Origin of the sequence: Leptospira brenneri (genome assembly GCF_002812125.1) — a bacterium.
Taxonomy (GTDB): Bacteria; Spirochaetota; Leptospiria; order Leptospirales; family Leptospiraceae; genus Leptospira_A; species Leptospira_A brenneri.
Genome location: NZ_NPDQ01000005.1, coordinates 173,015 through 230,685 on the forward strand (window position 1 = coordinate 173,015; position 57,671 = coordinate 230,685).

General features: G+C 38.4%; 54 protein-coding genes and 1 tRNA gene (2 of these 55 running past the window's edge). 37 read left to right on the forward strand and 18 right to left on the reverse strand.

The window, feature by feature from the left end:
- Both CH361_RS12265 and CH361_RS12270 read right to left on the reverse strand, forming a co-directional pair.
- A protein-coding gene (locus CH361_RS12265; protein WP_100791107.1) for an ABC transporter permease crosses the window boundary here: on the reverse strand, window positions 1–981 show its 5' portion. Its footprint begins 1,482 nt before the window's first position; only the first 981 of its 2,463 coding nucleotides appear in the window; it begins with the start codon at window positions 979–981; its stop codon lies beyond the left edge, outside the window.
- Window positions 978–1,682, reverse strand: coding sequence for an ABC transporter ATP-binding protein (locus tag CH361_RS12270; protein ID WP_100791108.1), 705 nt, complete (start codon window positions 1,680–1,682; stop codon window positions 978–980). Before CH361_RS12270 ends, CH361_RS12265 begins: the two co-directional genes overlap by 4 nt.
- 58 nt (window positions 1,683–1,740) lie before the next feature.
- Between CH361_RS12270 and CH361_RS12275 the strand changes: the two genes are divergently transcribed.
- From CH361_RS12275 to CH361_RS12310, 8 genes are read left to right on the forward strand one after another with little or no spacing between them, the layout of a single operon-like run.
- Window positions 1,741–2,025, forward strand: a complete 285-nt coding sequence (locus tag CH361_RS12275) for a hypothetical protein (protein WP_100791109.1) — start codon at window positions 1,741–1,743, stop codon at window positions 2,023–2,025.
- Window positions 2,026–2,064: 39 nt separating this feature from the next.
- On the forward strand, window positions 2,065–3,810 hold the full coding sequence (locus CH361_RS12280) for a proton-conducting transporter transmembrane domain-containing protein (RefSeq protein WP_100791110.1): 1,746 nt from the start codon (window positions 2,065–2,067) through the stop codon (window positions 3,808–3,810).
- The gene (locus tag CH361_RS12285) at window positions 3,811–4,689 is read left to right on the forward strand and encodes an NADH-quinone oxidoreductase subunit H (protein WP_100791111.1); all 879 of its coding nucleotides are present in this window, start codon (window positions 3,811–3,813) and stop codon (window positions 4,687–4,689) included.
- Window positions 4,690–4,697: 8 nt separating this feature from the next.
- The gene (locus tag CH361_RS12290; protein WP_100791112.1) at window positions 4,698–5,309 is read left to right on the forward strand and encodes a formate hydrogenase; all 612 of its coding nucleotides are present in this window, start codon (window positions 4,698–4,700) and stop codon (window positions 5,307–5,309) included.
- Entirely contained in the window at window positions 5,306–6,523 is a 1,218-nt protein-coding gene (locus tag CH361_RS12295) for a proton-conducting transporter transmembrane domain-containing protein (RefSeq protein WP_100791113.1), read from the forward strand. The genes CH361_RS12290 and CH361_RS12295 overlap by 4 nt, the downstream gene beginning before the upstream one ends.
- The gene (locus CH361_RS12300) at window positions 6,511–7,941 is read left to right on the forward strand and encodes a hydrogenase large subunit (protein WP_100791114.1); all 1,431 of its coding nucleotides are present in this window, start codon (window positions 6,511–6,513) and stop codon (window positions 7,939–7,941) included. The genes CH361_RS12295 and CH361_RS12300 overlap by 13 nt, the downstream gene beginning before the upstream one ends.
- A complete protein-coding gene (locus tag CH361_RS12305; protein WP_100791115.1) occupies window positions 7,938–8,753 on the forward strand; it encodes an NADH-quinone oxidoreductase subunit B family protein in 816 nt (271 codons plus the stop codon). Before CH361_RS12300 ends, CH361_RS12305 begins: the two co-directional genes overlap by 4 nt.
- A gap of 8 nt (window positions 8,754–8,761) precedes the next feature.
- Window positions 8,762–9,997, forward strand: coding sequence for an adenylate/guanylate cyclase domain-containing protein (locus CH361_RS12310; protein WP_100791116.1), 1,236 nt, complete (start codon window positions 8,762–8,764; stop codon window positions 9,995–9,997).
- Between the two features lie 20 nt (window positions 9,998–10,017).
- Here the strand turns inward: CH361_RS12310 and CH361_RS12315 are convergent, their stop codons facing one another.
- The 3 genes from CH361_RS12315 to CH361_RS12325 form a co-directional block, all read right to left on the reverse strand.
- The gene (locus CH361_RS12315; protein WP_100791117.1) at window positions 10,018–10,860 is read right to left on the reverse strand and encodes an HDOD domain-containing protein; all 843 of its coding nucleotides are present in this window, start codon (window positions 10,858–10,860) and stop codon (window positions 10,018–10,020) included.
- Between the two features lie 66 nt (window positions 10,861–10,926).
- Window positions 10,927–12,054 (reverse strand): SpoIID/LytB domain-containing protein, encoded by a 1,128-nt coding sequence (locus tag CH361_RS12320; protein ID WP_100791118.1) that lies wholly within the window; start codon window positions 12,052–12,054, stop codon window positions 10,927–10,929.
- Between the two features lie 49 nt (window positions 12,055–12,103).
- Window positions 12,104–13,423 carry a class I SAM-dependent RNA methyltransferase gene (locus CH361_RS12325; RefSeq protein WP_100791119.1) on the reverse strand — a complete coding sequence of 440 codons (1,320 nt, stop codon included), beginning with the start codon at window positions 13,421–13,423 and terminating at the stop codon, window positions 12,104–12,106.
- A gap of 46 nt (window positions 13,424–13,469) precedes the next feature.
- Between CH361_RS12325 and CH361_RS12330 the strand changes: the two genes are divergently transcribed.
- Window positions 13,470–15,530 carry an adenylate/guanylate cyclase domain-containing protein gene (locus tag CH361_RS12330; protein WP_100791266.1) on the forward strand — a complete coding sequence of 687 codons (2,061 nt, stop codon included), beginning with the start codon at window positions 13,470–13,472 and terminating at the stop codon, window positions 15,528–15,530.
- A gap of 75 nt (window positions 15,531–15,605) precedes the next feature.
- Here the strand turns inward: CH361_RS12330 and CH361_RS12335 are convergent, their stop codons facing one another.
- Window positions 15,606–15,890, reverse strand: coding sequence for an ATP-dependent Clp protease adaptor ClpS (locus CH361_RS12335; RefSeq protein ID WP_100791120.1), 285 nt, complete (start codon window positions 15,888–15,890; stop codon window positions 15,606–15,608).
- Window positions 15,887–17,422, reverse strand: a complete 1,536-nt coding sequence (locus CH361_RS12340) for a deoxyribodipyrimidine photolyase (RefSeq protein ID WP_208861434.1) — start codon at window positions 17,420–17,422, stop codon at window positions 15,887–15,889. The genes CH361_RS12335 and CH361_RS12340 overlap by 4 nt, the downstream gene beginning before the upstream one ends.
- A 250-nt stretch (window positions 17,423–17,672) precedes the next feature.
- On the opposite strand from CH361_RS12340, the gene CH361_RS12345 reads away from it, so the two are divergent.
- Together CH361_RS12345 and CH361_RS12350 are read left to right on the forward strand one after the other, a co-directional pair.
- On the forward strand, window positions 17,673–19,061 hold the full coding sequence (locus tag CH361_RS12345; RefSeq protein WP_100791122.1) for an ammonium transporter: 1,389 nt from the start codon (window positions 17,673–17,675) through the stop codon (window positions 19,059–19,061).
- A 20-nt stretch (window positions 19,062–19,081) separates the two neighbouring features.
- Complete coding sequence (locus CH361_RS12350) at window positions 19,082–19,426, forward strand: P-II family nitrogen regulator (RefSeq protein WP_002975525.1); 345 nt, start codon at window positions 19,082–19,084, stop codon at window positions 19,424–19,426.
- 66 nt (window positions 19,427–19,492) lie between these two features.
- On the opposite strand, the gene CH361_RS12355 is transcribed toward CH361_RS12350, so the two are convergent.
- From CH361_RS12355 to CH361_RS12365, 3 genes are read right to left on the reverse strand one after another with little or no spacing between them, the layout of a single operon-like run.
- Complete coding sequence (locus CH361_RS12355) at window positions 19,493–22,828, reverse strand: GH36-type glycosyl hydrolase domain-containing protein (protein ID WP_244279841.1); 3,336 nt, start codon at window positions 22,826–22,828, stop codon at window positions 19,493–19,495.
- Window positions 22,792–24,492 carry an ABC transporter ATP-binding protein/permease gene (locus CH361_RS12360; protein WP_100791123.1) on the reverse strand — a complete coding sequence of 567 codons (1,701 nt, stop codon included), beginning with the start codon at window positions 24,490–24,492 and terminating at the stop codon, window positions 22,792–22,794. The genes CH361_RS12355 and CH361_RS12360 overlap by 37 nt, the downstream gene beginning before the upstream one ends.
- 51 nt (window positions 24,493–24,543) lie before the next feature.
- Entirely contained in the window at window positions 24,544–25,896 is a 1,353-nt protein-coding gene (locus tag CH361_RS12365; protein ID WP_100791124.1) for an adenylate/guanylate cyclase domain-containing protein, read from the reverse strand.
- A gap of 155 nt (window positions 25,897–26,051) precedes the next feature.
- Here CH361_RS12365 and CH361_RS12370 point away from each other — a divergent pair, with 155 nt between their 5' ends.
- From CH361_RS12370 to CH361_RS12465, 20 genes are all read left to right on the forward strand, one after another.
- On the forward strand, window positions 26,052–26,942 hold the full coding sequence (locus CH361_RS12370; RefSeq protein WP_100791125.1) for an alpha/beta fold hydrolase: 891 nt from the start codon (window positions 26,052–26,054) through the stop codon (window positions 26,940–26,942).
- Entirely contained in the window at window positions 26,927–27,520 is a 594-nt protein-coding gene (locus CH361_RS12375; protein ID WP_100791126.1) for a TetR/AcrR family transcriptional regulator, read from the forward strand. Before CH361_RS12370 ends, CH361_RS12375 begins: the two co-directional genes overlap by 16 nt.
- Before the next feature lie 49 nt (window positions 27,521–27,569).
- On the forward strand, window positions 27,570–29,483 hold the full coding sequence (gene thrS, locus CH361_RS12380; RefSeq protein WP_100791127.1) for a threonine--tRNA ligase: 1,914 nt from the start codon (window positions 27,570–27,572) through the stop codon (window positions 29,481–29,483).
- Window positions 29,484–29,532: 49 nt separating this feature from the next.
- A complete protein-coding gene (locus CH361_RS12385; RefSeq protein WP_100791128.1) occupies window positions 29,533–30,414 on the forward strand; it encodes a hypothetical protein in 882 nt (293 codons plus the stop codon).
- Between the two features lie 90 nt (window positions 30,415–30,504).
- The gene (gene infC, locus CH361_RS12390) at window positions 30,505–31,068 is read left to right on the forward strand and encodes a translation initiation factor IF-3 (RefSeq protein ID WP_004786692.1); all 564 of its coding nucleotides are present in this window, start codon (window positions 30,505–30,507) and stop codon (window positions 31,066–31,068) included.
- Between the two features lie 8 nt (window positions 31,069–31,076).
- On the forward strand, window positions 31,077–31,277 hold the full coding sequence (gene rpmI / locus CH361_RS12395; protein WP_002988170.1) for a 50S ribosomal protein L35: 201 nt from the start codon (window positions 31,077–31,079) through the stop codon (window positions 31,275–31,277).
- A gap of 3 nt (window positions 31,278–31,280) precedes the next feature.
- Entirely contained in the window at window positions 31,281–31,634 is a 354-nt protein-coding gene (gene rplT, locus CH361_RS12400; protein ID WP_002975326.1) for a 50S ribosomal protein L20, read from the forward strand.
- Window positions 31,635–31,691: 57 nt separating this feature from the next.
- The gene (locus tag CH361_RS12405; protein WP_100791129.1) at window positions 31,692–32,330 is read left to right on the forward strand and encodes a hypothetical protein; all 639 of its coding nucleotides are present in this window, start codon (window positions 31,692–31,694) and stop codon (window positions 32,328–32,330) included.
- 5 nt (window positions 32,331–32,335) lie between these two features.
- A complete protein-coding gene (locus CH361_RS12410; RefSeq protein WP_100791130.1) occupies window positions 32,336–32,653 on the forward strand; it encodes a cell division protein ZapA in 318 nt (105 codons plus the stop codon).
- Window positions 32,650–33,234, forward strand: coding sequence for a 5-formyltetrahydrofolate cyclo-ligase (locus tag CH361_RS12415; protein WP_100791131.1), 585 nt, complete (start codon window positions 32,650–32,652; stop codon window positions 33,232–33,234). Before CH361_RS12410 ends, CH361_RS12415 begins: the two co-directional genes overlap by 4 nt.
- Before the next feature lie 37 nt (window positions 33,235–33,271).
- Complete coding sequence (locus tag CH361_RS12420) at window positions 33,272–33,775, forward strand: chemotaxis protein CheW (RefSeq protein WP_100791132.1); 504 nt, start codon at window positions 33,272–33,274, stop codon at window positions 33,773–33,775.
- A gap of 18 nt (window positions 33,776–33,793) precedes the next feature.
- Window positions 33,794–36,997, forward strand: a complete 3,204-nt coding sequence (locus CH361_RS12425; RefSeq protein ID WP_100791133.1) for a chemotaxis protein CheW — start codon at window positions 33,794–33,796, stop codon at window positions 36,995–36,997.
- Window positions 36,994–38,061 (forward strand): protein-glutamate methylesterase/protein-glutamine glutaminase, encoded by a 1,068-nt coding sequence (locus tag CH361_RS12430; RefSeq protein ID WP_100791134.1) that lies wholly within the window; start codon window positions 36,994–36,996, stop codon window positions 38,059–38,061. The genes CH361_RS12425 and CH361_RS12430 overlap by 4 nt, the downstream gene beginning before the upstream one ends.
- A 1-nt stretch (window position 38,062) precedes the next feature.
- On the forward strand, window positions 38,063–38,425 hold the full coding sequence (locus CH361_RS12435; protein ID WP_002975323.1) for a response regulator: 363 nt from the start codon (window positions 38,063–38,065) through the stop codon (window positions 38,423–38,425).
- Window positions 38,426–38,428: 3 nt separating this feature from the next.
- Window positions 38,429–39,172, forward strand: a complete 744-nt coding sequence (locus CH361_RS12440) for a segregation and condensation protein A (RefSeq protein ID WP_100791135.1) — start codon at window positions 38,429–38,431, stop codon at window positions 39,170–39,172.
- A 6-nt stretch (window positions 39,173–39,178) separates the two neighbouring features.
- Window positions 39,179–39,814: an SMC-Scp complex subunit ScpB gene (gene scpB / locus CH361_RS12445; protein WP_100791136.1), complete on the forward strand. Its 636-nt coding sequence runs from the start codon at window positions 39,179–39,181 to the stop codon at window positions 39,812–39,814.
- Window positions 39,807–40,898, forward strand: coding sequence for a prephenate dehydratase (gene pheA, locus CH361_RS12450; RefSeq protein WP_100791137.1), 1,092 nt, complete (start codon window positions 39,807–39,809; stop codon window positions 40,896–40,898). The genes scpB and pheA overlap by 8 nt, the downstream gene beginning before the upstream one ends.
- A complete protein-coding gene (locus CH361_RS12455; RefSeq protein WP_100791138.1) occupies window positions 40,895–41,788 on the forward strand; it encodes a prephenate dehydrogenase in 894 nt (297 codons plus the stop codon). The genes pheA and CH361_RS12455 overlap by 4 nt, the downstream gene beginning before the upstream one ends.
- Window positions 41,785–42,942: a DUF1343 domain-containing protein gene (locus tag CH361_RS12460; RefSeq protein WP_100791139.1), complete on the forward strand. Its 1,158-nt coding sequence runs from the start codon at window positions 41,785–41,787 to the stop codon at window positions 42,940–42,942. Before CH361_RS12455 ends, CH361_RS12460 begins: the two co-directional genes overlap by 4 nt.
- Window positions 42,943–42,996: 54 nt before the next feature.
- Complete coding sequence (locus CH361_RS12465) at window positions 42,997–43,587, forward strand: LemA family protein (protein ID WP_100791268.1); 591 nt, start codon at window positions 42,997–42,999, stop codon at window positions 43,585–43,587.
- A 55-nt stretch (window positions 43,588–43,642) separates the two neighbouring features.
- On the opposite strand, the gene CH361_RS12470 is transcribed toward CH361_RS12465, so the two are convergent.
- The 7 genes from CH361_RS12470 to CH361_RS12500 form a co-directional block, all read right to left on the reverse strand.
- On the reverse strand, window positions 43,643–45,073 hold the full coding sequence (locus CH361_RS12470; RefSeq protein ID WP_100791140.1) for an MBOAT family O-acyltransferase: 1,431 nt from the start codon (window positions 45,071–45,073) through the stop codon (window positions 43,643–43,645).
- Window position 45,074: 1 nt separating this feature from the next.
- Window positions 45,075–46,313, reverse strand: coding sequence for an LA_2490 family SGNH/GDSL-type esterase (locus CH361_RS12475; RefSeq protein ID WP_100791141.1), 1,239 nt, complete (start codon window positions 46,311–46,313; stop codon window positions 45,075–45,077).
- A 42-nt stretch (window positions 46,314–46,355) separates the two neighbouring features.
- On the reverse strand, window positions 46,356–47,306 hold the full coding sequence (locus tag CH361_RS12480; protein ID WP_208861435.1) for an LA_2486 family SGNH/GDSL-type esterase: 951 nt from the start codon (window positions 47,304–47,306) through the stop codon (window positions 46,356–46,358).
- A complete protein-coding gene (locus CH361_RS12485; RefSeq protein WP_100791142.1) occupies window positions 47,290–47,970 on the reverse strand; it encodes a DUF6989 domain-containing protein in 681 nt (226 codons plus the stop codon). The genes CH361_RS12480 and CH361_RS12485 overlap by 17 nt, the downstream gene beginning before the upstream one ends.
- A gap of 100 nt (window positions 47,971–48,070) precedes the next feature.
- Window positions 48,071–48,147 (reverse strand) — tRNA-Val (locus CH361_RS12490).
- Window positions 48,148–48,161: 14 nt separating this feature from the next.
- Window positions 48,162–49,445 (reverse strand): UvrD-helicase domain-containing protein, encoded by a 1,284-nt coding sequence (locus tag CH361_RS12495; protein WP_100791143.1) that lies wholly within the window; start codon window positions 49,443–49,445, stop codon window positions 48,162–48,164.
- Window positions 49,446–49,483: 38 nt separating this feature from the next.
- Complete coding sequence (locus tag CH361_RS12500) at window positions 49,484–50,143, reverse strand: class I SAM-dependent methyltransferase (protein ID WP_100791144.1); 660 nt, start codon at window positions 50,141–50,143, stop codon at window positions 49,484–49,486.
- Window positions 50,144–50,223: 80 nt separating this feature from the next.
- On the opposite strand from CH361_RS12500, the gene CH361_RS12505 reads away from it, so the two are divergent.
- Together CH361_RS12505 and CH361_RS12510 are read left to right on the forward strand one after the other, a co-directional pair.
- The gene (locus CH361_RS12505; protein WP_244279843.1) at window positions 50,224–51,909 is read left to right on the forward strand and encodes a tetratricopeptide repeat protein; all 1,686 of its coding nucleotides are present in this window, start codon (window positions 50,224–50,226) and stop codon (window positions 51,907–51,909) included.
- Entirely contained in the window at window positions 51,906–53,075 is a 1,170-nt protein-coding gene (locus CH361_RS12510) for a tetratricopeptide repeat protein (RefSeq protein WP_100791145.1), read from the forward strand. The genes CH361_RS12505 and CH361_RS12510 overlap by 4 nt, the downstream gene beginning before the upstream one ends.
- Here CH361_RS12510 and CH361_RS12515 read toward each other — a convergent pair.
- Entirely contained in the window at window positions 53,072–54,046 is a 975-nt protein-coding gene (locus CH361_RS12515; protein WP_100791146.1) for an alkaline phosphatase family protein, read from the reverse strand. The genes CH361_RS12510 and CH361_RS12515 overlap by 4 nt on opposite strands.
- A gap of 50 nt (window positions 54,047–54,096) precedes the next feature.
- Between CH361_RS12515 and CH361_RS12520 the strand changes: the two genes are divergently transcribed.
- The 4 genes in view from CH361_RS12520 to CH361_RS12535 are tightly spaced (each overlapping or abutting the next) and all read left to right on the forward strand, a layout consistent with a single transcriptional unit that may run on beyond the window.
- Window positions 54,097–56,871 (forward strand): hypothetical protein, encoded by a 2,775-nt coding sequence (locus tag CH361_RS12520; RefSeq protein WP_100791147.1) that lies wholly within the window; start codon window positions 54,097–54,099, stop codon window positions 56,869–56,871.
- The gene (locus CH361_RS12525; protein WP_100791148.1) at window positions 56,843–57,451 is read left to right on the forward strand and encodes a tetratricopeptide repeat protein; all 609 of its coding nucleotides are present in this window, start codon (window positions 56,843–56,845) and stop codon (window positions 57,449–57,451) included. The genes CH361_RS12520 and CH361_RS12525 overlap by 29 nt, the downstream gene beginning before the upstream one ends.
- Window positions 57,451–57,642, forward strand: coding sequence for a CopG family transcriptional regulator (locus CH361_RS12530; protein ID WP_100791149.1), 192 nt, complete (start codon window positions 57,451–57,453; stop codon window positions 57,640–57,642). Before CH361_RS12525 ends, CH361_RS12530 begins: the two co-directional genes overlap by 1 nt.
- Window positions 57,639–57,671, forward strand: partial view of a hypothetical protein gene (locus CH361_RS12535; RefSeq protein ID WP_100791150.1) — the beginning only. Its footprint extends 357 nt past the window's final position; the window shows 33 of its 390 coding nt (coding positions 1–33); its start codon is at window positions 57,639–57,641; its stop codon lies beyond the right edge, outside the window. Before CH361_RS12530 ends, CH361_RS12535 begins: the two co-directional genes overlap by 4 nt.

Genomic DNA, 57,671 nt, shown 5'->3' on the forward strand with positions numbered 1-57,671 from the left:
AATGGTATTTGCTGTGGTCAGTAAGTTCGTATTGGCAATGAGAATTCCCAAAAAGATTCCTATCAGTCCACCGAAGAACCCAATTACACTTGCTTGCGTTAAGAATAAAATAAAATTATTGGTTCTACTGGATCCAATGGATAACAAAATCCCAAATTCATTTTTTCGTGAAAGATACAGTCCCGTAAACATATTCGAAACCATAAAAAAAGAAATCAAAACAGAAACTAGGGAGACAATCATTAGGTTGATTTTGAGAGAACTCAAAGCAAGTCCTGATCGTTCGATTAGCTCTTCTTTTGATTCATAAATCCATTCGTTTGATTTTGTTATTTCTATGGAAGTGTTGGTATTTCCCTCCCCGTCTTTTGTTAACCATATTGAAGTTATGTGATTGTTCTTGTTGCAAATAGACTGAAGCCTTGCAATGTCCATAACCAAAAAAAGGCCATCTTGAGGAAGGATATAGGATTCTTCCATATCAAGTTTAATCTTATTTTCACAAAGAGAAATGGAACTCACTCCGCTTTGTGTTTGGATTTTGTCGGCTAGGGCCTGGCTGATCAGAAATTTCGGAATGACTTTTCTATTCTTTTCTATTTTTTGATTTGTTCCTGAGAGAAGGAGGTCACTTCCTATAATAGGGAAACTAAAGATTTTATCTTTAGAAAGGTTTAGAGTTCCCTTTGTTTGTAGTTCTGGTTCTAGATTGATACCTTCTGGTAAACTAGGCACAAGTATTTTTATAAAATGGTCAGGAGCTCCCCTGTTTTGATCGTTTGCGACATACCTACCGATAAAATTTTCTGAAGAATAACCGATCATTTGGTCGATTACTGTTTGTTCAGCTCGCCAAGCATTAATTTGTGTGCTAACAAAAAGTGCAATGCCTAGACTAATTCCAAACATTGATAATCCAATTCGAGAGATATGATCTTTAAAGTATCCGAATATGAAGTAGTAGTAGTAGATGTTTTTCATTTTGTTTGGATTTTCCCATCTAACAAATGAAGATTGATATCACCTGATTGTCCAATTTGTTCATTATGGGTTACGAGAAATACTGTTATGTTTAACTCTTTAACACATGTTTCGAATAATCTCATAATCTTTTCAGAAGATACGGAATCGAGGTTTCCCGTTGGCTCATCCGCCAGTAAGAGTTTTGGTTGGTGGACAATTGCTCTCGCAATCGAAACTCTTTGATTTTCTCCACCAGACATTTCTTTCGGAGAAAAGTTCTGTCTATGGCTTAGTCCCACTAAGGAAAGTGCATCCATTGCTTTCTTTTTCGCAATGGCTTTTGGGGTTCCAGATAAATAAAGAGGTAACGTTACATTTTCTAGTGCAGATAAATAAGGAAATAAATGGAAAAACTGGAAAACGATTCCAATGGTTTTTCGTCTATAGATTGTAAGTTCCTTCTCGGTGGCCTCTGACAACTGGTTTCCAAATACTTCTATCGTGCCTGAATCGGCGGATTCGATCGCAGAAAGAATGTTGAGTAAGGTTGACTTCCCACTTCCAGATGGGCCCATAAGGGTAACTAGTTTTTTTTCGGTAATCTCCAGGGAAATGTCATTCAAAACAGGAAAGATCAGGTCACCTTGTTCAAAGGTTTTGTTGATATGTTCCATTTTTACGGCAAATTTTAAGAATGATTCTTTTTTTTGATCGTCCACTAAAAATAACTTCCCATATATAAGACCATAGAGAATATCAAGAATGAGGTTTCACTGATTGTTAGCACGTATATTTTTCATCCTGCTCATGTCAGTTTTACTCATTGGGAAATCCCAGTCCTGGGTATCCATTGCGGAGTTTACCGAGTCTGGAGAGATATTCTCCTGCGAGAAAAACTTCGAAGAACCTCCAGGGGAAGAAGAGAGTTTTTTTCATTTTCCTTCTTTACCCGTTTATATTTCCATCACTCACACTTTTTTTTCACCACTTTCAAAAGATCGTTCTCCTAATTTTATTTCCTTCAAATTTCCAGACCGTCGCGGTCCTCCTCTATTTACATAACTTATATTTTTCTCTAAAAATTTAATTTTTGAGGTAGTTATGTTAGAAGATGAAAGAATTTCAATCTTCCGATCGATCTTAGTTGGTATATCTGCGTTATTGCCGTTAGTTATATTCTTAAGTTCTAATTATGATATTTTATCAGTTGATTTCCCAATTTTGGTTGGGCTTGTCATTCAAGCTTATATTGGGTTTTCTTCTTTTATGTTGGTTCAGTCTTACGAGCCAAAAGAAAAAAATAAAGTTACCGTAGGGTATGTGATATTTTGGTCTGCCTTAGGTGTTTGTTATTTGTCTGGCAAATCTTTAATTCTTCCTATCGCATTGGAAGTAACTTCCTTTTCGACCATTCTGATTTATTCAGGAACTGAGTTTGGGAAAAAACAAATTGAAAGTCTAGGTTCTCTTTTACTCGCATCCGGTATTTCTGCCTTGTTTTTGTCGGCTTGGGTGATGTTGCCAGATGGGGACAATGTGGGAATCATACTTCTTCTCATTGGTCTTTTGATTAAATCTGGATTTTCTGGATTTCATTTATGGATACCAAAAGTCAATGAAGGTGGACCTTCACATGCTCTTGGTTCTTTTGCGGGAGTTCTTGAAGTATTTCCACTTTTACTTTTTTACCGTTATGTTTTACCAAATCAATTAGATCCTATCATTTATCAGATATTATTTCCATTGGCTGCCCTTGGGATATTTTTTGGAGGAATTACGAGTTTCTTCCATAAAGATCCCAAAATCTCTTTGGCTTATAGTTCTGTTGAATCAATCAACTTTCTTTGGTTATGTTTGATCATTGCTGGAATGTTTCAGTTCTCTGTTGATTCGGATCTTATGAGCCTAAGTAATTCCTTTAGAATTCTTTTTTTCTTAAGTTTGTTTCATCATTGTTTTTCAAAGACCTTCCAATTATTTTCCATTGGTATGGTGGCAAGATTAAAAAATTCAAGTTCTAGTGATGAATTAAAAGGAATCGGTAGGTTGCTTGGAATCTCTCCATTGTTAGTTGGGGCTGGAACTTTTAGTTATGCAGTTCTTCCTGGCACTTTGGGATTTGTTTCCGAGGCAACATACTTTTATCTGAATGCTCGGATTTTGGATCTACCGATTGGACGTTCTGTATTCCTTTTGCCATCAATGATCTTTATTTTCTTTGGGATTGTTCTTGGTGGGTTTACACATATAAAATTGTTTATGAGTTTATTTTTGTCAACTCCGGCAAAAGAAATTAATATTCAGCCTTTTGGTCCGAAACAGAGGCGATGGGTAGTAATATCTTTATTTAGTTTAGCAATGGTGATTTTTATTTTTCCATTGGTTTTACCTTATTTTGTAAGATTGCCAATGTTAAGTCCTTTTGTAGACAATATGTTAGCCGATTGGTTTTGGACGGTTTCTCTCGTATCTTATATCACAATAGGATCTGTTTTTATTTTTCGTGTTTATGATCGTTACCAATTGAAACGATACGGAGAACCAAAAAAGAAAAATTGGGATTGTGGGGGTGGATACAGTGGTCATGAACTTTCCATACCAACATCTGTATTTTCCGAGCCACTAAGAAACTCGCTTGGTCGTTATTTTTTAAATAAACTAGGGGAATCAAAAATAGATACTTTCTTAATCAAAACAATTACTTTGGTTTTTCGTTTTGGAACAAAGTTTATGTCAGCAACTAACCATCCCAAAGATGAGGATGTAAGTCGGTATTTGGCGATTTCTTCAATGTTTTTGATTTTTATCTTTTCTCTTTTGATTTTAGGCGATTTCGGAGGATTATAGATGGAATCAGTTCTTTATTATGTTTATTTAATTACTTTGTTTGTAACTCTTCCTTTTCTACTAACGGGTATTATTCGAAAAGTTAGAGCCTATGCACAAGGAAGGCGTGGTCCAAAGTTGCTCCAGTTTTTCTGGGAGGTTGATAAATCCTTAAGGAAAACTCCTATTTCACATACCAATTTGTCTGATTTCACTCATTTGGCACCTCGAGTTGCAGTTTTTTCTGCTCTGATGATTTGGAGTGTTGTGGTTTTCGAATGGGCTCCTTTTATTTTGATCCCCTTTTTTCTGGCACTCTACCGATTTGCTTACGTTAGTTTTGCTATGGAAGGGGCTTCTTCGTTTGGAGGAATGGCTTCTGGTCGCGAGATTTTACTTTCGGTGATGGCGGAACCGACTTTTATATTGATGATTCTGGCGGCTCAGTCACATATCGAAATTTCGGTGAGTCCACAAGGCGCTCTCATTGGATTACTTTTTCTATCTTTGTCTTTCATTGCTATCTTAGCTGAACTCGCAAAACCACCGTTCGATGATCCTAGAACACATTTAGAGTTAACGATGGTCCACGAGGCGATGATTTTGGAAGCCTCCGGAAAACAGTTGGGTGCGTTTGATTTGGCAAGTTCCATCAAACTATCTACCTTACTTGTTTTTTTAGTTAAGTTGGCATTAGAACATTCAAAATTATTTCAAGATGAAGTTTTGGATAGTTTCTCTAGAGAGTTGATGGTGGCACCTATGGTGATTCTCCTTGCGATCATTCTTGGATTTTGGGAATCGAATAGTGTTAGAAGGAAATGGACCTGGATCCCTGAATTTATGGGACTTACTTTCATTGCAATTTTGATACTGGGAACTTTGGTTAAGTTGTCTTAAGGGTTATTATGGCATACGATTTTATTTACTTATTATTGTTACTTACCGGTGTTGTGGTTTTGGTTGAAAACCGGTTGAGTCGGATCATCTTTTTCCTAAGTGCACAAGGATTCCTTTTGGTTTTCCCTGTTTTGCAAACTCATAAGGAAGATTGGAAACATGCAATTTCATTGATTGTTATGGTTGTTTTGTTTAAGGGGATTCTTACTCCCTGGGTCTTAAATTGGACAGCAAATAAATCTAAAATGAATGAAAGCACAGCACCGCGGTTTGGGTATTTAGCAACACTTTTGTTTATGGTACTCGGGCTTGTCCTTGCTGTAAAAATTACAGAAGGAGTCTCTGTTCTTTCCATTCCTGTTCATAAAATCGGACTTATCTATGTGATATTGTTAGTTTATGTAGGTGTGCTTTGTTTTGTTGTTAGGCGAAACTGGCTTGCTCTCATTGCCGGGTTTTGTGTTTTTGAAAATGGAATTTTTGTTCTTACTATGGTGTTGGATAAAGGACTTCCCGTTGGACTTGAGTTTGGATCCTTTCTTGATGCAATCCTAGTCATTGTTTCGGGAGGAATTTTGCAACTCTCTCCTCATATGCACACAAAGGAGAGAAAACTATGATGAAAGAATTATTTTACCTTTCTGGTGTACTAGCTTTTTTGGTGATATTTTTTGTTTCGATCTTTGCACCGACTAAGGGACAAACTCGAATTTGGTTATGGAGTCTTTTGAAGATTGGATTCTTTTGTTCTTTATTTTACTCCTGGTTTACCGACAATATCGTGCTGAAGTGGATTTTAATAGAGGCCTCCACTTTATTTGGTGCTTTATTAATTTCTTCAAGTGGGACAGAACGTTCATTTCATGTGGGTTGGAAGTTTCTATTAATCAATTCCTATGCGCTTGGTCTTGCCTTTTTAGGGATAGTGATTTTGTTATTTGCTTCGACTCCGTTGGAGAACTTGGATTTTGAAACCTTAAAGCAAGGGTTAGTTGGTCAAAGTGGTCTTTTGATCGAAACAGGTATTCTACTTACCGTTTATGGTTATAGTGGAAAACTTGGGCTTGTTCCCAACCATTTTTGGGTGGGTGATACATATGCAGAGAGTCCAAGTCAAATCTCTTCTTTGATAGCTTCTTTTGTGCCAGTGAGTGTGGTGCTTGCGATTCGGCCACTCATTCAGTTGGAACGTGAAATTAATCCTCATATGATCAATGCGGCAAATGGAATCCTATTTATAGGAATATTAACTATTTTGTATTCAACTTTGATTTTGTTTTCGCGTGAGGACATTCGAAGGATATCTGCAAAGGTTGCACTCTTTCATACAGGTATGTTGACTTTGTTTCTGTGGTTAGATGTATCGGATGAGGTATTTTACTTTTTATTATCTACAACAGTTTTAGTAAAGCTACTTGTATTTATCTCGATGGGAATTTTGCGGATGGATGCCGGGAAAAGAAACATTTCCCAAATTCTGGAAACATCTTCACTCAGTCATAAAGCATTGTATATGTATCTATTGGCTTTGTTAGTTGCTTTTGTGTTTCCTTTATCGCCAGTTTTTGTTTTGGATTTAAAGGTCATCGAAATAGCGATTAGACAAAAGATGTTTTTTTTATTCCTTTTTCCGATTGTCGGTGCTGTTTTCTTTTTTATTGCCCTGAACAAAGTTTTACCTTTAGTTCGTTTGCCCAATCGGAATTTTGAATCAAGTGTTTATGGGATACTTCAAACTCGGTTGGTATTCTTTTGGTTTAGCTTTTTATTCACCGTATGCGTTGGTACTTACGGTTTAACTTATCTTATGGCAGAATATATATGGAAAAGATAACAGGGATTACTAGTTTTGATGGTGTTTATCACCAGTTTGTCATCCGAGACCATAAAGTGGTTCGGGAAGAAGTTGTTTCTAAAAAGAGTAATATCGATTTTTTGTTAGATCCTCAGTATCCGGTTTGGTTGGTTCGTCATGCATTTGGGCAAGACATGGGGGTTGAGGATTATTCGGATTTAAAAGAAGAAGATTATCTATCAGATAATCGTGGCAAAAATCTTTCCTTACATCAAAAAACAGGTGTTGTTAGAGATTTGGCATACCATGGATTACATGTTCCTTTTCATGAAGGAACTTATTCTCATGCAGTGGGTCCAATTCACGCAGGAATCATTGAACCTGGTCATTTTCGATTTGTGGTCGAAGGGGAGGTGATTCGTCATTTAAGCATTCGTTTGGGTTTCCAATATAGAGCCATTCGGGAAAAAATACTAAAAAAACAGGTAACAGAAGTTATGCCAATTTCTGAAACGATTTCCGGAGATACAAGTGTTGGGTATGCACTCGCTTTTAGTAAAATCTACGAAGAAATGTATGGGTTATCCGTTTCTTCTGATGTAAAGTTATTTCGCTCTTTTCTTGTCGAGTTGGAACGGATTGCCGTCCATATAGGAGACTTAGGTGGTATCTCAGAAGATATAGGATATTATCCATTATATGGTGTTTGTGTTACGGATAGAGGGGCAGCTCTCGGTCTTATGGAAACATGGACAGGGAATCGGTTTGGAAAGGCTGCGATTCGTCCTGGTAGAGTTCGGACAAATAAACGTATTACCGCCAAACAAGCAAAAGATGCTTTTTTTAATTTAAAAAAGGTTTATTTTAAACGAATTCGTCCGCAGATTTTAAGAGCACTTTCTGTTTCTACCTTGAAAGAAAGAATGCAAGGATGTGGATTTATTTCGGAATCAGATGTTGAGAAACATGGATTTCTGGGTATGGTGGCTAGGATGGCTGGAGTGGGTGATGATTTAAGAATTGGAAACCTCGAATATCCTGGTTGGACTCCATTACCCCTGCAAGAAGAACACCATCATTATAATGGAGATGTTTGGGCACGTATGTACATTCGTTATACGGAAATTGAACAATCATTAAAATGGATCGAATCACATTTGGATGAATTGGATTGGGAGTCTCTCTGGTCTGAAAAAGATTTTTATGCCAATACCCATGACTGGAAGGAATGGAAACCAAAATCAGGAATTTACACTGCGGCCGTAGAAGCTTGGCGAGGTCCAGTTCTTGTTTCTTTGGATTTCGATTCAGATGGATTTGTAAAAAATTCCTATATTCGTGATCCTTCTGTTCTCAATTGGCATGCATTGGAACTTGCTGTCCGTGGAGAACAGGTCGGTGATTTCCCTTTGAACAATAAGTCGTTTAATCTTAGTTATGTTGGGTTTGATTTATGAATTTTATATATGAGTTAAAAAGTTTTCTTTTCCCAAAGAACGTATTGAATTTTGATACCGCGTCTCCTGTGCATCCAACAAGTCGAGGTATTCCTGTTCCTACTTCCAAACTAGAACAAGGAACTAAGACCTTGGTTCGGTCTGCAGAAATTTGTCCAACGAGAGCAATGCGGATTCTTTCCGACTCCGAGGTTCAATTTGATTATGGTAAATGTTTGCAATGTGGTATGTGCACCGAGGTCTCGGATGGTTCCCTTCGTGATTCAGGTTTTATCTATACTTTTGCTTTAAGTCGTGATGAATTGAAAGTCACTTACAAATCCGGCCGAATGCAAAAAGTAACTGACTTACCTTTTCCACTGACTGAAAATCAACAGCGATTTAAAGAATTAACCAAGAAGAGAGGTTTTCTTTACCGAGAGGTTGCGGCTTCTGGAAACAATACAGTCGAATCAGAACTAAACGCTTCGTTTAATTCTGTTTTTGATTCGGAAAGAGAAGGGGTACGTTGCGTGGCTAGCCCCAAACATGCTGACGCCATTGTCTTTTCTGGGCCAGTAGGACAGAATATGGCAGGTCCTTTGGAAACAGCATGGGATGTGATTGCGGAACCAAAAGCACTCATCGCCTGCGGAACGGAAGCGGTCAGTGGAGGTCTTTATGCCTTAGGTAAGTTGCCGAAAGAGCCGGACCTTTACATTTCAGGAGATCCCCCAAGGCCAGACGTGATTTTGCAAGGTTTTCGTCTTTTAATGGGAAGATTTTCCTTCCGATTTCAAGAGGCGCTTCACAAAATTTTAGAGAATGAATAATAAGGCGAGTGGATTTAGAAAAAGAAGAAATCGTTCGTGTCCTGGTTTTAGAACCGCAAAAAAAATCCTATGATACCATTTCCCAATTACTTGTGGAATGGTTTGGGGATTATATCGAACTTACCTGGCGCTCCGTTTTTGATAACGGAGCAGAGGAAATCAAAAAAAACCAATATGATCTTCTAATAACGGAAATCCAGTTTCCGGAATTGGAAGATAGCAGCGAATCCATTTTGGAAATGATCATGGATTTAGCCGGTCCATCAGAACTTCCCGTAGTTGTGTTTACGAAGGCCGAGGGAAAACAACTTCCCATCCATGCCTTTCAACTAGGGATCAACGAATACTTCAGTAAACGTAGGTTAAAGAAAAATGTTTTGGAACATCGGTTTAGAAATTTGTTCCGAGAGATTTATCGTAAAAAAGTTGTTTCCATTCAAATGGATGATAGTTTGAAACGATTCCAAGATTTGTATGGAATGAACCAATCCGAAATTCAAGATTTGAATACAATGGTTAAAAAATTCAAAAAAGAATTGGAGAAGGAATACGAAGAGAAACTGAATTTAGAAACCGAAAAAAAGAAAATGCAAAATGTTTTCGGTATGTATGTGGATCCTATCATTGTAGAGAGTTTGATGAACAATACTCTTTCGCTTGATCAAAAAGGAAAAGAACAAGAAGTATCCGTATTATTTTCAGATATTCGTGGTTATACGACTCTTTCTGAAAAAATGAAACCAGAACAAGTCATTTCTTTTTTAAATGAATACTTTACTGCCATGACAGAAGTCATTTTGGGATATGGCGGAATGATCGATAAATATATTGGTGACTCCATCATGTGTTTGTTTGGCGCTCCAGTTTTTCAAGAAGACCATAGGCAAAACGCACTAGATTGTGCTGTGGAAATGGTGCAGGTGTTTGAACTTTGGCAACCAAAATGGCAACAAATCTATGGATTCACTCCTCAAATAGGAATTGGTTTGGCTTCAGGGAAAGCAATCGTGGGAAACGTTGGTTCCTTTCAAAAACTTTCTTATACTGCTGTTGGAGACACTGTTAATATGGCGAGCCGGCTTGAGTCCATTGCCAAACCGATGCATGTTTATGTTTCAGAAGGACTGTATAATTTTTTACCTGAAGATTATGCGAATAAATATCGTTACGAAGAGTTGGAACCTGTAAAAATCAAAGGAAAAGAAGGGTTACACAGAATTTTAAGTGTAAAACCCCTCTCGTAATTTTATTGTAAGTGTTGCTTTTAAAGCGTACTACAAAACTGATAGAGTTCGTTTGTTTTCAGTTTTTCGTCTTTGGCTGTTAAAAAAACTTTTTGGTCTTCAATTTCAAGACTAAGGGACTGTTTGTATTCTTCAAATTTTTCTAAGGTCCCTGGTTCTTGTTTTCCATGACCAGTTAATTTTGCAATCACTCCGGCAAATCCAATGATTTGTCCAAGAGCTGATTGTTCCGTGACTGGTTTGGATAGATCTTCAATGGAAGAAATGATGATGTTTGGCATTTTCCAAAGTTTCGCTGCAGCACTTCCCATTTCGTAGGAATCCACACCGAAGAATTTTTTCTCAAGCGAAATCAAACTAACATCAGAAGTTTGGAATTCGGTAAGCACTTCTATATATTTTGTTCTATCAATGGTATTGAGTACAATTCGTCCAAGGTCTTGCATGAGTCCACATGTGATGGCAAGCTCTGCTTCTTTTTTGAATTTTTTCTCTTCACATAAAATTTGTGCAAAGATTCCCTTTGCAACAGAGTGATCCCAAACTTCATCTCGGAATTTTTTATAATTACCTTGGCTAAATAGGGAATCTGTCATGGACATAGCGACCATACTTCGCACTGTTTTGAATCCTAAACGAGTGATCACCTGTTTCATGTTAGCTACAGGATTTCCTCTTGAGAAAAAAGGTGAGTTTGCAAGTTTCAAAAGTCTTGCTACTAACACTTGATCCGATTGGACTTTTTTTTCTAATTCCCCAAAGGAGAGCTCATTGTCATCATCTAGGGAAAGTACGGAAAGTAAGACCGGCGGTACAATCGTCAGGTCTTTGATTTGCGAGAGATATTCTTCAACTGTAGCCATAGGATTTGGAACCTAAAGTCAGATTCTCAAACCAGGAACAAAGGGAAACCGAAAAACGGGAAAAAACTACCGGGCGACTATCCTTGCGAATTCAATTCCCTTGAAGTAGTGTTGTAGGATTTCCCTGTGATTGAATTGGTTTTTTGCCATAGCAAAACTTCCCCATTGAGACATTCCGACTCCGTGCCCAGAACCTAAACCTTTCACATAAAAATCACCGGACTCTTCTTTTCGAATTCCAAACCTTGTGGATTTGAGTTTGGTGGCTCCTAATTTTTTTCGAAACTCAGTTGCTTTGATTTTTTTGGATCCAGAAGCTCCTATGATTTCGATTTCATTGACTCTTGAAGAAGGGAATCTACTTGTCACTAAAATGTCTTGGATCTCACCAACGCCTAAATCTCGTAAGTTGGTATTTACAAAATCAGTTTTCCATTTTTCTTCCCAAGAATATTGTTCCCCATCTTTGTCGTATTCGGATGCAACTGGTTTTAAATATTCTACAGGACTTCCCCAAACATTAACTGGATCTTCCGTGTATCCACCTGCATTTGAATGGAAAAAACTTTGAATGGGTTGTCCTTTATGAATGAGGATGAGTCCTTCTGTTTCAAAAACTGCTTCTGAAGTATTTCGATGTTCTTTGTTTTTTCCTTTGTACACTTGTGTATTGGTAGAAGTGTCCACATCGAACTCTTGTTTTTTTCTGTTTAACATTTCTCTTACTACATAAGTTCTTGCGCAAATGGCTTGGGCTTTGAGGGCTTCTTTTGGCCAAGAGGCACTGACTTCAGAGGGAACTACGGATAAAAGATAAGCTTCTACTGGAACTAAATTAAGAATATAAACTTTACCATCAATGGGTTTGAGAAGAACAGTCCCTCTGTAACTCACTCCCTTGTATTCAATCCATTCCGAATTACTTTGGATTGAAATTGGCGCTTTCAGGGCAGTGGGGTTTAAGGATAAAAAATCATATGCTCTTTTGATTGTAAGATCATTGGCATCTCGAACAATCATTTCGCCACTTGACTTAAATACTTCTTCGTCTGTCGCATAACCAAGTAATACACGAACCGGCTTAGATTTAAAACCAGAATCATCCGGTGTCCAATTGGTGACCATCACACTCGTACAACCGATTTGCCCTAAAATGGCCAAACAAAAAAATAAAATCGATTTTTGAATCTTCATAGTAACCTCCCTTCTAATTTCGGAGGATTCCCCAAATTGGTGAAGGGATTTATACGGACTTTCTTTGAAAGAAAAGCACTGATTCTGTATGAGGAGTGTGAGGATAGGGATCAATTAGGATTCCATCCATAAAATCATAACTGGGAAGGAAGGTGGATACATCCTCTTTTTGTGAATAAGGGTTACAGGAGACGTAGAATAAATGTTTGGGCCCAAAATCGCGGATCCATTGGTTGACCAATTTACCAGCACCTGCCCTTGGGGGATCCAAAATCAAAGTGGCATCCTCTTTCGGTTTCAGAAGTTCTGTGGACATAAAGAGATTGGCGATCTGAAAGGAATGTGATTTTTCCGGATACCGATTTTGGAAAGTTTCTGTGGCAATGGCAATCGAAGATTCCGTTAGTTCATAACCATCGACATTTTCGAAAGAACCACCATATAACAGAGAGAAAAAACCATTTCCACAAAATAAATCGATCAGATTTTTTCCAGATTTTGGTAACCGTTCTTTGATAAAAGAGAGAATCGGTAAAAAACCTTTTGGGTTTGGTTGGAAAAATGAATCAAAAGGAATCTGAAAAGTTTCCCCTAGAACTTGTTCTGTAAACGTAGATTTACCTCTTAAAATTTCGGGCCTTCCGAAAGCAGAAACTTCCGATTTGGGTCTGTTGTAACAAAAGAGTAAAGATTCTTGGGGAAGGGATGTCAAACAAAGGTTACGAAATTTTTCCATGGAAGGGTGTGATTCGTATCCATCTGTAAAAGTAAAAATTAAAATTCCATCCTCTGTGTTCTGCGCCTTTCTGATGGTGAGGTATTTGAGTCCACCTTCTTCATTTTTACGATCCCAGATCACTTCTGGCATTTGATTGAGTACAGATTGTACGTTTTTTAAAGCTTCATTGGCCCAGTGAGATTGGATGGAACAAGATGTGATGGGAACTACCTTTCGAAAGTTTCCTCTTTGCCTTTGTCCAATGATCGGTCCAGGGAAAACGGAAAAATCCATTCGAGATCTGTATTCATAAATTTGTTCAGAAGGAAGTGGATGAATGGATATTCCTAAATCCTTTTGGAAAGCTTGGAGGATGGGAGAAAATTTGAGTTCTAATTGTTGTTTGTAATCGATGTGTTGGCCAGTGCAACCGCCACATTCTCCGAACACATCGCAAGATACCAATTTCCAGTCATGGTTACGGATTGTTTCCTGAATGCGTAAAGACCTTTGTCTTGGTCTTCGTTTGACATACTCGACATGGAGTTCGTCTCCGGGATAGGCAAAAAAAACATTCACCTTTTTTCCGTTAGGTGCAGTGACGATTCCTGAAAAGTCGGAATCTAAACTTTCCACAATGACTTTATCCAATGTTTTATACTTGCCAGTTCCTTTTGATTTTTATATGATTTCCGACATGGTTTTTTCGAAAAGACTCTTTTGTTTATTTCATACATTCCTTCTTCTTGCGGGATTTCTCTCACCCGTTTCGGCACAGGTTCTCCTCACCAACCAAATTTTAGATCTTAGGTCGGAGACTTCTTTTGGCCAGTCGGTTCACAAATGGAGTTTTAAACCAGGTGATTCCCCCCTTGTGACGGAAACGGAAGAAGACGATTTGTATTTGGATGAAGAAAACGGACAAACAAGAGCCTTACGATTTGCCCATGCACAAATCCAACTAGGGGAATCGGTTCGCAACGGTTGGATTTCTGGGTTCCAGGTGCAAACCGCATGGAACAAAGTAAAGGATGGAGATGGAGAGTTGTACTTTCCTGACTTTACCAAATTTAAGGAAACCTACAAAGGTTACGCTTGGTACCGAACTGAAATTCGAATTACAGCTGAGGACATCCGTAATAAATTCAAATCGAGAAACCTATCCGTAAGACTTGGGCAAATCAGCCAAGCAGATGCTGTGTATTGGAATGGAAAGTTCATTGGTGGGACTGGCCTTCATTTGGACACGGAAGAAAATTCCCAGTTAGAGGATAAATCACTCTATAGCGATAAAATTCGATTTTATCAAATCCCAATCGATCAATTAAAAACGGACGAACCGAATGTTTTGGCAGTCCGTGTTTATGCGAAGTATTCTTTGAGTCCTGGCCTCTCTCATGATAAATTTTATGTATCTTCGGTGAAATATTCAGAACGAGCCGAGTATTGGAACGACTTCAAAAAGATTTTTGTCATCGTACTCACTTTGTTGTTGGGGAGTTTTTATTTATACTGGCAGTTTTTGTTTCGCAATGAAGATGACGCAACCATTTACTTCGCGTTAGGTTCCATCTTTATGGCTTTAAATACATTGTTTCAAAGCCAAATTATTTATTCCGTCTTGGGAGACGGTTTTTGGATTAAAAAAATAGAATATGTGGCTTGGATTGGCCTTGTACATTTACTTTTTAATTTTATAGTCCGTTTTGCTCATGTTAGACAGGGATGGATCAAAATTACCAATCGGTACATTGATATCGCAGGTGTTCTTTCTGCGTTAGTTGTTCTTCTCTCACCCAATCTCCTTTTTCTATCTAAGTTTTTCTTCTATTGGAGTTTTGTCACAATCCTTCTTGGTGGGGCACTATTTTATATCATTTTCCTTGGAAGAAAAGTTCCTTCGATGGGAACGGTTTCATTTGGACTTTTAGCGTTTATTGGTTTGATTTTGAATGATGTCTTAGTGGAAATGCAGTGGGAATGGTATCCAAGTCATACTTTCTTAAAGGATTATGCGTTTGCTGCTTTTTCTGTTTCCGTGGCCCTTTCCATTGTTAAGAACATGATTGATTCTAGGAGACTTGTAGAAAAACAAAGAGAAGAAAAGGATAGACTCTCTCGTTATTTTTCTCCAGCAGTTATGGAAACGATTGTTGCCGACAATATTAAGTTAGGTGGCGAAGAAAGGGAAATTGCTACTTTGTTTTCTGATATTGTTGGGTTTACTACTTTTGCTGAAAAAAATCCTCCTGGTGTTGTCCTTCAAAATTTAAATACCATTTTTGAATCCTTATCCGACTTGATTTTCCATTATTCTGCGACCTTGGATAAATTTATTGGGGATGCGATTATGGCATTTTGGGGAGCACCCAAGCAGACAGAACTGGATGCGTATAAAGCTGTGGCTTGTGCTGTGGATATGCAAAAAAGAATGGAAGAGATCAATCGTGACCTTGGCCTACCTCCAGGAACCTTTCGTTTGCGGATTGGTGTTAATTTTGGGGAAGCCATTGTCGGTAATATTGGTTCTGTCAAACGTATGGACTATACTGTGATTGGAGACGCTGTTAATACGGCTGCAAGGTTGGAAAGTCATGGAATTCCTGGAAAAGTAGCCGTTTCGGAAGCTGCCTTTCTTGCTGCTGGAGGGAGTGAATACATCGAATATGAAGACATCAAGGAACTGGCTCTCAAAGGGAAAGCGGAGCCGGTGAAAGTATACTTTGTGACCAAGGTAAAACCAAGACCAGGAGTTTAACTTTGGGTCTTTTGTGACTTGTGACCACCGGAACTTTCTACCTTGTTCTGGTGGTTTGTTTATTTTCGATTGGTCTTATACGCCTAAAACAACGGTTAAGTTTGCACCTGTCATATTCTCTGCAACGGTTTCGCATTCTTCCATGCTGCCTTGAAAACAGACGGCCTTACCGTTGGTATGTGCTTCCATTGCTATTTTTTTTGCATCTTTTTTTGTTTTGAAACAAAGTTTCATCAAACAGTCTTCTACATACGAAAACTCATTAATGGAATCATTGAATAAAATAACAAAGTAGAAATAGACAGAATCAAATTTTGATTTTGTTTCTTCAAATGTAGCAGGTTCGTTCTGTTCTGTCATGGAAAAAGTGAGTCGGAGGTTCCGCTCAGTTCACCAATATACTCCAAATAGGATTTCATTTTAAACTTCTTTTTTGTTGAATCGGAAGACATAAATCGAACATTCCCAAATACATTTCGTTCTGGGAACCAGGGTCTATCAAAGAGCCCAAAACACCATAAGATCCCTGTATAAGAGTTTGGATTTCTTCCATCATAAGCATATTTATTATTGAGATGTTCTAGAATTTCAAAGGCATCTTCGTAAGTGTTTGTCCATTCAATGACTTTTTTACCCCATAACATTCTCATATAGTTATGAATTTTTCCTGTTTTGACTAGTTCGATTTGAGCCGCATTCCAAAGTTCATCATGAGTTTTCGCAGATTCAAACTCTTCTAAAGAATAAATATATTCCCTTGTATCAGATTTATGTTTTTTGAAATTGATTTTTACCCAGTCAGGAAGATTTTCTAAATTGATTTTTTTTGGTTTGTTTTTCCAAAAGAATAAATATCCAATATCTCTCCAAGTGATTAACTCGTCTAAGAAGTGATTGGCGGAAGTGGATTCCGAATAAAAATGTTCGCGGTCTCCTGGTTTCTGGTGGCTCATTCGTTCTGGGTTCCATTTCCCCCCAGAGGAAATATCTAGAACAGACTGGAAAACTTCTTCAATTCCAATATATCCAAAATGTAAGTAGGGAGAAAGTCCACTAGTTGCTGTGATTTCGGGAGGATTGGGGTTGGAACGCCCTGTTTCATACTCTTGTAACTTTTTAGTAACAAAGGTCTTTAAAACTTTGAGTGCTTCTATACGACCACCTTTCACTCCTTTGGCGGGAGAAACGTTTTCTTTAAAATCAAAGGAATCTAAAAAAGAATTTAAATCTTTAGGGAGTCCAAACGCATTCGGAGGTTTTGAATTTTGGTTTAAACCTTGAAGGTCTTCCTTTTTCCATTTTTGTTTGGTTTTCTCAGGCATTCCTTTTAAAAATTCTTTATGAATCCAAATTCTTAAAATCCTTGCAGCACTAGCTTCTTTGGAAAACCGAGATAAGGGAAGTAGGGAGTTACTATCAACAGAATAAAGAGGACAATCTACTTTATTTGCAAGTTTGGATGTTTGTTCGGGAATGATAAAACAAGGAAAGTCATCTGTGACTATGGCCACAGCTTTTTTGGATATTTCTTTTAAGATCCCTCTTGCGGGATTTGATTTTGATTCCACAAACGGCCAGTAGTTGATTCCTAATTCGTCTGCTCTTGTTTGGTTGTCATACATTCCTTCGAGAATGAATCTGTGAATTCTTTCCGAATTCCAGGGATAATCGGAACGTAAACCTTCATAAACAACCAGTTCCTTATTATTTTTTTTTGCTAAGTTCACCGCATATGCAAAGGCATGGTTCGAATCAAAACGACGGTAGGCTTGCATCCAATAGAGGACATACTGTCCGCTAGCTTGTAACGGTTTTTGATTACAAAGCCGAATTCTTTCCTCATTCACCTTTATTAGAGGGTATCTACTTTCATTCGGTTGGATAATTTTCATTCGAATCTAAGGAGAAATTGAGGATCACCTGCCCAGTAAACGGACCGGTCGCCCCTTTTTTAAGCATATTGCATCGACATTGCAATTCATTACAAAAATTGAATGGGCTAAATTAACAAAAAATATAAACAAAATGGAGGTTTTATAGGCATTTGGGGAATTTTTTTAAGAAAGATGCCAGTTGAATCTAATTCGGGTACCAATCTTGCACTGATACTAAGCAAATAACATGGAAAGGAAACATGGTAATATGAAACAGTATTTCAAATCAATCGCCTTCCTTCTCCTGGTTGTTCCGATGTTCCTTTTTGCAGATGAAGCTGCAACCGTCGCGAACCCAGCAGAGGAAACCGCAAACGCAATCCAAACTTTAACCGTTGGTTTAGACACCCTTTGGGTGCTCGTAGCAGGTATGTTGGTATTCTTTATGAATGCCGGTTTTGCTCTCGTTGAATCGGGTTTTGCTCAATCGAAGAACACCGTGAACATCCTCGCTAAAAACTTTATTGTTTTTGCTGCAGCAACTTTCTCCTACTGGGCAATCGGTTGGGGTTTGATGTTTGGTGATGGATCTCCGTTTTTAGCAACTGAAGGTCTTTTTTTCTTAGGTGGAGCTGATAATTCTCCTGCAATCGGGGATGCATACCAAGGTGTGTATTCTTCTATGAATTGGACAGGAATCCCACTTTTTGCAAAATTTTTCTTCCAATTAGTTTTTGCAGCAACAGCAGCAACTATCGTGTCAGGAGCCGTAGCAGAACGGATTAAATTTCATTCCTTCCTTATCTTCTCCTTTATTCTCGTAGCATTTTTATATCCGTTCACAGGTCACTGGGTATGGGGTGGTGGATGGATTTCCGAACTCGGTTTCCATGACTTCGCTGGATCTACCGTAGTACACTCTGTAGGTGGTTGGGCAGCTCTTGCTGGTGCCATCGTTCTTGGAGCAAGAAAAGGGAAATACCTACCAGACGGTAGAATTAAACCAATCCTTGGCCATAACATGACTTCTGCAGCTCTTGGAACTCTTATCCTTTGGCTCGGTTGGTTTGGTTTTAACCCAGGTTCCACTATGGGAGTAGGTGATGGAAGTGTTATGGCTCACGTAATCGTAACAACTAACATCTCTGCAGCTCTTGGTGCACTTGCATCTACTGTCACTGCTTGGGTCATCTTGAAAAAACCTGATCTTGGTATGATCCTAAACGGAACACTTGCTGGTCTTGTTGGTATTACTGCACCTTGTGCGATCGTAAGCCCTACATCTGCTGCCATCATTGGTGCGGTATCTGGAACACTCGTAGTATTATCTGTTCTTTTCTTTGACAAAATCAAAATTGATGACCCGGTGGGTGCAACTTCCGTTCACTTAGTTTGTGGTATTTGGGGAACATTAGCTGTAGCAATTTTCGGATACGAAGGTGCTCCTGCTGGTGTAGAAGTTCCTTCCATTCTAACACAACTTTACGGAATACTCGCAATCGGTGGATTTACATTCGTTTTATCTCTAGCTTTATGGTTTGTATTAAAACTTGCTGGTGGAATCCGAGTGGCTGAAGAAGAAGAACTTAGTGGTTTGGATCTTGGGGAACACGGAGCAGAAGCTTACCCTGATTTCAATATCCGAGCTCGTGGTTAAGGGAATAGGAGTATAACATTATGAAAATGATCATTGCAATCATCCAACCACATAAGTTGGAAGAAGTTAAAGCAGAATTAACTAAAAACGAAATTTATCGTCTAACAGTATCTGATGTTCAAGGTTACGGACAACAAAAAGGTAAAACTGAAGTATTCCGTGGTCACGAATATACTGTAAACTTACTCAGAAAAGTTCGTTTAGAAATCGCAGTTAACGATGAATTCGTAAAACCAACTGTTGATGCTATTTTAAAAGCAGCAAAAAGTGGTGATGGAAAGATCGGAGACGGAAAGATTTTTATCACTCCTCTTGAAGATGTGATTCGAATCAGAACTGGCGAGAAAGGAAAAAGCGCTATTTAAACTTCCTTTCATTAAAGGAAAAATCGGAAAACGTGTGGGGAAAGTTTCCCTACACGTTTTTTATTTTTATCTTAACTCTAAAACAAGTTCATTCTTTTTTTCTTTTAGTAGTTCTCTTAAATCTTTAAATTCGATCTTAACACCACCTTTGCGGTAACGGTTTTCTTTCCTTTGGAATGAAATCGACGTTTCGTTTAGTTTGACTGATTCAATCTGCGCATTTTCTGATTTCACTTGATAAATGATCGTAAGATTCTGATCAAAGATTTGAACGTTCCACTGTAATCCATCTAAGCCCTTTGGTAAAACTGGATCCAATTCCAGACCATCTTCGAAGATACGAATCCCGAATAAACATTCATACACTAGTTTGATATAAATTCCAGGTCCACTGGAATATACTCGCCAACCACCTTCCAAAGGAATATTCCCTGATAACAAATCTTTGTATTTTTTTCCAGCTTCATAACGGTCTAAAAAAGAACCATCAGAGCTCGAATAATAGCAGTTTGATTGTCTTATTTTGCTTGCGGGAACTTTTTTCTGAATTCCAATGGGATTGATTAAATTCAAATAGTGAAAAAATTCTTCTGACTTCCCCATATACGCCAGTGCTTCACAAAAACGTAAGTGCGCATGTGTGTACATAAGACCAATTTCTCTACCGAAGTAACTTGCCGTTTCCGCTCGTTTGAATTCTAAACTTTCCCCATCGGAATAAGATATTGGAGAATCAAAGAGTCGAACTCCATCAGGTCCCATAAGATACTTTTTGATAATGGATAGATGAGTTTCTACTTCATTAGAATCTAATACTTCTGATAAAATTCCATAAATCATAGGAAGGATGCTATAATGAATCCCTGATTTCCTATCCTCGGGGTGTAGGTAAAAACTTTCAGAATCTCCTCCTCCAAAAAATTTGAGTCCTGTAAGAATTCCACCGGACATACAAAGTTCTTTTATATTTTGGTTTAGGGTTTCTAGCTCTTTGGTGTAGAGTTTCACTTTTTCTAAATCACCAATTTTGTGGTAAATTGTAATCAGTGCACGGTAGGTCAGGGATTGTAATTCTGCCGTCCAAGTGCTAACGGAATGGGTTCGAAATTCGGTCCTTACTGGTTGTAGGGAATCATTCCAATCTCCATTTCCATAAATGGGTAAGTTTGTATTTTCCACCAAACGTTTGTTTATAAGAGAAACCGTTTGTTCTATGGCTTCCCTTATGGATCTAGGTTCTTTGCGGTGAATCCCACTGGTTTTTTCCTTTAGAAAATCAAGGTCACTTGTTCGCTCTAAATAAGTGGATAACGCGAGTATCGGCCAATAAAGAATGTCTCCATGTGAATCACTGGCCCTAATTTCTTTATCTCTTGGAAATAACATAAACCATTGTGGCCAGTCCCCATCTTCGTTTTGTTCTGCAAATACTCTAAGAAGTAAGTTACGGCAATACTCTACTTTGCCCAAAGCCAGTAAATACTCAAAAGCACCTTGGCATACGTCTCTTGTTCCCCATCCTCCTCCAGAGTATTGTTCCAGTCCTCTTGGATTCAAATAGTGAATCTCCGCGTTCTGTTCGAACCAGGGAAGGATCTCGCTAATTTGTTCTAAGGAAGATGATTCTTTGTTTTTGATTTTGTTTTGCGGCAACCTGGATGTGTGGGAAAATATTTCTTTTTTGGCTCTTACCATTTCGTTCGGAGAGGAACCCAAATCACCTTGGATGGAAAATTGGAGACTGGAATCAACGGATACAAGGGCTGTGAGATAAGGTTGGTTTTTTGACTTTCCATCAAGGAATAAGAGCCGATCATCAGATACTTGCCAAGACTTAAGACCATCTGATTGAATTGTGAATCCTTTTCCATTTAATCTTTGATAGATGGAGGATTCTGGGTTTGGTTTGATTTGGATTTTGTTTTCGTTTGTAGTAATGACCGGTGGTTTTTCTAGGGAACCATTGTCCCCATCCAGTGCAATATGAAAGGATAGAAGGAAGTTTTGGGATTTTTGACTCGTTGTTGTTAGTTCGAATTTGATTTTGTGGTCTTCTGTTGTTTTTATTTGAATGCGTAAATCTTCTATTCCTAAGAAGTAAATCCACTCAACAGAATTTGGTTTCATAGAAATCAGAGAAGGAGAGTTTAGGAGTAGAAACTCGGAATCCTTTTCGATAAATATACGGAACCCATAGGATTGAAAATAATCCAGGTAACTATGGTTACGTGAGATGTATTGGTTGATGCTAGTATGGCCCTCTGTGAGTTGGGATAAAAAAATTCCTTTAAAATAGCAGGTGGTAGTGAGAGAGGATTCGTCGGGAATGGTTGGGTATCCTGTTCTTAGGATTTGTCCATGAGGACGTAAACAAAGTTCTTCCTTTTCTTTGAGTACCACATGGGTGAACTTATCGGTAAAAAAGGATAGAATTTCTCCTGATTCATTCGTTTCTATTTCTCTCCATTCATTTGGGAAGTAAGTTCTTAAAAGAGGATCCTTCGGATTTTCACCTTCTATTTGTTTTGCGATCGTAAAAAGACTTTGTGTCAGTTCTAAATTTTTTGATTCAAAATTTGGACTAGGACTCCAGTCTTTGGTAACTTGAGAGACCAAGTTCTCAACGTTTGGAAAAGATTTGAGTTGGTCTAAATTTGGGAAAAAATGTCCGTAAAAGGAGGTTTCTTTTGCTTCTTCGGGATTTAGGTGAGTTTTAATCCTTTCTAGTCCTAAGATCGAATGTTCTCCTTGTCTTCGTTTTCCAATAAGTGGCTTTTCAATTGCATCCGGAATTAAATCAATCCCATCGGTTGCATAAGATTGAATGGTTTCTGTACTAAATAAAAAACAAGCCGGATGATTTCCTGATACAGATTCATTCTGCCTGGAAAGAATTCCATAACCATAATCCTTTGTGTGAATGGGTTCATGGTGGATGTAATGGCAGACAAAGTATTCGTTCAATCGAGAAGCAGAGTAGTCACAGATTCCAATATCTTGAACGTAAACTAAGTCAAATTCGAATGGTTCTTTTGTTTTGTTTGTGATCTGAACTTTGTATCGCCAGGTAGGAAGGTGAGGATGCAGTTCCAAAAACACCGCGTAATCAATTTCATCGTTTTTCCCTTGGGAAAAAAAACTCATGTTTCCTGTTTGGGTTTTTGCATTTGATTTGGGACCGAGTAAAGGAATAACATCGAGATTGTTTTTTTTGTATATTCTTAAATAAATATTACTGATACTTGGTTCCATTTCGTTCCCAAGATATAAGTTAATAAGTAGTTCTTGAAATCGGATGGAATGAATATTTCCATTTTCTAAAATTCGAATCTTTAAACCTGATTGGTTCTCTATAGTTTGTAACATTAGTTTTTGGTTCCATTCATAGGGGTTAAATTCCATTTCCCAAAATGAGAAATATGGAGATGGTAATCATATTCCAAAACTGTTTCTTCGTCTTTTGCAATGACAACAGTGGCCACACCAAGTTTGTGAAATAATTTTAAAATTTTTGAAATTTCAAATTTTCCTAAAACCGATCCAGGCCTATCTAAAATCAAAAATTTTGGTTTAACAAAAAGGACACGGATCACTGCAATTTTATATTTTTCAGCTAAGGAAAGTTCTTCGTTCCATTCTTTTAAGGTCCTAAGGCCACCAAATCTTCGGATCAAAGTTTCAAGTCCCATTTTTTGTAATTCAGTTAGGATTTCCGAATCAGATACTTCTAGATTTAGGTATGCCGGTACAATGACGTTACGCAATCTCCCTGGTGGAAGATAGGGTTGTTCGGGGAGGAATAATACTTCTTCCCAACTAGGTTTACTAATTTTACCTTCGGAATGATTTCCAATTCCTGCAATCGATCGAAACAAACTAAGTTTTACCGTTTCATCGAGTGAGGTAATGAGCCAACGTTCCTTTTTGTGGACAGTGAGTTGTAAATGGTCTAATAAAAGTTTTGACCGATCATTTGAATATAAAGTTAAGTTTTGGAAGTGAATTTCATCAGCGCTGTAGTTAGATTCTCTTTTCTCTTTTGATTCTTTTTCAGTTACAAACATCGCAGCCTCAAGAGAATGGAGTCGTTTGACCACAGCAGAAAATGCAGAAATAGATTGAAACTGGGTCACAATCAGAGAAAATGCATTGAGTAAGGTCGTGAATGCAAGGGCAGCTTGGGTGATCACACCAAATTCGATTTCACCCCTCATATAACTGGGCGCAATGATCAGCATTGGTATAATTTGTATAAAGTAATTGTAGTTATTTGTAAAAAAACTCAAGCGGAGGTTGACTGAAATGAGTTTTCGAAAGTTGTTAACTAGTTTGCGAAGTCTGGATTTTAATCTCACAGACATTCTAGCTTCTCTATGAGTCACTGCAATGGATTCTGCATGTTGGCGTATATGCAGAAGGTCTGCCCTGTAACTTGCTTCCATATCTAACTGATCGTAATTGAGGCGGATCAGAGATTTACCAAGAAAAATGGTAGAAAATGTGCCAGAAAGAGCATAAACAACAGCTACTAAAAATAGTATCGGATTAATACTCCAAAGAACTCCGGAAAAAGAAATTGCCGAAAAAACTCCACCTATGAAGAGTAAGGTGAATGAAATTGTAGTTGTTGTAAATGCCTTTACATCATCGGTGATCCTTTGGTCTGGGTTTTCGATCCCAGGTGCATTCATGATTTGGTGAAAAGTTCTTTCCGTTAAATAATTATTTGTTAATCGCCATGTGAGTTGCTCTCGCCAAAGAATTCCAAGCCTTTCTTCTGCATATCGATTGATAGAACCAATTGCAGATGAAATGATAAACACAATTCCATAAAGGATTGCATTGGTATAAAAAGCCGCCATGTTCTTTTGTTCAATCGAAGATATAAAATCTCGGCCTACATAACTATTGATGACATTGAAGACATTAAAGGAAATCACGAGTAAAACAAGGGTGATCCCGTAACGAATGGCCGTAGGGCCTTGTTTTGATTTGATTAACTGGCGTATGGTATTTGTCAAACGCACCCAGTTCTGGGATGAATTTGTTTTTTTATCTAAAGGCATTTGTTTCCTTTTATAAGGAAGCAGAGTTTTAAAACAAATGCAAGGAGGTTTTTATGACTCGATTGTTTCGATCGTCAAATCCATTGTTACTTGGTGCCAGATCGATTCTAAATCTGCATTCCATTCAGAAGGAAGATTTTCTCTGATAGAAGAAATAAGAATGGGTACAAGTTTTGGAAATTCCTTTTTTGAAATTCCAATGGATTCGTAAATAGAGGTTAGTTTAGATACTCCCTTTTTTAAAGAGATGGGGTTTCCTAATTTCTCGATGATGGATTCTATCGCATTTAAAAACTCGTGAGGTTCTACAAGTAATTCGTTTTCATTCATTTCTTTTTGAAGGTTTTCCTCTACAAAGTGTTTTAACTTACTTAAATAATCATCGATCCAATGTGGATTGTTTTCTAAAACATGATCAAATGATTTTTGAATGCGAAGGATGGGGTCTGAATTTTTGAATCCAAGAACAGAATAAGCTGTCATTTTTTCTGACTTACCACGAAGTCTTGTGATTACTTTTTTATTCACGGAAAGAGAAGAACCAATTTGATTATAAATTTCATCAGATACTAAGAAGTTTGTATTTGTTTTTTTATTAAGTGCTTCGAGTCGACTCGCAACATTTACTGTATCCCCAAGGACTGTTTGGCTTTTGTATTCAGAATGTCCGATGTCTCCATAAATTACATTTCCTGCGTGGAGTCCAATGCGGATGTCGAAACTAAAATTAAACCTATCTTTCATTTCTAAGTTGAATTTTTTCAATTGATCAAACATACGAAGGCAAGCACGAATTGCTGAATGAATTGTTTCTCTTTTGGCTTCGGTGATTTTCTCTTCGTTTGCTGTTTTGATTTGATCTCTATTCTTTAGTTGGAAAAAAGCTAAAATCCCATCTCCAATGAATTTATCAATTTCCCCACCGTTGTTTAAAACAGGTTCACTCATTTCTTGAAAAAATCTATTTAAAACAAAAACAACATCATAAGGAAGACTTGCTTCTGTAAAAGCTGTGAATCCTTTGATATCAAGAAAAAGGATCACCGCATAACATTCTTCTCCAGTTTTAGAAGATTTGGATTCACTGGTAACTGTTTTGAGATCTTTATTGTCTTTGATGATCCGGCGAAGGGAAACGTCTCCAAATACTTCAGTTTGGCAAGCCAGTCGAATCTCTTTTGGCCAACCTTTTCTATCAGCTAGAGTTTGTTCTCTATCATTACGGCTACTGAGATGGGAAAGACCTTCGGTAACAAAAACTCGACAAGTTGTGCATTTGGCATTTCCCCCGCAAAGATGGTAGAGGGGATATTCGTGTTTTAAGGCAGTTTCCAGGATGGTGGCCCCTGGTTTGTTTGTTTCGAGTGGAAAATTGTCTTTGTCTTCAAAGGTAACAATATGCATGTATCACCAATATGTCTCTGGTAATTGAATTTTCTCTCCTTTTTTAACTTAGGGCAAGTCGGAAAACATCTAAAATTTAGAAAAATCTCCTCATTTCTCTCTGGATTCGTGAAAAACTAATTGCTTTAGTTAAATAAACTAATAGCATTAGTTTTATGAAAACAATCTACCACCTTATTTTAATCTTTTCCCTGTTTCTTTTTCCCATCCTGATTTGGGGTGAAGGTTCGGAATCGGAATCTTTAATACAAACTTCTTATTTTCAAACTGGGGAAGGTCGAGTGGCTTATTCTAAAATAGGGGAGGGCAAAAGAAATCTGATTTTGCTTCCAGGAATTGGGGACAGAAAGGAAAGTTATTTAGAACTTGCTTATCTGTTATCTAAAGGCAATACCGTTTATCTTTTCGACTTACGAGGAATTGGTGAGTCTGATGTGAGTTTCGTTTCTTATGGGCCGAATGAAACGGCAAAAGACATCTTAGCATTTATCCGTGAAAAAGATTTACAAGATGTTTATATCATTGCTAATTCTATGGCTGCCGCTTCGGCCGTTTATATTCGTTCCAAAGAAGAAAAACGAGTCCTAGGACTTGTACTTTCTGGTCCATTTGTCCGAGACAAAGAACCAATGTCTTTTGGAATGAAAACATTGATTCATTTTGCATTTCGTGGGCCTTGGGGGCCGAGTGTTTGGGCGTCGTTTTATGAATCTCTGTTTCCTGTGAATCGTCCTGGTGATTTAAAAGAAAGATCAGCGAGATTAAAAGAGAATCTTTCTGAAGATGGTCGTATGTTTGCCGTTAGATCTATGTTGCTTGCACCAAAAACAGAATGTGAACCTGCCTTACAATTGATTTCGGGAAATGTGATTGTGGTAATGGGAAGTAAAGACCCTGATTTTGATTCTCCCGAAGGAGAGGCAAATTGGATTGGTGACACTGTGGGCGGAACTGTAAAGATCTATAAAGGTGCAGGGCATTATCCTTTCGTAGAAGAGCCAAATCGATTTTATTCCGACGTACAATTATTATGGCAAAAAAAATAAAACACAAACCCGGCCGCCCCAAAAAAGGGGTCACCCAGATCACTAGAGAATTTGTTTTAGACAAAGCATGGGATTTGATTTCAGAAGTTGGGTTTCGGGAATTTCGGCTTACATCCCTTTCTGAAAGTTTGGGAATTCGAACCCCCTCCCTCTACAACCATATCCAGGACTTAGAAGATATACGCCGGGAAATGAAACGAAGGTCTTTGCAGATGTTAGGTGATAGACTGACTCTAAAAACCAAAAACCAGAACCATAGTTCTGATCGAGTATTCGAATTTTTAATTGCTTACAGAAGTTTTGCGAAGGCCTATCCTCAGTTTTATCCTCTGACCGTTGAGTCGGCTGAGTCCGATCCAGAATTAAAACCCCTCGGAGATCGAATTTTGGCCATTTGTATGGAAGTGTTTCGGCTCCAAACCCTGGATGAAACCTCTGTCCATCGGATACGGATCTTACGTTCACTACTCCATGGATTTATTGTTTTAGAAGAGGCTGGCGGGTTTGGTCGTAAAGAGTCGGTAGAGGAAAGTTTTAAGAAAATAACAGAATCATTGGAATCTGGCAGACTCTGGTAAAACTTTACTTTTCGGGAGAATGTGCGTGCGAAAACCTGGGTTTAGAATTATGGCAGCACTTACTATTACACTACCAGATGGAAGTTCCAAGGAACTAGAATCCGGTAAATCCTTTTCTGATTTCATCCAAGCCCAACTGCCTTTCTTGAAAGAGAAAGCTCTTGCCGTTGTTTTGTCCGATGGTCGCACTGTTGACCTTTCCTATATTCCAGAGACAAACACCACGGTAAAGTTTCTCACCTTTGATGATGTGGAAGGAAAAGAAGTTTTCCATCACTCTTCTGCCCACTTACTCGGTATGGCCGTCCAAAGGTTATGGTCTGAGGCCCGCCTCACCGTTGGCCCCGTCATTGAAAATGGCCCCGGTTTTTTCTTTTATGATATTGATTTTGGTGATACCGTTCTTACGGTAGAAGACCTTCCGAAAATCGAAGCCGAGATGGCAAAAATTGTCAAAGAAGATCTCGTTGTCAAAAGATGGGAACTTTCCAAGGAAGAGGCCATCGAAAAATTTAAAAAAGAAAACGAACCTTATAAGGTAGAACTTATCCAAGGATTTGATTCCGCATCCGTTTCGTTATACGGACAGGGCGAGTGGTATGACCTTTGTCGTGGTCCTCACGTGGCAAGGACAGGACAACTGAAAGCCTTCAAACTCACTGCGATTTCTGGTGCCTATTGGAAAGGGGATTCCAAAAACAAACAGCTCACTCGTATTTACGGAGTTTCTTTCCCCACCAAAAAGCAGTTAGACGAATATATCTTTCTCATTGAAGAAGCCAAAAAAAGAGATCATAGAAAACTGGGAAAAGAACTGGATCTTTTTAGTTTCCAAGACGAAGCTCCTGGATTTCCATTTTGGCATCCGAAAGGAACTGTACTTTGGAATACTCTTGCTTCTTACATTCGAGAAGAGTGTTTTCGCCGTGGGTATCAAGAAATCAAAACTCCGGCCATCTTAAATTCTAGTCTATGGAAAAAGTCGGGTCACTGGGATAATTTTAAGGAAAACATGTATTTCACTGACATCGATGAAAGTGAATTTGCAGTAAAGCCGATGAACTGTCCTGGGTGTTGTTTGATTTATAAATACCACATGCACTCGTACAGAGAACTTCCTCTTCGGTTTATGGAGCTTGGAAATGTGCACAGACATGAAATGTCTGGAGTGCTCCATGGACTATTTCGGGTTCGTGCCTTCACTCAAGACGATGCCCATATCTATGCGCCTTTAGAAAAAGTAGAATCAGAAGTGGAAGACATCATTGATTTTACTTTTGATGTGTATAAAAAATTTGGATTCACTGAGTTTAAAACCTTCATCGCAACAAGGCCGGAGAAATCCCAAGGTAGTGATGAAGATTGGAATCTCGCAACACAAGCGTTACATGATGCACTTAAGAAAAAGGGAATCGAATACGGAATCAAAGAAGGGGACGGAGCATTCTACGGTCCCAAAATTGAATTCAATATTAAGGACTCTCTGGGAAGGCTTTGGCAATGCGGAACCGTACAAATTGATTTCTCGATGCCGAATCGATTCGAACTCGACTTCACTGCTTCTGATGGAAAAAAACATGCGCCTGTGATGATCCACAGAGCCATCTATGGATCACTCGAAAGATTCATCGGAATTCTTATCGAACACTTCGAAGGAAAATTTCCTTTGTGGCTAAATCCTACACAGATCCGTGTCTTAACTGTGGCAGAAATTCACAGCGATTATGCAAAAGAAGTATATCAGGATTTGGTAATGCAGGGATTCCGAGTCGAACTTGATGTTCGAAACGAAAAGATCGGAAGTAAAATTAGGGATTCCATCCTAAAACGAAGCAGTTATACTTTGATTTTAGGAGATAAAGAGAAAGAAGCTGGTTCTATTTCCTTCCGTCGTATGGGAGAAGAGAAAACAGAAACGGTTTCTCGCGATGGATTTCTTTCCCTTCTGAAAGGTGATCTTTAAATAAAGAAATTTCTTGACTGAGATTTGAGGGGATCTTACGATCCCTTCAGTGCCTCCCATTCAAATCATAACCAAACAAACGAGTCCTGTTGCATACTATTTGGATTTACCCATCCATCCGCCGTATGATGCTCGTGATGCGTTTGATGCCATCCCTATGCAATTATTGCCTTTTGCGGATGGGCTCATTGTGGGTTGGAAGGTGAGTTCCATGCAATTTGTGGATGGGCTTGGTCGGGACTTTAAGTTGGATTGCCCAAACATTGTCATTACCGGTGGAGAAAATCGCGGTGATTCCCCTGTTGCTTTGTATGTATCGGCTGCCTTTTATGATGATAGAAATCGACTCCTTGCAAGCCAAACTTGCGAACACATTGTCCAACCTTGGGAGAGTTATGATGTTCCCGGACTTTGGAGCCGTTTTCCTTTTCCCATCACCGAGATTGCCAGGGCTTCCGTGAGTATCACTTCTTATGGTTGGGAAGACCCTAGGCCTAAGGAAACCCTTGTCCTTTCAAAACAAAAACCCAAAAACGAAACCAAATATGAATGGAAGCGGGAGGGGGGAGTTGTCGGCTCCTATTCTTTCCAAAAATGGAATCCGGGGAAAGGGGATCTCCTTTTTGCCAGTGAAACCATCACACGAGAAAACCGGGTCCGAATTCGGTTGGAACGCCGCCAAAGTGAAGGTTTGACTTATGTGGCTCTCGTCCAATCCGGTTCTCCCAAGAGAGAAACCAAAACCTTTGACCATTTGATCCAATATGCAATTTATACCGAAGATGGCCAGCTCTGCCACGGCGGATCTTGTATGGGAATGGGAAATCACGGGGATCTTGTCTCTCTTGTGCCCATTTTGCCAGAAATTTTAGAATCAGAGTCTCTATATTTAGAACTCGTAGCTTGGGAAGGCCCCTCCGGTTCGCTTTAACCCCTTTCCTTAAGTAATTCCGAAAGAAATGTACTTGCTCGCCAGGATTTTCGTCCGAAATTGGAAATTGAAAGAAATTTCGGAGACTGAATGCAGAAACGGCCCAACCCTAGAGGGAACCCAAACCAAGATAAATTCGCCCACATCAGAATTAACGAACAAATTACCAATGTAGCATCGATCCGACTCGTCTCTGACGAAGGGTCTGACATCGTTACTCTGGAAGAGGCTCTGAGAAGAGCTAAGGAAGCTAACCTTGATTTGGTGGAAGTCTCGGGAGACCAGGATGTTCACGTCTGTAAGTTGATCGATTTTGGAAAATACAAATTCGAACTTCTTAAGAAAACGAAAGAAGCGAAAAAGAAACAACACGTAGTCACGGTGAAAGAAATTAAAATCCGCCCGCGGATTGATAACCATGACTTCGAGATTAAGAAGCGTCATGCTTTAGAATTCTTGCAAAAGGGTGATAAAGTAAAAGTGACTCTTCGATTCCGAGGCAGAGAGATGGTTCACTCTGAGATAGGAATGAATATTGTTAACCGGTTTGTCGAGGACCTAAAAGAGCATGCCTCTCCCGAAAAAATGCCGGTACACGACGGAAAGACGATAGTGGTCGTGATGAACCCAATTAGTGAGAAAGCTAAAGGATAAAAACAACTATGTATAAACTAAAAACAAACAGGGCAGCAGCGAAACGTTTTAAGTTTACCAAGTCTGGTAAAATTAAACGCGGTTGTGCGTTCCGAAGACATATCTTAGAGAAAAAATCTCCTAAGATGAAACACCAAAGCCGTGGAATGCACCTCATCCACGAAACCGACTATAACCGTGTAGAAAAACTTCTACCTTACGGAGGTTAAACGATGCCACGCGCAGTAAACGGAACCATCCATAAGAATCGTAGAAAAAAAGTTCTCGCTAAAGCAAAAGGTTTTAGAGGCGGACGTTCTAAACTTTTCAGAACAGCAAAATCTGCTGTGATGAAAGCTGGTCAATGGGCATACCGTGACCGTAGAAAGAAGAAGTCTGAATTCCGTAAACTTTGGATTACGAGAATCAATGCCGCAGTGAGAGAAAATGGAATGTCTTACTCTAAATTCATCCATGCACTCAAAACACACGGAATCAACTTAGATCGCAAAACTTTGGCTGACCTTGCATACAACCACAAAGAAGTATTCAACGCCATCGTAGAAAAAACCAAAGTCGCTAAGTAAATTAGTGCTTGATTGGAATAGAATGGCTCGGCTATTCTATTCCATCGGATTGTTATCATGTTAAAAATCGAAACCATTGAAGAGCTAGAAAGTAAAGTTGTTAAGGCTTTGGAGTTAATCCAGGACCTAAGAACAGAAAACGCACGCCTGGAGACGGAAAACGAATCCCTCCGCGCGGAAAATGACCAAATGAAGCTCGCAATGGAGGAGAAGGAGCGCGAACTCACAACACTTCGCACAAAACTCCAAGATGCTACTGAGGAGTTAAACAAACTTCGCGAAAGGGAAGGGCTTTTGGAATCGAAAGTCCAAAACCTTCTTGGTCGTTTGGATGGCCTTCCTACCACAGGAAGTTCTACTCCAAAAACGCAACCAGTTGCATCCACACCTGTAGAACCAGTTGCTGCAGCGGCCGCAGGAGCGGCAGCTGCTAGCTTAGCCGCTGATGAAGACGATGAAATCATTCTTTTAGATGAAGATGAATCCGAATTCCAAACTGAAGAAGTTTTGGAAAAACCTACTGCATCCGCTTCTTTTGAAAAAGAGGAACTTGTTGTAGAAACTGAAGAAGAAGTTCCCACTGTTGAGATCGATGAAGATGATGACATCATCATTGATGATGACGATGAAGCGATCAGTGTCTTTGATGCAGACGATGACGATGATTTTTTAATTATCGAAGACGATCCTAAATAATTTTTATGGCAGAATCTGCCCCACAACCTCAAAAAATAACCAAACAAATCTTTGGTGAAACTTATACCATCATAGGTGAGGCCTCCTCTGGATATATTTCGGAGGTGGCTGATTTTGTAGAATCACGGCTTTTGGAATTGGCAAAAGCTCTTCCTTCGGCCTCAAAAACAAAACTTGCCGTACTTTGTGCACTCAATTTAGCAGACGAACTTTTTCAAATGAAGGAAGTTTCTTTGAAGGCAAATGAAATTCCTGAACTCGAAGAAAGAACAAAAAAAATTATCTCTCTATTAGAAGAAGGGATCATTGGGGATCATTTTTGAATCCAATTTCTAAAAAAGATGCTAGAGAAATTCTAAAAAAAAATCTTCCGAACTTACCAGAAAGGGAAGACCATGAAACGGCAATTTTAAAAAGATTATTCCCACTTTTACAAGGTAAATCGAAAATCATCACTTACTCACCTGACTTTCGGTATGAGGTGGATGTTCTTCCCATCATTGAATCTTCTCCAATCCCTCGGCCAACAAGTTTTATCGAAGCCAGACATTCTGCCAGGTGGTACTTCCCTCGGATGGAAGAGGGAAAGGTTTTGCGTTTTCTTAGGCCCTATTCCTTTGAAAAGAGCGAGATAGGACTCTTTCAGCCGGTTGGAGATGAGGAGATCTCCGTAGAAGAAGCCGATTTGATCCTTGTCCCTGCTCTTGGTTTCAATGAAAAGGGATACCGGTTGGGACGCGGCGGCGGGTATTATGATCGCATTTTAAATTCAGAATCTCTCCAAAAGAAAGCCGTTGGACTTAGTTTTTCTAAACTTTTTCCCGTCCCATTCCTTGAAGACAATCACGATTTAAAAATAGGAAAAATGATTACGGAAATCCAGATTCATTCGTTTTTAGATTGAATCCATATAGGATTCTGACACGATTCTCAGGTAGCATATGGACCAAGAAACATTACTCACATCCCTGGCGGAAAAAACCAAAATGGAACAAGAGTCCGATCTGGGAGACTTGGAACAGTTTCTCACCTTTACCATCGATAAAGAATTCTTTGGGATTCGACTCCTATTGGTACATGAAATTTTAAAACCAGTCCTCATCACAAGGATTCCGAATGTAGATGATTATATCTTAGGAGTCATCAACCTTCGTGGCGAAATCATACCTATCTTAGATTTGAAAAAAAGATTTCATGAAACAGACTCTGAGATTTTTCCTATTTCCCGAATCATCGTCATTATGTTAGACGAGAAGAGGATTGGTGTTCTGGTAGATGAAGTCAAACAAGTTGTGAAAATCCAAAAGGATTTTATTAGTTATACAACTGATGATTTATCGTTAAACTATAGTAAGATGGTTGAATCTGTGTCTAGATATGAAGACCATTTGATTTTGAATTTGGATTTGGAACAAATCGTTGATTTTGTTTCCATCGTAAAGTAAATAGAAAGGGATACGAAATTGGCTGGAATTTTAGGCGAATACACAGAAGTTTTCCTGGAAGAGTCCGAGGATCAAATTGAAGAATTAAATTCCAATTTGGTAAAACTCGAAAAGGATCATGAAAACCCGGAAATCATCAATGATATCTTTCGTGCTGCACACTCTTTAAAAAGTTCCTCCGCTTTCGTTGGACTTTATAATCTTTCTGATTTAGCTCATACTATGGAAAACCTTCTCCAAAAAATCAGAGAAGGAAGTCTTGAAATCAATGTTAAGTTGGTGAATTTATTATTCGAATGTTTTGATCTTATCAAACAAGTGATCGAAGGTGTGGCAAATGGTGTAAAAGTAGAAACCCCTTTTACTGACATGATCAAAAAACTCCAAGATTATGAAGCTAAGCCAAATCAATCTAGTTCTGATACTTCTAAACCAAGTAGTCCTTCAAAATCAGAAGGAAGTTCTAATCCCACTACAATTAGCTTAAACGAAGAAGAGATTTCTGAAATTCGCCAATCACTTAAAGAAGAAAGTGATCTATCTGCATTCTCTGTAGATTTAAAATTAAAAAACGATACACCGATGCAGAATTTAAGACTTCTGCTCATCTTACAGTCGGTAAAACAATCGGGTGCGATCATTAAATGTAATCCTTCGGAAGATGCTTTGGACAACGGACAAGGTAGTTTTGCCCTTTCTTTTGTTACTGTCACAAAGCTAAATAAACATGAGTTACATGTTCAATGTAATATCGATATGGTGGATACACTTCTTGTGGAAGAACTCAAACTTCCTGAAACAGAAATGGAAGCTTTGGAAAAAAGATCTGAAAGTGCACCGGTTTCGGGAGTTTCAGGTCAATCCAATGGCCATTTAGAATCAGAAGATAAACATGGCCTGAAGGGATCTGCTAACTTTGATAAGGCGGTAACGGATTCCAAAGTAGTGATGAGAACCATCAAGGTATCTTCTGATAAACTAGACCAACTCATGAACAATGTGGGAGAACTTGTCATCACTAACTCCGGATTCCAAAAAATCTATGATGATTTAGTTGCACAGTTTGGTGAAGATTCTTTATTTAATGAACTCAAAGGAAAAATCGATCAAATCAATCGAATTTCTAAAGACTTACAAACAGGAATTATGAACATTCGAATGGTTCCCATTGGATCTGTGTTCAACAGATTTACGAGACTCATTCGTGACCTTTCTTTGGAGACGGGTAAACAAGTTAATCTTGTCCTTCGAGGAGAAAATACAGAACTCGATAAAAAAGTAATCGATGCGATTGGAGAACCCCTCATCCATCTCATTCGTAATTCAGTAGACCATGGAATTGAATCTCCTGCAGAAAGACGAGCAGCGGGCAAACCAGAGGAAGGAACTGTAGAGCTTAATGCTTACCAAGGTGGATCCAATATTCTTGTGGAAATCCGCGATGATGGTAAGGGTTTGAATAAAGATAAAATCTTAAAAAAAGCCATTGAACGTGGGTTAGTTAGTGAATCGGATGCACAAAACTTAGCAGAGTCTGATATCTTTCAATTTATCTTTGCACCTGGATTTTCTACCGCCGATAAAATTTCTGATATCTCGGGTCGCGGTGTGGGGATGAATGTTGTGAATAAACTCATCGAAGAGTTTAAGGGTAAAATTCTCATCCATTCGGAAGAGGGTAAAGGTTCTTCTTTTACTCTTTCTTTCCCTCAAGCACTTGCGATCATCCCATCCATTCTTGTGATTATGGAAGAGGAAGTGTATGCATTCCCTCTTTCTGAGGTATCCGAAACCATCAAGGTCAACTTGGATCAAATCACTACTCTCGAAGGGCATGAAATCATCAATCTACGCGGAGAAGTTTTACCAATTTACCGATTGAATCGTATTTTGGGACTTGCCGACAAACAAGAAATGGTGGAAGTTCCTGTTGTCATCGTAAATTACAAAACCAGAAAACTTGGATTTATGGTAGATGATCTCATTGGAAAACATGAAACCGTAATCAAGTCACTCGGTAAAAACTTCAAAGACATCCAAGGTCTAACTGGTGCCACCATTATGGGTGATGGAACTATCATCCTTGTTTTAGACATTCCTGGCCTTGTAGAGATTGCTGCTGATAAAGTGGATTGGTCTGACAAATTAGTTTCTGGCGAGATGATGAAAAGAGCCTCAACCATTCGCTCTCTAGAAATGTCCGATTCCGATTTAATGTTTAAATCAAATCACCCAACCAACAGATATAATGCGAAGTTGATTGAGTTACGTGCAAAAGACAAATCGCGTGTTAAAAAAGATAAACATAAAATAGAAAAACATGTAATCGTTCCAAAAGAAGAGGTTTATGCGGAAGAACCAGCGGCGAACCTCAAAATCACGACAGAAGTGATTAAAACGGAAGCTGTTGTGAATGGAGATTCTGGTGAATCTTCAAAATCGGCTACGGCAACGCTTGTGATCGATCATAAAACTGACGAGATTCATCGTTTGGCTGATGTTGCAAAAATAGAAAACGTCAAACTTACAGAAAGAGAACAAGCCGCAGAAATCATTAAAGGTTTTGTGGAGCAAAAAGAAGAACGTTTGAATCAAGTGGCAGCATTAAATTCTGATGCGATCAATGAAATCATGTCTTCTAAAGATATCAAAAAACTAGAGAATATTGTGAATACTGGTATGATGAATGCCGGAGTTGTACTCTCTCAGTTAGTTGGTAAAGAAGTAGAACTTTTTATTCCTGAAATTACACTCACTGACCGTGAAGGATTGGCTAAAGAATTTCGTTATTCCATGGATCAGTTTTTTGGAATGAAAATTCGTATGACCGGAGACTTAAACGGAAACCTTCTGATGATGTTTTCGGAAGAAAACGGATCTGAAATTGCAAAAGAATTACTTGGTTCTGCAGATGCTAAATACGCAGAGGGAAGTTCTCATAAACTTTCTGAAGATATGGTTTCTGTTTTATCTGAAATTTCTAATATCGTTTGTTCCAGTGTGATGAACTCACTTTCGAATAAATTGAAAAAAGAAGTTTTACCATCAGTTCCAGAAATGATTACAGGTAGTTTTATGGACGTCATTGACATCGTAAAACCGGAACGAACTAAGTTTTTGTCCATGCATACTGAGTTTAACCACCAAGGCAGTAACCTAATTGGTGTTTTGGTTTTCCTACCTGATTTTGATGAACTGGTAGACCTCATCCATAAATCATGAATAGAAAACCAACCGTTGTTATCATTGATGACTCACTTCTCGTGAGGAATATCTTAAGTGATGTCCTCACCAAAAAGGATGAAGTGCAAGTCATAGCCACCGGCAAAACCGGAATGGATTGTATTGATTTAGCGGGAAAGTTAAAACCAGATTTTATTGTTTTAGACATTGAGATGCCGATTATGGATGGCCTCACTGCACTTGCGGAAATTAAAAAATTAAAACTCTCCACACATGTGATCATGCTTTCCGTGTTAACCCAACATGGAGCAGATGCCACATTCAAAGCCTTGGAACTTGGTGCCGTTGATTTCATTCCCAAACCTTCCAGCGGAAATCAGTTCTCACCCGAAGATGTGGCTGCGGTATTGTCCGCAAAAATCAAAGGATTTTCCGATTCTAAGCTTCCTAATTCGGATATTTTGGTAAAACCAGAACGTACCGAACGCCAATTAAATAAAAGTTTTCAAAAACCGATCAAAGTAGACGCTATCGGAATAGGGACCTCCACTGGCGGGCCGAAAGCCTTACAAACTGTCTTTGCGGGTATCCCTGAAGACTTTGCGAAACCTATATTTGTCGTACAACATATGCCAGCTGGGTTTACGAAGGCATTTGCAGATAGATTGAATTCCTTGTCTAAAATACAAGTGAAAGAAGCAGAGCAGGGTGACTTAGTTCAGTCTGGAATGGCTTACATAGCGCCTGGTGATTACCAAATGAAGGTAATCAACAAGGGAAAAGACCGAGTCATTGAACTCACCCATACAGGGCAAGTCAATGGACATAGGCCATCCATTGAAGTATTGTTTGATAGTTTGGTGGAAGCATATGGTGGAGATCATCTTTTATCCATGATCATGACGGGTATGGGTAAAGATGGATCGCAATCAATCACCAACATTCACGCTAAAGGTGGTATTACTTTGGCGCAGAATGAAGCAACATCGGTAGTTTATGGAATGAACCGTGTTGCAGTAGAACTCGGAGGAATTGATTTTGTTCTTCCGGTGGATGAATTAGTACCAAAAATGATTGAGTTATTAAAGTCGAGAGGGAATTAACATGGCAAGAATTTTGGTTGTAGATGATGCAAAATTCATGAGAACGCTAGTAAAAGATGCGTTAGTTGGTGCGGGTCACGAGATCGTAGGTGAAGCTGAGAACGGTAATATTGCGGTAGAACAGTATAAAAACCTCAAACCAGATTTGGTCACGATGGACATTACCATGCGCGAAAAAGATGGAATTGAAGCTACAAAAGAAATTATCAAGTTTGATGCTTCTGCTAAAATCATTATGGTAACTGCTCTTGGTCAGGAAGATTTATTAGCAAAGGCAATTAAGATGGGTGTGAAGGACTTTGTTGTTAAACCTTTCCCTCCAGAAAGATTGCAACAAGCTGCAGCAAAAGCACTAGGTTTATAGATCGTGTCCCAAACCCCGGAGTTTATCGTCCGGTGGCAAAACCAGGACGGAGGACTGACAGAAGGACCTTTAACGGTTTTATGGTCTCTGATTGATAGTTATAAGGTTGATATTTTTGAAGTCTCCCTTTCGCGTATCACATCTGATTTCATTCAATTTTTGAGAACCAGTCAGTCCTTGTCGATTGAACTTACTTCTGAGTTTGCTGTTATGGCATCTCATTTGGTGTATTTAAAGTCCAAAGCCTTGTTGCCGGATCCTGGTTTCGAGGAAGAGGATTATGATCCACCGCTTCCCAAAGAGCTAGTTGATAAATTACTCGAACACAAAAAGTTTCAAATGGCCGGGCAACGTCTGGCGGAACTGGACAGATTGACCGCAGGTATGTTCACTCGGGAAACCAACCAAGTTTTGGATGAAACCGAAGTTTGGTTGGATGTCAGCCTAGTGGACTTAATTTCTGCTTTTAATTCGATTTTGGAACAAGAGAGTTCCAATGAAATCGAAGACCTTCTCCCTATCTACGAGGGTGTGGCCCAGTATTCCGTAGAAGATAAAATGGCCTATTTACAGGGTCTTTTGGAAAAAACCGGGGAAATCCATTTTATGGATTTGTTTGAGACGGAAAAACCGGAAAAAAAAGAAATCGTCGCTGCCTTCCTTGCTGTATTAGAAGTTGTTAAAATCCGAGTTTGCAAAGTCCTCCAACATGCAGTTTTCGGTGAAATCAAAATAGTCAAGGTTTAGATTCATTTGGAAGAAAGAACTTATACCAAGGGCCTTCTTGAGGCACTTCTTTTTTTATCTTCAGATCCAATCAAATTGTCTGCACTTGCCAAGTCAGCTGGGATCGAAAAAACAGAAGCTCGGGAACTCCTAGATGAACTCATTTTAGATTACGAAGAAAAGGAAGGTGGTTTTTTACTTAGAGAAATCGCCGGTGGTTACCAGTTCATCACCAACCAAAAATATAGCGAAATACTCGCCCATATCTTTAAAGATAAAAAAAGAGAAACTCTTTCTCGCGGAACATTGGACACTTTGGCCATCATTGCTTACAAACAACCGATCACATTAACAGAGTTAGACGAAATTCGTGGAGTTTCTTCTCGTGCTATGGTGGCAAGCCTTATGTCTAAAAAATTGGTAAAAGCCGTGGGCCAAAAGGAAGTTCCTGGAAGACCTACACTATACGGAACAACCAATGAATTCTTGTTACATTTTGGACTGAGTAAACTAACTGACCTTCCGACTCCTGTCGAAGTCAAAGAACTTAAATTCGAAGAGTTTACACCAGAATCTATCATTGTTACTGATGAAACAGAGATGAATCCTGATTTTGATAAAAGCACACTGCCGGCAGAATTACAAGAAGGGTCTTATGAGTAGTGCAGAAGAAGAACTAAAAAAACTCCGTGCCGATATCGATTCACTTGATCATGAAATCATTGCACTCATTCAAAAACGGGCTGGTTTTGCACAAGAAATTGGTCGTGTGAAAAAAGAATCTGGTGGTCCCATTTACCGTCCTGATCGCGAAAAAGACGTATATGAAAAAGTAACCAAAATCTCTGGTGGACCACTTCCATCTTCGGTGATTCGAGCCATCTATAGAGAGATGATGTCGGGAACAATTGCCTTAGAACATCCGTTAAAGATTGGATTTTTAGGACCAGAGGGAAGTTTTTCTCATTCAGCCCTTCGTTCCAAATTTGGAATTTCCATTGAAGCAGTTCCACAGACTTCTATCCCCGATGTATTTCGTATGGTAGAGGAAGGGAAGTTGGATTATGGTGTTGTTCCTGTTGAAAATTCCACAGAAGGGCAAGTCAGTTCCACTTTGGATATGTTTTTGGAAACAGACCTTGTCGTATATTCAGAGTTATACCAAAGGATATCTTTTTCTTTACTTGGATTTGAAACTGATCTTTCTGCAGTCAAAAAAATTTATGGAATCCGGATTGGAAATGAACAGTGTCGCAATTGGATTTCTGCGAACCTTCCAAATGCAGAAGTTGTTGATACTTCTTCAACGGCAATGGCAGCCAAGTTAGTTTCGGAAAGGAAAGACGGGTTGGCTATCGCTTCCAAAATTGCTGGTGAAATTTATAATTTAAATGTGATTGCGGAAGGGATTGAGGATTACTCAGGAAACACAACTCGGTTTCTAGTAATTGGAAAAACACTATCACCACAAACAAAAGAAGATAAAACATCCGTTGTATTTTCCATTCCCAACCAAACGGGATCTTTGTTTGCTATTTTAAAAACCTTTAACGATGTGCCGGTAAATCTCACAAAGATTGAATCAAGACCACTCAAACGAAATCTATGGGAATATCATTTTTTTATAGATTTCATTGGCCATAAAGATGATCCAAAAATTGCAGAACTATTAGAAAAAGTTAAATCGCAGTGTACTTTGTTTAAACTTTTAGGCTCGTATCCAACTGCTGGATCTTTTCCTACATGAATCTAACCAGAGTTTTGATTTATGGGATGGGACTTATGGGTGGTTCCCTTGCCCTTTCCATCCGTGGAAAATTTTCGGATGCGGAAATCACAGCGGTAGTTCGTTCTGAAAAAAGTAAAAAGACAATTCTAACTAAAAATCTGGCTCACAAAGTTTTTTTACAAAATGAAATGGGTTCACCTGAGTGGTCTAACTATGATTTGGTTGTATTTAGCACTCCTGTAGAATCTATCCTAAAAATCATTCCTACACTTCCTAAATCTGGAAACACAATCTTTATCGATTTAGGATCCACAAAAGAAACAATTGTTTCTGCAGTGGAATCTCATTATACAAATGTCACTCATCATTATATTTCTACACATCCGATGTGTGGTTCCGAGCAAGTAGGGCCGGAAGCTGCCGTTCCAGATCTTTATGTGGATAAACTCTGTATTCTAACTCCTCCTAAGTTTTCATCTAACTTGAGTTTGGATTGGGTTCGTGAGTTTTGGGAAAAAATTGGTTCTTGGACTATGGAAATGGATTCCAAATCACATGATGAAACTTTGGCTTATCTTTCCCATTTGCCACATGTGGTTTCGACTCTACTGGTTAATGTTGCTGGAGAAAATCCTGTTACAAAAAAAGAAGTGATGGGAATCTCTAAACCAATTACTGGTGGTGGATTTCGGGATATGTCTAGGATTGCTGGTTCTAATCCCGATATGTGGATTTCTATCTTTAAAGAAAACAAAAGTTTCTTACGTAACTCAATTGATGATTTTATCAAAGAGTTATCGGAGTTTCGCGAATTGTTGGCTTCGGACGATTCTTTTGATGAGGACAAAATCCGTAAAGTTTGGGAACTCGCTCTGGCAAACAAAGAAGATATCCGAAAAACAAAATGAAATTTTTTAAAAATATAAATAAGTTAAGTGGACTTAAGGCAACCATTCTTACAAACCAAAGTGCCTTTGGTTTTGCTAGAAAATATCATTTCCAAACTTATGCTGAAATTTTTGATTTAAAAACGATTTTTTTACCCGAACACGGACTCTTTGCTGAACTACAAGATCAAGTTAGTGGTGATGAACTAAAATATCTTTTTGGCAATATGCAAATTATAAATCTCTATGGAAAAGAAGAATCAAGTCTTGTTCCACCGAGAGAAAATTTGACGAATGTAGATGTGGTGATCATTGATATTAAGGATGTTGGTTCTCGTTATTATACTTTTTTAACAACTGCATATTATATCCTTTCTGAGATTTCTCGTTTAAAAAAAGAAACAGGGAAAGCTCCTATTTTTTTGGTCATAGATTCGCCTAATCCGATTGGGAGAAAAGTAGAAGGTTCTCCTCTCCAAAAAGAATTTGAATCCTTTGTTGGGGTTCCTTCTGTTTTACACCGGCATGGACTCACACCAGGAGAATTATTATCGTATTATAATGAAACGTTCCATTTGAAAGTTGATGTTGTCGTTGTACCGGTGGGTGTATTTCATCCTAAGTCAGTTTCTTCCTTTGAATGGATACCTCCTTCTCCCAATATCCCAACACAAAATACTTGTTTGGTGTATCCAGGGATGTGTCTCTTGGAAGGAACTAATTTATCGGAAGGAAGAGGGACAACTAAACCTTTTGAAACTTTTGGGGCTCCTTATTTATTAGGAGATGCTAAAGAGGAATTAGATAAAAGGATGGCTTCTCACCAACCAGGGCTTTTTTATTTACGAAATTTGCGATTTTTGCCTACCTTTCATAAATACGCTGGTACCATTTGTGAAGGATACCAGCTTATGGTTGTAAAACCCAAACAGTTTCACTCTTTGTATTTTACATTGTTCTTCTTAAAACAACTAAAAGAATTATTTCCTAACGAATTTGAATACTTAAAAGGAGTGTATGAGTTTCGTTCAGATCGACCAGCAATTGAGCTTCTCGCTGGTGACACTGTGCTTCTTGACTATTTAAACAGCAATGTTTCCGATTCTGACCTAAAGGAATACTTGAACCAATCGGAGAGCCGATGGATTAAGGCCATAAAACCGTTTCGATATTAATTTTTTTAACAAATTGGTGTTGCAGACCGACTAATGGTTGGGTATACAATCACCATGACAAGAATGTTTCGAATCGTTTTTTTGGTTTCCTTAATGGCAACCGTTTTAACCAACTGCGGTTATAACCGCATCCAAGAGTTGGATGAAGAAGTGACTGCTTCTTGGGCAGAAGTTCTCAACCAATACAAAAGAAGATCTGATCTAGTTCCCAATTTGGTTTCAGCCGTAAAAGGATTTGCCAACCAAGAAAAAGAGATTATGACAAACATTGCAGAAGCAAGGGCAAAAATTGGTTCCATCCAAGCAACTCCTGAACTTGTAAACAATCCCGAAAGTTTGAAGAAGTTTGACCAAGCGCAAGGACAATTGGGTTCTGCTTTATCAAGACTTCTTATGATCCAAGAAAACTATCCACAATTAAAATCAGACCAACATTTCTCTGATTTAATGGCACAATTGGAAGGAACAGAAAATAGAATCACTGTAGCAAGAAACAGATTTATCAAAGCTACTAAAGAATTCAATGTTTACATTCGTCAGTTCCCTGCAGTTCTTACTGCAAAAGCTTTTGGTTATGATGCTAAAGCAACATTTACAGTAGAAGATGAAAAAGCGATTGAGAATGCTCCGAAAGTAGAATTCTAATCATATTTTTTGGATTCATTCAATTAAGCCAGTAAGTGATTACTGGCTTTTTTATTTAAAATTGAAAGTAGAGGAAGGGACTCGAAACCGTTACACTATAAATAATAAAGGAAGTGATATAGAGTAGGATACAAGTCGGAATTAAAAAGTAAAGATTGTCCGTGATAAATGCAAATCTGTCTTCCTTTCTATCTTGGAGAATATCAACCAAAAACAAAAATCCAACTAAGATCACTAGGCTCACACTCATTTGAGGAAAAATTCCACCAGCTCCCGTAAAAGCACGTTCTAACATGATTTTGACGATGCCCATACCTGTTGGGACTTCTGGAGTCGCTTTTGCTCGAAAGAAAAAACAAGACAAAACAAAAACGCCAACAGGGTAGATGGGTTGGATGGCACGTGGCACTCGGTTCCAAGCATTACGCATTGTTTCAAATTGAAATACAAACTTTTCAATGACCATCATTGATGAGTGTAAGGTTCCCCAGAAAACAAAAGTCCAATCGGCACCATGCCAGATTCCTGATACAAATGTTGTAATGAAGAGATTGACGTAGGCCATAATTTGACCTCTTCTGTTTCCGCCAAGAGTGATATATATATAATCTCTTAACCAAGAACTAAAGGAAATATGCCAACGCCTCCAGAGTTCGGTGAGTGTACCTGACAAAAAAGGACGATCAAAGTTTTTTGGAATATGAAAACCAAGTATTCTTGCCGTTCCAATGGCTATATCAGAGTAACCAGAAAAATCACAATAGATTTGAACTGCAAAAAGAAAAGCTGCCATCCACATAGCAATCCAATTGTATTCTGTTGGATTGGCATACATGGGATCGATCACATAGGAAACAGGATCGGCTATAAAAGTTTTTTTGAAGATTCCCCAGAAGAGTTGTTTTAGTCCCTGCTTTAGATTTTCTTTTGTGAAATCTTTGGAATCTAAAAATTGGTGGAGGACATCACTGGCACGTAAGATAGGACCCGCTACGAGTTGGGGAAAAAATGCGAGAAAAAGTCCGAAATGGAAAATGGACTTTGCTCTTTCGACGACACCTCTATAAACATCGACTGCATAGGATACTGCTTGTAAGGTGAAAAAACTAATCCCCATCGGAAGTAGAATCCCAGACTTTTGGACAAACTCAGGATCACAAGGTGTCAAAGAAAAGGTTTGGTTCCATACCGTGATGGAAAAATCCAAATACTTAAATACAAAAAGTAAACTTAGGTTACTCCAAACGGCAACGTTTAACCAAAAGATTTTTTTTGGTTTGGAAGAGGTTTGGTCCATGTAATCGACTGCAAGTTTTGTCACTACAAAAGAAAATACGAGCAAAATGAGAAATGGAATTCTGAAAATTGCATAAAAGTATAAACTAACAATGAATAACCAAAGACCTTGAAATCTTTTAGGGATCAAAAAATAAACTAAGATAACAACGGGAGCAAAGATCAAATAGTGAACAGAATTAAAAAGCATATTATTTGATTTCCTTTAAAGCTTCTGTTATGGACTCGGCTGCCCATAAATTACCTAATTTTGTTAGGTGGCCATCACCAGGAATGTAATAGTCTTGGATTCCTGCTTTTTTTGTTTTTCCATTTAGGGTAAATTCACGGCCACACATTTTGTCTGTAAAGGGGAGGATGTCTAAAGTTTTGATTCCTTTTGAATCTAGATACCTTTTTGCACGAATGGAATAACTTCCAAGTGCATTGAATTTTCCTATTTGTCTGCAATACACTTCTTCGATCTGCATAGGGAGGATCACAGGAACAAATTTGTATCCTTTTTCTTTGGATAGATTTATCATTAAATCATAAGCTCTCGTTGTAGTTTCGGGTAAGGGCTCAAGAGAATTTGGATCTACGGGAGAATCAGAACAGATCACACTTAAATTCTGAAGAGGAGTGGGGCAGATGAATGTTTCTGTTTCCTCACATTTCTGTTGTTTGACGGGAAGGATGAATGTTTCTCGCAAATAAACAAGTGGAGACGATAAAAGAAGTTCTGAGTCTGTTGAAACTAAGTATTTTGTTTGAGCAAATTTGACTTTTGTTTGTTCGTAAGCAAGTTTTAGAGCCTGTAATAGATAAGAAACTCTTGTGAGTTCAAATTGAATGCGAAAGTTTTTTTTCCAAACGGGGTCGTTTTCATGGAGTGCATCACTTTCATCATCTGGAAGGATTCCTTGTGCTCTTAGTTCATCAGGCATCGTGAAATCATTTGGTGAAATAAAGAACAATACTGTTTGAATGTTATCGATATGTGTAGACATATCTTCGAGTCGTTTGTAAGAACCAAGAGAACCATAGGCATCCACACCTAGATTGAGGCTTTGGAATTTGACTCCATTTTCTTCCAGACCGTTAAGCCTAGAACAAAAAGTATCTTCATCGGAGACTCCAAATCCCATCACCAAACTATCCCCTAGACATAAAAGTTTAGGTTTTCCCGGAACTGGTTCTTCTAGGCCTCGAAGGCCAAGGGAATTGGTGGTGAACTGACCTTGCCATAAATCTGCATAGTGGCGTACAAAACGACTTTCGTTTGGTTCTAAAGCCACTCCATATTCAGGATGGTAGGCATGGAGGAGTTTGACATCACGGTAGTATCTTAAGGCAGGCGGATTGGAAGCGCGTAAAATCAATTCCAAAGAAAGTAACGCCAACGGGAAAAATAGGACAATGGCTCCCCATCGTTTCCAGTTTTGAATCATATCCCTCTAAACTTTAGAATTCGGGCTGGGAATCAAGCATTTCTATTGTAAATTTAAGAACTCACTCGCGATGGCATCGGCAAAAAGTTCTGCGAGTGCAGGGCCCGGATGGCCATCCCCTGGAATATAAATTTGTTTTTGTTCTTTAAACAGTTCTTCTGTTTTTTTTCTGAGGTCGATCGTGTTCATTCCTTCTTGGATGAAGAATTTTTTTGTCTCATCATAATTAGGATCACTGGTATCTGGTTTCCCTTCTCTAGACATCCCAAGGCTAAATAGGATGGAAAGTTTCTCTTTGGAAATGGACGGGTCATTTAAAAACTGAAATAAATTAGAATAAGTGATATGTTCTTTGGGATAAAGTATGGGAGTTCCGTACGAAGTGTACACATTGTTCGGTGGAGAGGGAAGAAAGTAACGGTAAGTATAAGAGTACCTGCTGAGTAGGTGGTGGATGGGATAAAGAAAACGTTTGAGACCGGTTTTTTCTCTTTCGTCATCAATAAAGTCAGAGGGATTCCAAATCCAAAAGATTTTTTTAGGATGGTTCTCTTCTTTCGTTCCAGTTAAAGTTTCTTTTAAAAGTCGAGAAATTCCATTGGTGCCGATGGCATCTACCGCAATCACCCGAGCATTTAAGTTATACTTTGTCTTTAGATAAAATGCTAAGGTTTCCTTGGTGGGTAAACCATAACCCATTGCCATTGAGTCACCGATGATCCATAAGTTTGTGTCCTCTTTTTCATCGGAAAGGATCCTTTCTCCCCTATGATTTGTTTGTATGTCCCAAGTTTTTCCATCTTTTCTCGTGAAAGTTTCGTTTCTGTTGGGGCAAAGGCGAATCTCCGAGAATCCATACAAACAATGAAATTTTTTATACCGAATTTCTTCGGAATCACTCTGGTAAACAAAACGAAATTTCCCTTCTCCGAGTAACAAAACTAGGAGAAGGGAAATTCCGATTGATAAAATTAGTTTAGAATATTTTTTCAATGAGAAGGTAAAAGAAAGATAAGTTACCTAAATAAAGTAACATCACTAAAAATCCAATTGCGATTTGTACAATATACGCAGAATAAGAAAAACCTTGGTAAGCAAGATAAGTTGTGATTCCTAAAATCATCTCAGGAACTAATACGTAATAAGCGACGTGTCCCCACATCCTTACGTTTTGTGGATACCAAGATCCTAAAATCCACATTGTAGCCTCTGAAGTTCCAAAAATCACTAGAGCGGTGATCCCAACCCAAAGGCCCGTTCCAATGATGGAAACAGACATCTCTTCTAACTTGATTCCTGTATAAACACAGAGAAATAACGGAATGACCCAAAGGCCGGCCATATAACCGGAAACAGTTCCTATTTTAAATAATCCATCTTCTGGGAATACTAATGATTGTAATACGCTAGATAGGAACCAATCGGGGATGACCATAAAAATAGATAAAGGAACGAGGAATTTCCAAATACGAAACGGTGTATGCCACCGCAGACTTAAAGAGACCACAACAAAACTAATATGGAAAAGGAGGGTAAGTGTCGCAAGTTTGATCCCGGCAGAGTTTTCTCCCCAGTATAAAACGACTCCGGAAATAATACTAAAAACGAGAAAATACAATGCCAAAAGGAATTCTTCTGCAAGGAACTTAGGTTTCATCGCTTTGCAATTTAGGGCAATGGGGAAGAGATGCAAGTCGAAACTTTATTTGTGATGGTTAAAAAATGAATTCAGTGAAGGAGATTTTTTTTTGCGTGCTTGGTGGGAGATACTGGGTTCGAACCAGTGACCTCTACCATGTCAAGGTAGCGCTCTAACCAACTGAGCTAATCCCCCAAGGTAAAACCACTTCACCAGAGCCGAGTCCACCGTAAAGTACGATTTCTGAATCGGTTCCTAAATGAAAAATCAGCACTCATTCGATCGGCAAGGCGTTCGGGTTTGGTTTTGTCTGGGATTAAAAGAACTAAATTGTCTTTTGCTCTGGAAAGGCCGACATAGAGGATCCTTCGTTCTTCTGCCTCGTTGATCGTTTCTCCATCCTCACTCCAACCCAGAACCAAATCTAGGATGACAGTCGTAAATTCCAAACCCTTGGCACTGTGGATTGTCATCACTTGTTCCTTAGGCAAACCAGCATCGATCCATTCTTTTTTTCTGAAATTACTTCTTGTGAGTACGATTGTATTTGGGTCTTTTTTGTACCATTCCTTCCAAATTGCCATTGGCTTTGTTTCTGTTTCTTTGATTCGTTCAATGGAAAAGATTCCCTTTTCTTTACGGAAAGTTTGAACCTGTTTTGGAATTTTGTCTTTGTTGGGTTTTAATGGAAGTAGAGAGGCTTGGATGATAGAATCCTTAGAACGGTAGTTAGTGGATAGAAAGTATGGAACCACTCCAGGGAAATGTTTATGAAAATCTAAAAATGGTTTGGGTGTTGCCCCACGAAATCCATAGATAGCCTGCCAATCATCACCTACAACGGTGATCGAATGAAAATTCATTTTTTTGATGATTTGGAGTTGGATTTCGTCCGTATCTTGAAACTCATCAATGATCAGGGATTTCCATTTTTCTTTGACTAGATCAGCTTCTTTTGTATCTAAAAAGTTAAGGAAGTCAGAAATCAAATCATCAAACTCAAAGTAATGGTTTTTGTTTTTCCAGGACTTAAAATTTGTTAAAAAAGATTCATAACCTACTGATGATAATTCTCTAAAATAGTTTCCATTATTTTTGAATAGAATGGGAAAAGGAAGCCCTCCGATTTCATACCGGAGAGGAAATAAAATCTCCTTTGAAATCTCCCATTTTTTTGATTCACCTAGAAGTTTATACTTGGACCAGTTTTTAGAAGGATCATAATTTTTTAGGATATGATAACAAAACGCGTGAAATGTGGAGATATGATACTTAGGTGAGAGATTATTTTTCTCACACCGTTCCTTGAATTCTTTTGTTGCTTTTTTGGTAAAAGTGACAATGACCGTGCTTTCGGGAAGGAAGGTTTTATCCTTTTCCCTTTCTTGGAGTAGTCCAATCATCGTCGCAGTTTTCCCCGATCCTGCGCCCGCAATCACCTGTTTGATCTGGTGATGGGAATGGATGATAGATTTTTGTTCTTCACTCCACATTGATAGTAGAGTGTTTTATTTGAATGATTTGGTTCTATTTATTGTTTGAAGACAGTGGAATCATCATCTTCTTCTTCTTTGAGATCATAATATCCATAGATAAAACTGGAACTGGCTTTTACTTCCATTCCATAAAAATGTTCTGAAATTCTACCCGATTTGGTGACTTCCAATTTGTATTCTTCTGCTAGAAATTTCATTTTATCCATGGATATCTTTTCATTGATTTTGGGTCCAAAACCAGATTCTGTTTTTGACCAGTCGATGATGAAGAGTCGTCCTCCCGATTTCATAGACCGGATGAGACCATCCATCGCCAAACCAGGGTTTGGGAAGGTAGATAATGATAGGGAAGCAAAAATAATTTCTGGGACGGGTACCCATTCAGGAAGCAGGGGGTGGTCGGACTGGTCCATATGAAAAGGGGTGAGTTGTTCGATCCCTTCCATCAGTTTCCGACGAAGGATCATATCAATGATCTCTTGTTGGCATTCGGCCGCCCAGATCCAAACATGGGGAAACCATTTTCTGAATTCATTGAAGTAGAATCCAAGCCCACTTCCAAAGTCGACTAAGTTATTTAAACCTTTCCAGTTGAAAAATGCGTACACATCTTCCGGTGGACAAACCTCTCTCCTATGGCTGGAAAGTAGGTATTCCTGGTAACTTTGGGAACGGTAATATTCCGTTTCGGACATAATGACAATTCTTACAGAAAAGCGAGGAAAGTACAAACGAAAAATTCAATTAGGAGACCTTTACCACCGAAAATCTAAGTATGAAGTTCTCGATTCAACTTTGGATGGTCGTATTGCTATTTTCTTTTTTCCCGGTTTCAGGTGATTCTGGGTTTGAGGAAAGTCGTTACCCAACGATAGCAAAGGCAATCCATGCAAACCTTCTACCAGATAAAAAATCGATTCGTTTGGATTGGGATCCGCCCAAACAAGAGGGAGAAATCATTGTGGCTAGGTCTTCGGTGATGATCGACAGCCCAGAAAAGTTATACATCGCTGACTCACTTGGTCGTTATAAAGCAAATGGTTCTAATGCTACCCGTGTTTATTTTGATTATAATTTAAAACCTGGAACCTATTACTACGCGATTGTTATGGTAACGGACGTTCGTCGTAGAGAGGTAAAACTTTTTTCCAATCAAAACTATACTGTGGTTCCCATTCATATAGCCGAAGAAAATGGAACTCCTGTTGTGGGACAAAATCCTGATTTCCCTGCCTTTCCTGCGGATGCGGGAATTCATTCTATGGTTGGGGGAGTTTCCGGAATTACCGCAAATATTGAAAGAAAGTTCGTACGTCTGAACTGGACACCACCAAACGGTGCTACTGCGGGGAGAACTCTATATACTGTTTACCGTTCCAATTCTCCTCTGACTAGTTTGCCACTCATGCAAAAAGCGGAAAAACTAGCAGAACTCACTCACCCAGTAAATACGTTTTTAGATCAAGATTTAGACAAATCACAAACTTTGTATTACGGAGTTTCTGTGAAACAGACGGGTGGGGAAGAAACACTTCCTTTGGAAGACAAAAAGTCTACTTTACGCGTGTTTTACATCAAACAAACAGAAAAAAATAATGCAGAAGTGATTGTAGAAGAAGCTCCTAAAAAACCAAAACAAGAAGTGGCTTCTAATGATACTCGAACTGATTTAGGTGGAGTGCTGCATGTTCGAGGCCTTGGATATGAACGTGTGGGGAAAGGGGCAGTGATTAGTTGGATTAGTCCTGAAGCTGCAGATGAAACAACTGTATATAGTTTATATGCATCCGTAAAACCTTTGAACCAAGGTGCTGCTTCCTTTGGGCAAGGTTCGGTTGTGAAAGTGGCAACAGTCGTACATCCAAAAACAAATTTTTTTATCAAAGAATTAAAAGAAATTGATGAACTCTATTTTGGAGTCACAGCCAAATCCAATGGAATTCCTGAAGATTATCATTTAAGAGAAAATGTTTCTTATTTTAAATATGATTTTTCAAAAGACAATCCTCCACCAGAAGAACCAAATGTAGTGGCGGAGTCTCATCCGAAAAAAGAACCAGAAAAAACAGAAGTTTATAAAAATGAACATACTGTTGTCCCAGCAGATAGTTTCCCACCGAAAGAGAATTCTGACCAAGTGAATGATTTTAAAGAAGAACCATCGGCTACGGTTAACTATGATTTAGGTCAAACGGATCTGAATCAAATCATCAAAGAAACAGTCATTAGAAAAAAATACGAAACCGCCGTATATCGGTTAGAAGAGTATTTAAAGAATGAATCCAATTCGTACTTACGAGGAAAAGCGATGTTTTTTCTCGGTGTAAGTGCATTAAAAACTGGTGATACAAAAAAAGCCTTAAAATGTTTTTTAAAGAAGGAAACTAAGTCTTATTCTCCGTCCCGTGTGGAATTTTGGACGAATCAGACTTTGAGTCAGGCGGGTAGAGGAAATTTATGAATCGAATCATTGTTAGTTTAGCAGGTTTTTTGTTTATAGTTGCAGGTCTTTCGACTGCATACTACCAAACGAATATTTCCGCCAAAGAAGACCAGTCTCAGGCTATTTTAGAGAAAATTGCGGAAGGGGAAGAATACCTAAAACAATCCAATCCACAAAGTAAGGAGAAAGCAATTTCCATTTTCTCTGAGTTAGCTGGAAAACGAGGATTGGAAAAGTATGAGTTCCAAATCAAATACAACCAAGCCAGAGCTCTAGAAAAGAACTCCGATTTTTATCCTGCTCTTGATATTTACAAAGACTTAAAAAAGAATTCTAACTTAAAACAAGATGAAAAAGAACGTTTGAGTTATTCTCTCGGTAACTTACTCTTAAAAATTGGAAATGAGTCGGAAGGAAAGGCCCATTTAGAATCAGTTTTGCAATTAAGTTCTGATAATAAACTAAGATCTAAATCCTTTTTAGCGCTCGGCGATTTTTATTATAAAACAGGACATTTTGAAACAGCACGTAAAAATTATACTTTGGCTTTGCAAGAAGATCCTAATAATACGGAGTCTAGAATCGGTTGGGGTAGGTCACTCCGTAAACTAGGGAAGGATTGGGCATCATTTGATGTATTTGACGAATACATTGAAACTGCAGATCAATTGGCTGGTGCTGATGAAAAAGTAGTGGGTGAGTATAAGGATTCTGTGTTAAAAGATGCAAAGGAAAATTACACTAAAAAACAATACGGAAAAGCAATCGAACTTTTTCAAAAAGTAATCAGTGTTAATCCAACTCCTAAAAAAGAAGAAGAGTCTTTGTATTACATTGCACTTTCCTATGATGCCATGGGAAAACAGGTTGAATCACTCACTTATATCAATAAGGCACTCAATAACAGCGATTATTCGCTCGACCAAGCGGCATTATACAAAAAAGGGACCATTTATTTCAGACAAGGGAAGTTTGAAAAAGCAGCAGGAATATTTCAGACCATTGTAGATAAATACCCTAAAAACCAGATTACCGACAAGGCGATTGCATGGAAAAAAGAATCACTCGATCAGTTTACTGACCACAATGATCTTGATGATTCAGATGTAACGTCTGATTCAAACTCACCGAAATCAAATTCGGTTTCAAACAAACCGGATTCAGGAAGTGATTTAGAATTTTAGTCGGACTTAATTAGAAATTCATTCGTTTGGGTGTTGTGGAGGGCTTCCTCCATTCCGAAAGTTTTATAAATTTCGGGAACAATATCAGCAAGCGAATGTATATTTTCAGCGAAGCGGTCAGCATCCTTTCCATACAGGATGGTGGCCGCCGGGTTTTCCGTATGGTTCTTCTGGCTTAAGTCTTCCATATTCCCATGATCACTCGAAACAATGAGTAAATCTTTTTCGGGATCTATACTTTCTAAAATTCCACGAAAAAATCCTTCCAAGTTTTGAATGATATGTTCTGCTTTTTCCCAGTCCATTGCATGTCCAACTTTGTCTGTGAGAAAATATTCATACAAAGCCAAATGATAATTCGCAAACCGAGAGATAGATTCTTTTCCAACTTTGTAAGGGTCTCTCCTTTTAAGAAGAGGATCTCCTGGTTTTAACATATCAATTCCCATAGTCGCCATGATTTCATGAGTTAGGTCCATATAAAGACCTCGACCATTTTGCAGGTCATCAAAGTTTTTCAGTGGGCGGCCACTTGCTAACTGGACTAAGGTGGAAGCAGAAACTAGTTTTGGTTTTTCTTCTACGTGTTTGAGATAAGGTGGGGAAAAACAATTTAAAAAATCACTTAAGTGACCATTTTCATTTAGCACTTTGATGAGAGAATACTTAGCGATAATCTTGCGAAGTGTGATGGTCGGAAATCCACTGACATGGCGTTCCAGAACCTTGGGTCCTGGAATTCCCGTCCATAGAGCTGTTTGCCCAGTGGCAGACTGAGGGAGGCCTGGAATGCCCATATGTGCATCTGTTTTAATGTAATGTAAGGTCGAGGATAGAGGAGGAAGGTCTGCATCAGCCTGCGGAATTCCCCCAACGGGAGCTAAAAACCCTTTGGCAAAACGGCTGAATGGATTGGATTTCGGATCGTAGTCTGCAATCCCCACCCCATCTAAAAATACATAAAAAATCATTCCTTTCCTTAGACCGATTGGTTTTTGCCAATGAGAACCCGATAATTAGAATGATGAAACGGAAATTCGGAAACCTGTCTATTCTTTTTGGATACCTAGTGGTTTCGCTTCTCGTGACTTCCGTTTTATTTGGTTATTTTGAGTGGATTCGTCCCCTTAAAATGAAAACCAATCTTTTATCGGCTCTCGTTCGTTTTGACGAAGACAAAACAAAAGAACATTTAAACACACTTGAGTTCTTTTTTCGAGAATCCGCTCTACCTTACCGGGCCGCACAGGTCACAAACCGGATCAAACAAACACTTGGATTTAGTTATGTAAGATTGTATGATGATTCTTTAAGGCTCATTCATAGCACAAACGAAACAAATGAAATTTTCCAAGAAGAACTTAGGCAAGATCCTTCCGGTCTTTTAGAAGGAAAACTTAAAAAACTATCTAACGGTGATTATGTGTATAGGGACTTAACTGGGAAATTCTTTGCCCAGTTCCCACCTGGACCTTCCTTACCAAAACAAATTCAAAATGCTAATTTGGAATATGGATATCTTTACTGGGCCTTTGATCCAAAAACACAGAAAATTCTATATACAAATGATGAATCTGTTCTCACTGGAGATTTGGAAGCAAATCAACTTCTTGGATTATTTTCTGGGAAAGATGGACAAATCATCACATGGAAGTTAGATGGTGAAAATTCAAAACTGATTTTAGAAACGACGGATCATTTTTCTGTATATTTGTTAAAACAAACAAATACAGAGATTGATGAAATCAGGTTCGGTTGTTTTATCCTTTTTCTTGTTACCTTTACCGGTCTTTTTTACATCCGTTTTATCTGGATGGTCATTCATACACAAGGATACCAATTCAAACGTAGAATCCTTTTCCCCGTGATCGTTTATTTGATTTTGCTTTTGTTTTATCAAAAGAGCTTTGAATTATTTCCTGATTATCGTTATTACAAACCATGGGCCAAACATCGATTAATCCAGTTTGAAGAAACTCTTTCTGTTTTAGAGAAAAATCTGCAGAGAGAAGGTTTGGGTGAAGGGGGAGGCCTTGGGGAAACCGAAAGGATTGTTTCCGAACTTTATCTTTGGAAGAAGGGGAATTCTGATGTTCAGGCCATTCAAAATCGATTTGGAACAGAAATTTTTGGTTTGTTTGAAAAGATTGAAAGCCATCCTGTTTCTGTTTTACTGGAATCAGAGTTTGATTTAGTATATTTAATTCCCAAAAAAAATTCGAAAGATACAAATGTTTCGATTCTCGTTGCAGTTCTTGATTCCAATCTTTTACAGGCCAAAAAAGAAAAAGATAGAGATGAATTTTATTTTCCTGTTGTGTCTGCAAAATTATCAGATAACAAAAGTAAGGAACAAGTGACCTTCAACCCACGTGCTTGGAAGGGGAATGATTCTTCCCATTTTGTACATTTGGAGTCTAGTAAACAATCTGTAGGATTTTTACATCATAAATTTCATTCTTATTATATTTCTAAAGAACAAGGGAAACCTGGATTTTTATCAGGTTTATCCATATATCGTTACTCTTCTTTTCCTCCGTATTTATTAAGTTTTGGATATTTATTCATTGGGCCTTGGATCTTTTTTGTTTTGTGGGCTTCCATCAAACGGAAATGGGGCGAAAAACATTCTGAGATATTAGGGGAATCCCCTTTAGTGAGTGACGAATCACCACAAGTAGTGATTGAGATAAAAAAAACTCCCTCTCACAAAGAAGGAATTGAAACAAAACGGGAACCTGTTATAAACTTTCCTAATCCTGTGAAAAAAACGAACTTTAAAATTTTACCTCCAGCCACTTGGAGACGTGTTGCGATTTTGGATGCAGTACAGAAGAAACGTGAAACTATTTTTAATCCTGAGTTAGAGAAACTTGTCCATTCCGTTACTAAAAAAGGAGAAATCAAATCACCAGAGTCAAATCCAGAAAATGGTTTATCAGCAATTCCGGAAGAAAAACGAGTGGAGTATGCTTTACTCGATAAAATTTATAGAGAGAATGAAATCTCTTATGATGGGATTGTCGGTTATACAAAGAACTTTATTGCAAGGCTTGGATCTCCAAGATTTTCTTATCTTTTTTTAAATGATTCTCTTGGTTCTTTTCACAATCAAATTTCTTCGGGCCTTGACTATAACACCCGTTCTAATTTGATTTTTTTACACCATGATCCTTATTTGCCTTTTGACGAAAATGGTTTTGCACTTTTAGATGTAGACGATTCGGTGCGGTTGGATCGTTTCATTGCAAAAAAGTTTTCTTGGGAAATTTTATTACAAACAGAAGCCATCATTGCTTTTCATATGGAATCCATTGGATTTCCAGGGATCTTTCTTGTTTTACTAAACAAAGAAGAAAGAACAAAGTTTTTGGATTCTCATAAACGAATGATCCAAGAAAAACTCCGTCAAGTGATTCCCGCCCTGCATGTCCTTGTAGAAAAGGAAGAACGAAAACCTGAATTTTTAAGAGATAGTTTGTCGTGGATGATTCGGTCTTTTATGCAAGCCACCTTTGGTGGGAAAAGATCCACATCGGTTCTGAGAATCCAGTGGCCAGAATACCAGCCTTCCGAAGAGTGGGAACGTTCCAAAAGGCATTTTGTGGAATCCATTCAATCTTCTTTGGAAAGTAAAGACAGGTTGATAGAAACATCACCCAATTCTATGTTGATTGTAACGGCAAAAGATTTGTATCTTTCTGTAATCCAAAGATTGCAAGAGTTACCCTTTCGCCATGAAATCAAATCGATGAAATTTCCAGAAGATGGACAAAACTTCTATTTATACTTTTAAATTTGTTTTTATTTTTCTCTTATCCTTCCAGATGATTTCGGCTGGTGGAAGTAAAAAAAAAGAAGAAACAACAGCGCTTAGGAAACAGATTTACAGTCTTCACAAAGTAGATGAAGAAACAAGTTCCATTCCCTATTTAGAGCGGTATTTGGAACTAAGCCAAAACGAATTGTATTTCAAATTACTCTACGCAAAAGCACTATTATACAGAAATGATTTATCTGTTCCTAAGCCAGAAGAACCGGCAGAAGATAGAATTAATAAAACAAAACTCATTCAAAAGAACTATAATCTTTCCTCAAAACTTTTTCAGGAAAATGTTTTGCATTTGGAAAAAGTTCGTCCCAGAGATCCGAATTTAGGTCGTTGGTATTATCTTTGGGCTTTTAGCGAATGGTATTCGGATAACAAAGAAAAGTCGATTAAATTATTTCAAAAGGCGGTGAAGTTAGACTACCGTTTGACCGAATCATATTATAATATTGCATCCCTTTATGAATCTCTCGGGCAATGGCAAGATGCCAATTTATATTGGCGCAAATTTGAAAAAGCCGAAAAAGAATTAGAAGAAGAAGATTAATGGCAAAAATTGATAAAAGGTTTCAAATCCTACTTTCTGAAGAGGAACAGGTTTTACTAAAAAACGAAGCATCCAGGAGAGGAATTTCCGCCGCAGAACTCATCCGTATGGCTCTTAAAAATGAAATCATCCAAAAGTCGGAACTTGTGAGAAGAAAAGCACTTCTTACTTTGACGGAGTTACTGGATTGAAACTCTATTTGACTTCTTCTGTTTTATTT

Coding starts and splice junctions, on each gene's coding strand:
- CH361_RS12340 (WP_208861434.1), bottom strand. CDS start 17,422: ATGAAAATTATCCAACCGAATGAAAGTAGATACCCTCTAATAAAGGTG.
- rplT (WP_002975326.1), top strand. CDS start 31,281: ATGCCACGCGCAGTAAACGGAACCATCCATAAGAATCGTAGAAAAAAA.
- CH361_RS12525 (WP_100791148.1), top strand. CDS start 56,843: ATGGACAAAACTTCTATTTATACTTTTAAATTTGTTTTTATTTTTCTC.
- CH361_RS12370 (WP_100791125.1), top strand. CDS start 26,052: ATGAAAACAATCTACCACCTTATTTTAATCTTTTCCCTGTTTCTTTTT.
- CH361_RS12495 (WP_100791143.1), bottom strand. CDS start 49,445: ATGTGGAGTGAAGAACAAAAATCTATCATCCATTCCCATCACCAGATC.
- infC (WP_004786692.1), top strand. CDS start 30,505: ATGCAGAAACGGCCCAACCCTAGAGGGAACCCAAACCAAGATAAATTC.
- CH361_RS12410 (WP_100791130.1), top strand. CDS start 32,336: ATGGCAGAATCTGCCCCACAACCTCAAAAAATAACCAAACAAATCTTT.
- pheA (WP_100791137.1), top strand. CDS start 39,807: ATGAGTAGTGCAGAAGAAGAACTAAAAAAACTCCGTGCCGATATCGAT.
- rpmI (WP_002988170.1), top strand. CDS start 31,077: ATGTATAAACTAAAAACAAACAGGGCAGCAGCGAAACGTTTTAAGTTT.
- CH361_RS12280 (WP_100791110.1), top strand. CDS start 2,065: ATGTTAGAAGATGAAAGAATTTCAATCTTCCGATCGATCTTAGTTGGT.
- CH361_RS12475 (WP_100791141.1), bottom strand. CDS start 46,313: ATGATTCAAAACTGGAAACGATGGGGAGCCATTGTCCTATTTTTCCCG.
- CH361_RS12375 (WP_100791126.1), top strand. CDS start 26,927: ATGGCAAAAAAAATAAAACACAAACCCGGCCGCCCCAAAAAAGGGGTC.
- CH361_RS12505 (WP_244279843.1), top strand. CDS start 50,224: ATGAAGTTCTCGATTCAACTTTGGATGGTCGTATTGCTATTTTCTTTT.
- CH361_RS12345 (WP_100791122.1), top strand. CDS start 17,673: ATGAAACAGTATTTCAAATCAATCGCCTTCCTTCTCCTGGTTGTTCCG.
- CH361_RS12530 (WP_100791149.1), top strand. CDS start 57,451: ATGGCAAAAATTGATAAAAGGTTTCAAATCCTACTTTCTGAAGAGGAA.
- CH361_RS12360 (WP_100791123.1), bottom strand. CDS start 24,492: ATGCCTTTAGATAAAAAAACAAATTCATCCCAGAACTGGGTGCGTTTG.
- CH361_RS12285 (WP_100791111.1), top strand. CDS start 3,811: ATGGAATCAGTTCTTTATTATGTTTATTTAATTACTTTGTTTGTAACT.
- CH361_RS12355 (WP_244279841.1), bottom strand. CDS start 22,828: ATGGAATTTAACCCCTATGAATGGAACCAAAAACTAATGTTACAAACT.
- CH361_RS12465 (WP_100791268.1), top strand. CDS start 42,997: ATGACAAGAATGTTTCGAATCGTTTTTTTGGTTTCCTTAATGGCAACC.
- CH361_RS12420 (WP_100791132.1), top strand. CDS start 33,272: ATGGACCAAGAAACATTACTCACATCCCTGGCGGAAAAAACCAAAATG.
- CH361_RS12350 (WP_002975525.1), top strand. CDS start 19,082: ATGAAAATGATCATTGCAATCATCCAACCACATAAGTTGGAAGAAGTT.
- CH361_RS12510 (WP_100791145.1), top strand. CDS start 51,906: ATGAATCGAATCATTGTTAGTTTAGCAGGTTTTTTGTTTATAGTTGCA.
- CH361_RS12290 (WP_100791112.1), top strand. CDS start 4,698: ATGGCATACGATTTTATTTACTTATTATTGTTACTTACCGGTGTTGTG.
- CH361_RS12515 (WP_100791146.1), bottom strand. CDS start 54,046: ATGATTTTTTATGTATTTTTAGATGGGGTGGGGATTGCAGACTACGAT.
- CH361_RS12405 (WP_100791129.1), top strand. CDS start 31,692: ATGTTAAAAATCGAAACCATTGAAGAGCTAGAAAGTAAAGTTGTTAAG.
- CH361_RS12455 (WP_100791138.1), top strand. CDS start 40,895: ATGAATCTAACCAGAGTTTTGATTTATGGGATGGGACTTATGGGTGGT.
- CH361_RS12500 (WP_100791144.1), bottom strand. CDS start 50,143: ATGTCCGAAACGGAATATTACCGTTCCCAAAGTTACCAGGAATACCTA.
- CH361_RS12435 (WP_002975323.1), top strand. CDS start 38,063: ATGGCAAGAATTTTGGTTGTAGATGATGCAAAATTCATGAGAACGCTA.
- CH361_RS12470 (WP_100791140.1), bottom strand. CDS start 45,073: ATGCTTTTTAATTCTGTTCACTATTTGATCTTTGCTCCCGTTGTTATC.
- CH361_RS12315 (WP_100791117.1), bottom strand. CDS start 10,860: ATGGCTACAGTTGAAGAATATCTCTCGCAAATCAAAGACCTGACGATT.
- CH361_RS12320 (WP_100791118.1), bottom strand. CDS start 12,054: ATGAAGATTCAAAAATCGATTTTATTTTTTTGTTTGGCCATTTTAGGG.
- CH361_RS12485 (WP_100791142.1), bottom strand. CDS start 47,970: ATGAAACCTAAGTTCCTTGCAGAAGAATTCCTTTTGGCATTGTATTTT.
- CH361_RS12335 (WP_100791120.1), bottom strand. CDS start 15,890: ATGACAGAACAGAACGAACCTGCTACATTTGAAGAAACAAAATCAAAA.
- CH361_RS12330 (WP_100791266.1), top strand. CDS start 13,470: ATGGTTTTTTCGAAAAGACTCTTTTGTTTATTTCATACATTCCTTCTT.
- CH361_RS12305 (WP_100791115.1), top strand. CDS start 7,938: ATGAATTTTATATATGAGTTAAAAAGTTTTCTTTTCCCAAAGAACGTA.
- thrS (WP_100791127.1), top strand. CDS start 27,570: ATGGCAGCACTTACTATTACACTACCAGATGGAAGTTCCAAGGAACTA.
- CH361_RS12365 (WP_100791124.1), bottom strand. CDS start 25,896: ATGCATATTGTTACCTTTGAAGACAAAGACAATTTTCCACTCGAAACA.
- CH361_RS12300 (WP_100791114.1), top strand. CDS start 6,511: ATGGAAAAGATAACAGGGATTACTAGTTTTGATGGTGTTTATCACCAG.
- CH361_RS12460 (WP_100791139.1), top strand. CDS start 41,785: ATGAAATTTTTTAAAAATATAAATAAGTTAAGTGGACTTAAGGCAACC.
- CH361_RS12295 (WP_100791113.1), top strand. CDS start 5,306: ATGATGAAAGAATTATTTTACCTTTCTGGTGTACTAGCTTTTTTGGTG.
- CH361_RS12430 (WP_100791134.1), top strand. CDS start 36,994: ATGAATAGAAAACCAACCGTTGTTATCATTGATGACTCACTTCTCGTG.
- CH361_RS12520 (WP_100791147.1), top strand. CDS start 54,097: ATGATGAAACGGAAATTCGGAAACCTGTCTATTCTTTTTGGATACCTA.